Annotated in this window: 42 protein-coding genes (2 of these 42 only partly in view); 32 read left to right on the plus strand and 10 right to left on the minus strand. The window is 53.9% G+C overall.

The annotated features are described in order from the left end of the window. From ftsK to P0H77_RS08605, 8 genes are all read left to right on the plus strand, one after another. Nucleotides 1–2,667, plus strand: the 3' portion of a protein-coding gene (gene ftsK, locus P0H77_RS08570; RefSeq protein ID WP_276164471.1) for a DNA translocase FtsK. The gene continues 1,389 nt to the left of window position 1, outside the view; only the last 2,667 of its 4,056 coding nucleotides appear in the window; its start codon lies off the left edge, out of view; the stop codon is at nt 2,665–2,667. Between the two features lie 121 nt (nt 2,668–2,788). Then, the gene (lolA, locus tag P0H77_RS08575; protein WP_276164472.1) at nt 2,789–3,403 is read left to right on the plus strand and encodes an outer membrane lipoprotein chaperone LolA; all 615 of its coding nucleotides are present in this window, start codon (nt 2,789–2,791) and stop codon (nt 3,401–3,403) included. Nucleotides 3,404–3,411: 8 nt separating this feature from the next. Next, nucleotides 3,412–4,755 (plus strand): replication-associated recombination protein A, encoded by a 1,344-nt coding sequence (locus P0H77_RS08580; RefSeq protein ID WP_276164473.1) that lies wholly within the window; start codon nt 3,412–3,414, stop codon nt 4,753–4,755. 93 nt (nt 4,756–4,848) lie between these two features. Then, on the plus strand, nt 4,849–6,141 hold the full coding sequence (gene serS / locus P0H77_RS08585; protein ID WP_276164474.1) for a serine--tRNA ligase: 1,293 nt from the start codon (nt 4,849–4,851) through the stop codon (nt 6,139–6,141). 202 nt (nt 6,142–6,343) lie between these two features. Beyond that, nucleotides 6,344–8,788, plus strand: coding sequence for a dimethylsulfoxide reductase subunit A (gene dmsA, locus P0H77_RS08590; protein WP_276164475.1), 2,445 nt, complete (start codon nt 6,344–6,346; stop codon nt 8,786–8,788). Nucleotides 8,789–8,798: 10 nt separating this feature from the next. Further along, nucleotides 8,799–9,440, plus strand: coding sequence for a DMSO/selenate family reductase complex B subunit (locus P0H77_RS08595; protein ID WP_276164476.1), 642 nt, complete (start codon nt 8,799–8,801; stop codon nt 9,438–9,440). Further along, nucleotides 9,421–10,284: a dimethyl sulfoxide reductase anchor subunit family protein gene (locus tag P0H77_RS08600; RefSeq protein WP_276164477.1), complete on the plus strand. Its 864-nt coding sequence runs from the start codon at nt 9,421–9,423 to the stop codon at nt 10,282–10,284. Before P0H77_RS08595 ends, P0H77_RS08600 begins: the two co-directional genes overlap by 20 nt. Before the next feature lie 274 nt (nt 10,285–10,558). Then, nucleotides 10,559–11,707, plus strand: a complete 1,149-nt coding sequence (locus tag P0H77_RS08605) for an MFS transporter (protein ID WP_276164478.1) — start codon at nt 10,559–10,561, stop codon at nt 11,705–11,707. Between the two features lie 38 nt (nt 11,708–11,745). On the opposite strand, the gene pflA is transcribed toward P0H77_RS08605, so the two are convergent. The 4 genes from pflA to ycaO form a co-directional block, all read right to left on the minus strand. Continuing rightward, nucleotides 11,746–12,486 carry a pyruvate formate lyase 1-activating protein gene (pflA, locus tag P0H77_RS08610; protein WP_276164479.1) on the minus strand — a complete coding sequence of 247 codons (741 nt, stop codon included), beginning with the start codon at nt 12,484–12,486 and terminating at the stop codon, nt 11,746–11,748. A 192-nt stretch (nt 12,487–12,678) separates the two neighbouring features. Next, entirely contained in the window at nt 12,679–14,961 is a 2,283-nt protein-coding gene (gene pflB, locus P0H77_RS08615; protein WP_276164480.1) for a formate C-acetyltransferase, read from the minus strand. A 51-nt stretch (nt 14,962–15,012) separates the two neighbouring features. After that, the gene (gene focA, locus P0H77_RS08620; protein ID WP_276164481.1) at nt 15,013–15,870 is read right to left on the minus strand and encodes a formate transporter FocA; all 858 of its coding nucleotides are present in this window, start codon (nt 15,868–15,870) and stop codon (nt 15,013–15,015) included. A gap of 398 nt (nt 15,871–16,268) precedes the next feature. After that, on the minus strand, nt 16,269–18,035 hold the full coding sequence (gene ycaO, locus P0H77_RS08625) for a 30S ribosomal protein S12 methylthiotransferase accessory factor YcaO (protein WP_276164482.1): 1,767 nt from the start codon (nt 18,033–18,035) through the stop codon (nt 16,269–16,271). A gap of 137 nt (nt 18,036–18,172) precedes the next feature. Between ycaO and P0H77_RS08630 the strand changes: the two genes are divergently transcribed. From P0H77_RS08630 to P0H77_RS08695, 14 genes are all read left to right on the plus strand, one after another. After that, nucleotides 18,173–18,862 (plus strand): DUF421 domain-containing protein, encoded by a 690-nt coding sequence (locus P0H77_RS08630; protein ID WP_276164483.1) that lies wholly within the window; start codon nt 18,173–18,175, stop codon nt 18,860–18,862. Nucleotides 18,863–19,043: 181 nt separating this feature from the next. Then, nucleotides 19,044–20,132, plus strand: a complete 1,089-nt coding sequence (gene serC, locus P0H77_RS08635; RefSeq protein WP_276164484.1) for a 3-phosphoserine/phosphohydroxythreonine transaminase — start codon at nt 19,044–19,046, stop codon at nt 20,130–20,132. Between the two features lie 67 nt (nt 20,133–20,199). After that, a complete protein-coding gene (gene aroA / locus P0H77_RS08640) occupies nt 20,200–21,483 on the plus strand; it encodes a 3-phosphoshikimate 1-carboxyvinyltransferase (protein WP_276164485.1) in 1,284 nt (427 codons plus the stop codon). Between the two features lie 141 nt (nt 21,484–21,624). Further along, nucleotides 21,625–22,386, plus strand: a complete 762-nt coding sequence (locus P0H77_RS08645; RefSeq protein WP_276164486.1) for a M48 family metallopeptidase — start codon at nt 21,625–21,627, stop codon at nt 22,384–22,386. A gap of 170 nt (nt 22,387–22,556) precedes the next feature. Next, entirely contained in the window at nt 22,557–23,240 is a 684-nt protein-coding gene (cmk, locus tag P0H77_RS08650) for a (d)CMP kinase (protein ID WP_276164487.1), read from the plus strand. Between the two features lie 113 nt (nt 23,241–23,353). After that, nucleotides 23,354–25,027 (plus strand): 30S ribosomal protein S1, encoded by a 1,674-nt coding sequence (gene rpsA / locus P0H77_RS08655; protein WP_176920643.1) that lies wholly within the window; start codon nt 23,354–23,356, stop codon nt 25,025–25,027. Nucleotides 25,028–25,166: 139 nt separating this feature from the next. Beyond that, a complete protein-coding gene (gene ihfB, locus P0H77_RS08660) occupies nt 25,167–25,457 on the plus strand; it encodes an integration host factor subunit beta (RefSeq protein ID WP_049840220.1) in 291 nt (96 codons plus the stop codon). Nucleotides 25,458–25,679: 222 nt separating this feature from the next. Beyond that, the gene (locus P0H77_RS08665) at nt 25,680–27,944 is read left to right on the plus strand and encodes a ComEC family protein (protein ID WP_276164488.1); all 2,265 of its coding nucleotides are present in this window, start codon (nt 25,680–25,682) and stop codon (nt 27,942–27,944) included. 36 nt (nt 27,945–27,980) lie between these two features. Beyond that, complete coding sequence (gene msbA, locus P0H77_RS08670; protein WP_276164489.1) at nt 27,981–29,729, plus strand: lipid A ABC transporter ATP-binding protein/permease MsbA; 1,749 nt, start codon at nt 27,981–27,983, stop codon at nt 29,727–29,729. Next, on the plus strand, nt 29,726–30,706 hold the full coding sequence (gene lpxK / locus P0H77_RS08675; RefSeq protein WP_276164490.1) for a tetraacyldisaccharide 4'-kinase: 981 nt from the start codon (nt 29,726–29,728) through the stop codon (nt 30,704–30,706). Before msbA ends, lpxK begins: the two co-directional genes overlap by 4 nt. 39 nt (nt 30,707–30,745) lie before the next feature. Further along, on the plus strand, nt 30,746–31,963 hold the full coding sequence (locus tag P0H77_RS08680; protein WP_276164491.1) for a winged helix-turn-helix domain-containing protein: 1,218 nt from the start codon (nt 30,746–30,748) through the stop codon (nt 31,961–31,963). 52 nt (nt 31,964–32,015) lie between these two features. Continuing rightward, complete coding sequence (ycaR, locus tag P0H77_RS08685; RefSeq protein ID WP_276164492.1) at nt 32,016–32,198, plus strand: protein YcaR; 183 nt, start codon at nt 32,016–32,018, stop codon at nt 32,196–32,198. Continuing rightward, a complete protein-coding gene (gene kdsB, locus P0H77_RS08690) occupies nt 32,195–32,941 on the plus strand; it encodes a 3-deoxy-manno-octulosonate cytidylyltransferase (protein ID WP_276164493.1) in 747 nt (248 codons plus the stop codon). Before ycaR ends, kdsB begins: the two co-directional genes overlap by 4 nt. A 142-nt stretch (nt 32,942–33,083) precedes the next feature. Beyond that, on the plus strand, nt 33,084–33,977 hold the full coding sequence (locus P0H77_RS08695) for a YcbJ family phosphotransferase (RefSeq protein ID WP_276165081.1): 894 nt from the start codon (nt 33,084–33,086) through the stop codon (nt 33,975–33,977). On the opposite strand, the gene elyC is transcribed toward P0H77_RS08695, so the two are convergent. Then, nucleotides 33,954–34,733 carry an envelope biogenesis factor ElyC gene (elyC, locus tag P0H77_RS08700; protein ID WP_276164494.1) on the minus strand — a complete coding sequence of 260 codons (780 nt, stop codon included), beginning with the start codon at nt 34,731–34,733 and terminating at the stop codon, nt 33,954–33,956. The genes P0H77_RS08695 and elyC overlap by 24 nt on opposite strands. Nucleotides 34,734–34,854: 121 nt before the next feature. On the opposite strand from elyC, the gene cmoM reads away from it, so the two are divergent. The 7 genes from cmoM to P0H77_RS08735 all read left to right on the plus strand — a co-directional run bounded on the left by cmoM (nt 34,855) and on the right by P0H77_RS08735 (nt 45,493). Beyond that, a complete protein-coding gene (cmoM, locus tag P0H77_RS08705; protein WP_276164495.1) occupies nt 34,855–35,649 on the plus strand; it encodes a tRNA uridine 5-oxyacetic acid(34) methyltransferase CmoM in 795 nt (264 codons plus the stop codon). Further along, on the plus strand, nt 35,642–36,964 hold the full coding sequence (gene mukF / locus P0H77_RS08710; protein ID WP_276164496.1) for a chromosome partition protein MukF: 1,323 nt from the start codon (nt 35,642–35,644) through the stop codon (nt 36,962–36,964). The genes cmoM and mukF overlap by 8 nt, the downstream gene beginning before the upstream one ends. Beyond that, on the plus strand, nt 36,945–37,649 hold the full coding sequence (gene mukE, locus P0H77_RS08715; protein ID WP_276164497.1) for a chromosome partition protein MukE: 705 nt from the start codon (nt 36,945–36,947) through the stop codon (nt 37,647–37,649). The genes mukF and mukE overlap by 20 nt, the downstream gene beginning before the upstream one ends. Further along, complete coding sequence (gene mukB / locus P0H77_RS08720) at nt 37,649–42,097, plus strand: chromosome partition protein MukB (RefSeq protein WP_276164498.1); 4,449 nt, start codon at nt 37,649–37,651, stop codon at nt 42,095–42,097. Before mukE ends, mukB begins: the two co-directional genes overlap by 1 nt. A 174-nt stretch (nt 42,098–42,271) precedes the next feature. Continuing rightward, the gene (gene ldtD, locus P0H77_RS08725; protein ID WP_276164499.1) at nt 42,272–44,080 is read left to right on the plus strand and encodes a L,D-transpeptidase; all 1,809 of its coding nucleotides are present in this window, start codon (nt 42,272–42,274) and stop codon (nt 44,078–44,080) included. Between the two features lie 186 nt (nt 44,081–44,266). Continuing rightward, nucleotides 44,267–44,818: a YcbK family protein gene (locus tag P0H77_RS08730; RefSeq protein ID WP_276164500.1), complete on the plus strand. Its 552-nt coding sequence runs from the start codon at nt 44,267–44,269 to the stop codon at nt 44,816–44,818. A gap of 27 nt (nt 44,819–44,845) precedes the next feature. Then, nucleotides 44,846–45,493, plus strand: coding sequence for an MBL fold metallo-hydrolase (locus P0H77_RS08735; RefSeq protein ID WP_276164501.1), 648 nt, complete (start codon nt 44,846–44,848; stop codon nt 45,491–45,493). A gap of 57 nt (nt 45,494–45,550) precedes the next feature. Here P0H77_RS08735 and P0H77_RS08740 read toward each other — a convergent pair whose 3' ends face one another. The 5 genes from P0H77_RS08740 to P0H77_RS08760 all read right to left on the minus strand — a co-directional run bounded on the left by P0H77_RS08740 (nt 45,551) and on the right by P0H77_RS08760 (nt 52,339). After that, nucleotides 45,551–46,741, minus strand: a complete 1,191-nt coding sequence (locus tag P0H77_RS08740) for an amino acid aminotransferase (protein WP_276164502.1) — start codon at nt 46,739–46,741, stop codon at nt 45,551–45,553. Nucleotides 46,742–46,920: 179 nt separating this feature from the next. Further along, the gene (ompF, locus tag P0H77_RS08745) at nt 46,921–47,991 is read right to left on the minus strand and encodes a porin OmpF (RefSeq protein ID WP_276164503.1); all 1,071 of its coding nucleotides are present in this window, start codon (nt 47,989–47,991) and stop codon (nt 46,921–46,923) included. Between the two features lie 592 nt (nt 47,992–48,583). Next, on the minus strand, nt 48,584–49,984 hold the full coding sequence (asnS, locus tag P0H77_RS08750) for an asparagine--tRNA ligase (protein ID WP_276164504.1): 1,401 nt from the start codon (nt 49,982–49,984) through the stop codon (nt 48,584–48,586). Nucleotides 49,985–50,180: 196 nt separating this feature from the next. Continuing rightward, nucleotides 50,181–51,383 (minus strand): nicotinate phosphoribosyltransferase, encoded by a 1,203-nt coding sequence (pncB, locus tag P0H77_RS08755; RefSeq protein ID WP_276164505.1) that lies wholly within the window; start codon nt 51,381–51,383, stop codon nt 50,181–50,183. A 290-nt stretch (nt 51,384–51,673) separates the two neighbouring features. Beyond that, a complete protein-coding gene (locus P0H77_RS08760) occupies nt 51,674–52,339 on the minus strand; it encodes an epoxyqueuosine reductase QueH (RefSeq protein ID WP_276164506.1) in 666 nt (221 codons plus the stop codon). A gap of 285 nt (nt 52,340–52,624) precedes the next feature. Between P0H77_RS08760 and pepN the strand changes: the two genes are divergently transcribed. The 3 genes from pepN to P0H77_RS08775 form a co-directional block, all read left to right on the plus strand. Continuing rightward, nucleotides 52,625–55,237, plus strand: a complete 2,613-nt coding sequence (gene pepN, locus P0H77_RS08765) for an aminopeptidase N (protein WP_276164507.1) — start codon at nt 52,625–52,627, stop codon at nt 55,235–55,237. Between the two features lie 228 nt (nt 55,238–55,465). Beyond that, on the plus strand, nt 55,466–56,977 hold the full coding sequence (locus tag P0H77_RS08770; RefSeq protein ID WP_276164508.1) for a sodium:solute symporter family protein: 1,512 nt from the start codon (nt 55,466–55,468) through the stop codon (nt 56,975–56,977). Nucleotide 56,978: 1 nt separating this feature from the next. Continuing rightward, nucleotides 56,979–57,671 carry the 5' portion of a glucosamine-6-phosphate deaminase gene (locus P0H77_RS08775; RefSeq protein WP_276164509.1) on the plus strand. It continues 84 nt past the right edge of the window, so only the first 693 of its 777 coding nucleotides appear in the window; its start codon is at nt 56,979–56,981; its stop codon lies off the right edge, out of view.

Here is a 57,671-nt window from a genome sequence, read left to right on the forward strand (position 1 = left end):
CCGCCGGTTGCTCAGCCACAGTACCAGCCGTATGCCGAGCCGCAGGTTGCTCAGCCGCCGTACCAGCCTTATGAGGAGCCGGTAGCGCAGCCGCACTATGAGCCGTATGCCGAACCACCGCCGGCAGCGCATGAAGCTCCACAGCCGCATGAGATTGTACAGGAAGAGGTAAAATCAAGCCGTCCTCCGCTTTACTACTTCGAAGAGGTAGAGGAGAAACGTGCCCGTGAACGTGAACAGCTGGCGGCCTGGTATCAGCCGATCCCTGAGCCGGCACAACAGTCTGTTACGCCGCCACCGGTGGTTGAACCCGATCCCGCCCCGGTTATTGCGCCCGTTGCCGCCAGCGTGCATCAGGCAACAGCGGCCGCTGCCGTCGCTGCTCCTGTCTTTAACCTGGCTGCCGGAGGCGCTCGCACTCAGGTTAAAGAAGGCATTGGTCCGCAACTGCCGCGTCCTAACCGCGTTCGTGTTCCGACGCGCCGTGAACTGGCGTCTTACGGTATCAAATTACCTTCTCAACGGATGGCGGAGGAGCGTGCGCGTCAGGCAGAGCAGCATTCTGATGATGAAGCTGACGAATTTGAGCAGCAAGAACTGGCTCGCCAGTTCGCTGATTCCCAGGAGCAACGTTATGGTGTTACTCCTGAGCCGGATGACGAAGACAATGCCGCCGAAGAGGAGCTGGCACGTCAGTTTGCTGCCTCTCAGCAGCAGCGCTACGCCAGCGAACAGCCGGAGGGAGCCAATCCCTTCTCACTGAGTGATTTTGCATTTTCGCCGACTAAAACGCTGGTCGACGATGGTCCAGGTGAGCCGCTGTTCACACCTGGTCCGATGGATGAGCCTCAGCCAGCCGCGCCGCAGTATCAGCAGCCGCAGCCGGTACATCAGCCAGCCGCGCCGCAGTATCAGCAGCCGCAGCCGGTACATCAGCCAGCCGCGCCGCAGTATCAGCAGCCGCAGCCGGTACATCAGCCAGCCGCGCCGCAGTATCAGCAGCCGCAGCCGGTACATCAGCCAGCCGCACCGCAGTACCAGCAGCCGAAGCCGGTGCACCAGCCAGCCGCGCCGCAGTATCAGCAGCCGCAGCCGGTGCATCAGCCAGCCGCGCCGCAGCCGAAGGACAGTTTGATCCATCCATTGCTGATGCGTAATGGCGACAGCCGGCCGCTGCAGAAGCCGACCACGTTATTACCGTCGCTGGATCTGCTCACACCTCCGCCGACTGAAGTTGAACCTGTCGATACCTTTGCGCTGGAGCAAATGGCACGTCTGGTCGAAGCGCGTCTGGCCGATTTCCGCATTAAAGCCGATGTCGTGAACTACTCTCCTGGCCCGGTAATTACGCGTTTTGAGCTTAACCTGGCACCGGGCGTTAAAGCCGCGCGTATTTCTAACCTGTCAAGGGATCTGGCTCGTTCGTTATCCAGTGCTGCCGTGCGCGTGGTAGAAGTTATTCCGGGCAAACCTTACGTTGGGCTGGAACTGCCGAATAAAAAACGCCAGACCGTATACCTGCGCGAGGTCCTGGACTGTGCAAAATTCCGCGATAACCCCTCACCGCTGACGGTGGTACTGGGTAAAGACATCGCTGGCGATCCGGTTACAGCAGACCTGGCGAAAATGCCGCACCTGCTGGTCGCGGGCACCACCGGCTCGGGTAAATCGGTGGGCGTGAACGCCATGATCCTCAGCATGCTGTATAAAGCGCAGCCGGAAGACGTGAAATTCATCATGATCGACCCGAAAATGCTCGAACTATCGGTTTATGAGGGGATCCCACATCTGTTGACGGAAGTCGTAACAGACATGAAAGACGCGGCCAATGCCTTGCGCTGGAGCGTTAATGAGATGGAACGTCGCTACAAGCTGATGTCAGCCCTGGGCGTGCGTAACCTTGCGGGTTATAACGAGAAAATTGCTGAAGCCGCACAGATGGGACGTCCGATTCCGGATCCCTACTGGAAGCCTGGCGATAGCATGGATGCCACGCATCCGGTACTGAAAAAAGAGCCGTATATCGTCGTACTGGTCGATGAATTTGCGGATCTGATGATGACCGTCGGTAAGAAAGTGGAAGAGTTGATCGCGCGTCTGGCGCAGAAAGCGCGCGCCGCAGGCATCCACCTGGTGCTGGCGACGCAGCGACCTTCCGTTGACGTCATTACGGGCCTTATCAAAGCGAATATACCGACGCGTATAGCCTTCACGGTGTCGAGCAAAATTGACTCCCGTACTATCCTTGACCAGGGCGGTGCGGAATCTCTGTTAGGCATGGGGGATATGCTCTATTCCGGCCCTAACTCGACGATACCCGTGCGTGTTCACGGTGCCTTTGTGCGCGACGAAGAAGTTCATGCCGTCGTGCAGGACTGGAAAGCGCGCGGGCGTCCACAGTATGTTGAAGGCATCACCTCCGACAGCGAAAGCGAAGGTGGCGGTGGCGGTCTGGAGAGCGGTGAAGAGCTGGATCCGTTGTTCGACCAGGCAGTTAACTTTGTGACCGAGAAACGCAAGGCTTCTATCTCCGGGGTTCAGCGCCAGTTCCGCATTGGTTATAACCGCGCGGCGCGTATCATTGAGCAGATGGAAGCGCAGGGGATCGTCAGCGAGCAGGGGCATAACGGCAACCGTGAGGTGCTGGCACCGCCGCCTTTCGATTGATTGCAAAGTTAGGTAAGCAAGTCAAAATTCAGTATTTTCTTCTGTCGCCTGGCTGGGATGAAGCCTAGAGTAGATGACAAAGAGGACTCCCGTAGTGGGAAGACGTATTTGAGGAATAACAATGAAAAAAATCGCTATCACCTGTGCATTACTTTCAGGCTTCGTGGTAAGCAGCGTCTGGGCTGATGCCGCTGGCGATCTTAAATCCCGCCTGGACAAAGTCAGCAGCTTCCACGCCAGCTTTACGCAAAAAGTAACGGACGGCAGCGGTGCGGCGGTACAGGAAGGTCAGGGCGATTTATGGGTTAAGCGTCCTAACCTGTTTAACTGGCACATGACGCAGCCGGATGAAAGCACGCTGGTATCCGACGGTAAAAACCTGTGGTTCTACAACCCGTTTGTGGAGCAGGTGAGCGTTAACCTGCTGAAAGACGCCACCGGCAATACGCCGTTTATGCTGATTGCCCGTAACCAGGCCAGCGACTGGCAGCAGTACAACATCAAGCAAAACGGCGATGACTTTGTGCTGACGCCAAAAGGCAGCAGCGGCAATCTGAAACAGTTCACCATTAACGTGGGCCGCGACGGCACTATTCATCAGTTCAGCGCGATAGAGCAGGACGACCAGCGCAGCAGCTATCAGCTTAAGTCCCAGCAAAATGGCGCGGTGGACCCGGCAAAATTCACCTTCACTCCGCCGCAGGGAGTCACTGTAGACGACCAGCGTAGTAAGTAGAGGCCTGCGTGAGCAATATGTCGCTCGACTTTTCCGATAACGAGTTTCAACCTCTGGCCGCGCGTATGCGGCCAGAAAATTTAGCGCAGTATATCGGCCAGCAGCACCTGCTGGCAGCGGGTAAACCGCTGCCACGGGCGATAGAAGCGGGCCAGTTGCACTCGATGATCCTCTGGGGGCCTCCGGGCACCGGAAAAACGACGCTGGCTGAAGTGATTGCCCGCTACGCCAGCGCCGACGTCGAGCGGATCTCCGCGGTGACGTCGGGGATCAAAGAGATCCGCGAGGCAATTGAACGCGCGCGGCAAAACCGCAACGCCGGGCGGCGGACGATCCTGTTTGTGGACGAAGTCCATCGCTTTAACAAAAGCCAGCAGGACGCTTTTCTGCCGCACATTGAAGACGGCACCATCACGTTTATCGGCGCGACCACCGAAAATCCCTCATTTGAACTTAACTCGGCGCTGCTCTCGCGCGCCCGCGTTTATCTGCTGAAATCGCTGACCACCGATGATATTGAACAGGTGCTCGATCAGGCAATGAACGACAGCGCGCGCGGCTACGGCGGCAAAGATATCGTGCTGCCGGAAGAGACCCGGCGGGCAATTGCTGAACTGGTCAACGGCGACGCGCGTCGGGCGCTGAACACGCTGGAAATGATGGCCGACATGGCAGAGCTGGACGCTACGGGCAAACGCGTGCTCCAGCCTGCGCTGTTGACCGAAATCGCCGGCGAGCGCAGCGCGCGCTTTGATAATAAAGGCGACCGTTTTTACGATCTTATCTCGGCGCTGCATAAATCGGTGCGCGGTAGCGCCCCGGATGCGGCCCTGTACTGGTATGCGCGCATTATCACTGCCGGCGGCGATCCGCTGTACGTGGCGCGACGCTGCCTGGCTATTGCCTCTGAAGATGTCGGCAACGCCGATCCGCGTGCCATGCAGGTTGCCATTTCTGCCTGGGACTGCTTTACCCGTGTCGGTCCGGCAGAGGGCGAACGCGCCATTGCCCAGGCGATTGTCTATCTGGCCTGCGCCCCCAAAAGTAACGCCGTCTATACCGCTTTCAAGGCGGCGATGGCCGATGCCCGCGAGCGCCCGGATTATGACGTCCCGGACCATCTGCGCAATGCTCCGACCAAACTGATGAAAGAGATGGGCTACGGTCAGCAGTATCGCTACGCCCACGATGAGCCGAACGCCTATGCCGCTGGCGAGCAGTACTTTCCGCAGGAAATGGCGCAAACGCGCTATTATCAGCCGTCAAATCGCGGCCTTGAAGGTAAGATTGGCGAAAAGCTCGCCTGGCTTGCTGAACAGGATCAAAATAGCCCCACAAAACGCTACCGCTAATGCAGGCGTTGCGGTAAGGTTACCGATGAATCTTTGCGATCGCAGGCTGCGGTCGCATTCTCCTTTTACTCATTCGATAAGCACAGGATAAGCATGCTCGATCCCAATCTGCTGCGTAACGAGCCAGACGCAGTCGCAGAAAAACTGGCACGCCGGGGCTTTAAGCTGGACGTAGATAAGCTGCGCGCTCTTGAAGAGCGCCGTAAAGTGTTGCAGGTAAAAACTGAAAATCTGCAGGCTGAGCGTAATTCACGATCGAAATCCATCGGCCAGGCGAAAGCGCGCGGGGAAGATATCGAGCCATTACGCCTGGAAGTGAATAAACTGGGTGAAGAGCTTGATGCTGCGAAGGTAGAACTGGACGTGCTGCAAAGCGAAATCCGGACTATCTCGCTGACCATTCCTAACGTTCCCGACGACTGCGTGCCGCAGGGCAGAGATGAAAACGACAATGTCGAAATCAGCCGTTGGGGTACCCCGCGCCAGTTCGATTTTGAAGTGCGCGATCACGTCACTCTTGGTGAAATGCACAGCGGCCTGGATTTCGCTGCCGCCGTGAAACTCACCGGCTCACGTTTTGTGGTCATGAAAGGGCAGATTGCCCGCATGCACCGCGCGCTGGCGCAATTTATGCTGGATCTGCACACTGAACAGCACGGTTACAGTGAAAACTATGTGCCGTATCTGGTGAACCACGACACGCTTTACGGCACCGGGCAACTGCCGAAGTTCGCCGGCGACCTGTTCCATACGCGTCCGCTGGAAGAAGAAGCGGACAGCAGTAACTATGCGCTGATCCCTACCGCAGAAGTTCCGCTGACCAACCTGGTGCGTGATGAAATCATCGACGAAGATGACCTGCCGATCAAAATGACCGCACACACGCCATGCTTCCGCTCCGAAGCCGGTTCTTACGGTCGTGATACCCGTGGTCTGATCCGTATGCACCAGTTCGACAAAGTTGAAATGGTGCAGATCGTGCGTCCGGAAGATTCTATGGATGCGCTGGAAGAGATGACCGGTCACGCGGAGAAAGTGCTTCAGCTGCTCGGCCTGCCGTACCGCAAAATTTTGCTTTGCACCGGCGACATGGGCTTTGGTGCCTGCAAAACCTACGATTTGGAAGTCTGGGTACCGGCGCAGAATACCTACCGTGAAATTTCCTCCTGCTCTAACGTATGGGATTTCCAGGCACGTCGTATGCAGGCTCGCTGCCGCAGCAAATCCGACAAGAAAACCCGTCTGGTCCATACCCTGAACGGTTCTGGTCTGGCCGTAGGCCGTACGCTGGTTGCCGTGCTGGAAAACTACCAGCAGGCAGATGGCCGTATCGAAGTACCGGACGTGCTGCGCCCGTATATGAATGGTCTTGAGTATATCGGTTAAGCTTCACACTTTTGTCATCCAAAGCGCCTGCGGGCGCTTTTTTTATATCCATTTTGATAACGGACAATAACCACTTATTTACAAGGGTTAATATGCTTTCGTTCGAAAGTAGCATTAACTGCTGCCATTTTGAATAATCGATATATAAAAATCTATATAACGAATTTGCTTTGATTCTTCCGGGCAAACAAAGTGAGCAATTATGAAAACAACGAATTCTGAGGTTGTACTGTCGGCGGAAGTCAGTCGTCGTGACTTAATGAAAACGACAGCTATCGGCGGCCTGGCCCTTGCCAGCAGCGCTTTTACTCTGCCATTTACCCGTATTGCCAGCGCCGCAGAAGCCCTAAGTCCTTCTGAAAAGGCCGAGAAAATTATCTGGAGTGCCTGCACGGTAAACTGCGGTAGCCGCTGCCCGCTACGAATGCATGTCGTTGATGGCGAAATTAACTATGTCGAAACGGATAATACCAGCGACGATAATTTCGACGGTTTGCATCAGGTGCGCGCCTGCCTGCGTGGGCGCTCGATGCGCCGCCGGGTTTATAACCCGGACCGGCTGAAATATCCAATGAAGCGCGTTGGTAAACGCGGGGAAGGAAAGTTCGAGCGTATTAGCTGGGATGAAGCATATGACATCATCGCCAAAAATATGCAGCGTCTGATTAAAGACTATGGCAATGAATCAATTTATCTCAACTATGGCACCGGCACGCTCGGCGGAACCTTAACCCGTTCATGGCCGCCCGGAAAAACGCTGATCGCTCGCCTGATGAACTGCTGTGGCGGCTACCTGAACCACTATGGTGACTATTCCTCAGCGCAAATTGCCGCCGGACTGAATTACACCTACGGCGGCTGGGCAGATGGTAACAGCCCGTCCGATATTGAAAACAGCAAGCTGGTTGTCCTGTTTGGCAATAATCCCGGTGAAACGCGCATGAGCGGCGGCGGAGTAACGTATTACCTCGAGCAGGCCCGGCAGAAATCTAACGCGCGGATGATCATTATCGATCCTCGTTATACTGATACGGGCGCAGGACGCGAAGATGAATGGATCCCGATCCGCCCCGGTACTGATGCTGCCCTGGTAAGTGGACTGGCGTGGGTGCTGATTAGTGAAAACCTCGTCGATCAGCCGTTTCTGGACAAATACTGCGTTGGCTACGACGAGAAAACCCTGCCTGCCGACGCTCCGAAAAATGGGCATTACAAAGCGTACATCCTTGGACAGGGAAACGATGGTATTGCGAAAACGCCGGAATGGGCGGCGCGTATCACCGGTATTCCAGCCGATCGGATTATTAAACTGGCACGGGAAATCGGCAGTGCTAAGCCCGCGTATATCTCTCAGGGATGGGGACCGCAGCGTCATGCCAATGGTGAAATCGCCACCCGCGCCATTTCCATGCTGGCGATCCTGACCGGCAATGTCGGCATTAACGGCGGCAACAGCGGCGCGCGTGAAGGTTCGTATGCCTTGCCGTTCGAGCGTATGCCGACGCTGGAAAATCCAGTTCAGACCAGCATCTCTATGTTTATGTGGACCGACGCGATTGAACGCGGTCCGGAAATGACCGCGTTACGCGATGGCGTGCGCGGCAAAGATAAACTTGACGTGCCGATCAAGATGATCTGGAACTATGCCGGTAACTGCCTGATCAACCAGCATTCAGAGATCAACCGCACGCATGATATTTTGCAGGATGACAAGAAGTGCGAAATGATCGTTGTCATTGATTGCCACATGACATCGTCTGCGAAATATGCCGATATTCTGCTGCCAGACTGTACTGCATCTGAACAAATGGATTTTGCGCTGGACGCATCATGCGGAAATATGTCTTATGTGATTTTCGCCGACCAGGTGATTAAACCGCGTTTCGAGTGCAAAACGATTTATCAGATGACCAGCGAACTGGCGAAACGGCTGGGCGTTGAGCAACAGTTTACCGAGGGACGCACTCAGGAAGAATGGATGCGTCATCTGTATGAGCAATCGCGCCAGGCGGTGCCAGAACTGCCACCCTTTGAAGACTTCCGCCAGCAGGGAATATTTAAAAAGCGCGATCCCGAGGGGCATCATGTCGCTTATAAAGCGTTTCGCGACGATCCGCAGGCCAACCCGCTTACCACGCCATCGGGCAAAATCGAAATCTATTCGCAGGCGCTGGCAGAAATTGCCGCAAGCTGGGAGCTACCCGCCGGGGATGTCATCGATCCACTGCCCATCTATACGCCGGGGTTTGAGAGCCACAACGATCCGTTAATCAAAAAATTCCCGCTGCAGTTAACAGGTTTCCATTATAAAGCCCGCGTTCACTCCACCTACGGCAATGTGGATGTGCTGAAAGCGTCCTGCCGCCAGGAAATGTGGATCAATCCGCTGGATGCGCAGACACGCGGGATCGCTAACGGTGACAGAATACGTATTTTTAACGATCGCGGTGAAGTCCATATTGAGGCCAAAGTGACCCCGCGGATGATGCCGGGCGTCGTCGCGTTAGGTGAGGGGGCCTGGTATAACCCGGATGAGAAACGCGTGGATCAGAGTGGCTGTATTAACGTACTGACTACTCAGCGACCTTCGCCGCTTGCCAAAGGGAACCCTTCCCACACGAACCTTGTTCAGGTTGAAAAAGCGTAAGGAGTAGCTGATGACAACCCAGTATGGATTTTTTATTGATTCCAGCCGTTGCACCGGCTGCAAAACCTGCGAGCTGGCCTGCAAGGATTATAAAGACTTAACCCCGGACGTGAGCTTTCGGCGCATTTATGAATATGCTGGCGGCGACTGGCAGGAGGATAACGGCGTCTGGCAGCAAAATGTCTTCGCTTACTATCTCTCCATTGCCTGCAACCATTGCGAAGATCCGGCCTGTACGAAAGTGTGCCCCAGCGGTGCCATGCATAAGCGCGAAGATGGCTTTGTGGTGGTGGATGAAGAGGTGTGTATTGGCTGTCGCTATTGCCATATGGCCTGCCCTTATGGCGCACCGCAGTATAATGCGACGAAAGGGCATATGACCAAATGCGATGGCTGCCATGACCGCGTGATAAACGAGGGGAAAAAACCAATTTGCGTTGAGTCCTGTCCGCTGCGTGCGCTGGATTTCGCCCCGATTGATGAACTGCGTAAAACGCATGGCACTCTGGCGGCGGTCGCCCCCTTACCGGGAGCACATTTCACCCAGCCGAATATCGTCATCAAGCCTGGCGCGAACAGCCGTCCCTGTGGCGATACCACCGGTTATCTGGCAAATCCAAAGGAGGTATACAATGGGAAACGGATGGCATGAATGGCCGTTAATGATCTTTACGGTCTTTGGGCAATGTGTGGCGGGCGGTTTTATCGTACTGGCGCTGGCGCTGATGAAAGGCGGCCTGCGTGCAGACGCGCAACAACGCATTATGACCAGTATGTTTGGGCTATGGGTGCTGATGGGCCTGGCCTTTATTGCCTCAACGATGCATCTCGGCTCTCCGCTACGGGCATTCAACTCGCTAAACCGCATCGGTGCGTCGGCACTGAGCAATGAAATTGCCAGCGGCTCGCTGTTTTTTGCCGTGGGTGGCCTCGGCTGGCTGTTAGCGATAATGAAAAAAATGCCTTCGGCGCTGCGGATGCTGTGGTTGATGGTAACCATGATCCTGGGCGTGATTTTTGTCTGGATGATGGTCCGCGTCTACAACAGTATTGATACCGTGCCGACCTGGTATACGGTCTGGACGCCGCTGAGTTTCTTCCTGACGATGTTTATTGGCGGACCCTTATTGGGTTATCTGCTGCTGAGCATGGCGGGCGTAAGTGGGCGACCGTTACGTTTATTGCCAGTGGTATCGCTGATGGCGCTGATTGTCAGCCTGGTAACAGGGTTACTGCAGGGCATGGAACTGGCGACGATCCACAGTTCAGTGCAGCAGGCGTCCGCGCTGGTTCCGGAATATGGTTCGCTGATGGCCTGGCGCGCGGTGGCGATTGTCGTCGCACTGCTGTGCTGGATCCTGCCGCAACTGCAAGGAAGGAAATCGGCTATATTGTTGCTGACCGTCGCTTTTGTGCTGGTGCTGGCGGGGGAATTGATTGGCCGGGGTGTATTCTACGGTTTACATATGACTACGGGGATGGCCATTGCAGGCTAATGGTTTATAAAAGGCGTAAAGTCAGGGGCTTGCTCTGGCTTTGCGCCTTTATTCGATCATGAAATTTTTCAACTGACTGGCGGCGCGCTTTTATAATTTAACACAGTAAAATCAATGAGGTAATTTTAGATGCTCTCTTTCTTATCCTGTTCTGGATAAGCAATTTCAATCGTCGAAAAACAAAGCGTGCTGTGGCAGAAAAACGGCAATTGACTTTGTTTCTGGCGGTGGCATGATGCGCTCGAATTCTGATCTTCCTCACGGTTTATTATCCATGTCCACCTATACCCGCCCGGTGCAATTGCTGCTCTGTGGCCTGCTGTTGTTGACCCTGGCGATCGCGGTATTAAACACGCTCGTCCCGCTCTGGCTCGCCCATGAAAACCTTCCAACGTGGCAGGTCGGGATGGTGGGATCGTCTTATTTCACCGGTAACTTAGTCGGTACGCTGTTAACCGGGTATGTGATCAAACGCCTTGGCTTCAACCGTAGTTATTATCTTGCAACGTTGATTTTCGCCGTAGGCTGTATCGGTCTGGGGATGATGGTCGGTTTCTGGAGTTGGTTAAGCTGGCGTTTTATTGCCGGCGTTGGCTGCGCGATGATTTGGGTGGTCGTTGAAAGTGCGCTGATGTGTAGCGGCACGTCAAACAACCGCGGGCGTCTGCTGGCAGCCTATATGATGGTTTACTATGTGGGCACCGTGCTGGCTCAACTGCTGGTCAGCAAGCTGCCGACCGACCTGATGAGCGTGCTGCCGTGGGTGACTGCGGTAACGCTGGCAGGCATCTTACCGCTGCTGTTCACGCGCATCGTTAACCAGCATAGCGAACATCAGGATACCACCCGCATATGGCCGATGTTACGGCTGCGCCAGGCACGTCTTGGGGTGAATGGGTGTATTATTTCAGGCATCGTTCTTGGCTCATTGTATGGCCTGATGCCGCTGTACCTTAACCATCGCGGCGTCAGCGATTCCGGGATCGGCTTCTGGATGGCGGTGCTGGTGAGCGCGGGCATTTTTGGCCAGTGGCCGATTGGTCGTCTGGCAGATCGGTATGGTCGTTTGCTGGTGTTGCGGGTGCAGGTCTTTGTCGTGATCCTCGGCTGTCTGGCGATGCTCAGCCATGCTGCAATGGCGCCGGCGCTGTTTGTGCTCGGCGCGGCAGGTTTTACGCTCTATCCGGTGGCAATGGCATGGGCCTGTGAAAAGGTAGAACATCATCAGCTGGTAGCGATGAACCAGGCGCTGCTCCTGAGCTATACGATTGGCAGCCTGCTTGGCCCGTCGTTAACTGCGATGCTGATGCAAAATTATACCGATAACCTGCTATTTATTATGATTGCCAGCGTATCGTTCATCTATCTGCTGATGTTGCTGCGCAAAGCGGGCCAGCATCCGACACCGGTGGCTCACATCTAGCCTTCCTCCTGCCGGTTAACCCCGGCAGGATACGTCGATTAATACATCACCTTATGACCGTATTGCTCAAGAATACCCTTGACGCGTTCCATGGTCTCTTTTTTCGGGGGATGTACGCCGTCAAGTTTATACTCCTCGCCCATCGCCACCCATTTGTGTTTACCCAGCTCGTGATACGGCAGCATTTCGATTTTCTCGACGTTGCCCATATCGCGGGTAAATTCGCCCAGACGGTGCGCAGAGTCATCGTCATCTGACCAGCCAGGCACCACGACGTAACGGATCCACACCTTAATGCCTTTATTGGCGATGTATTTGGCGAACTCCAGCGTACGATGGTTGGATACGCCGACCAGATTCTGATGGATCTCATCGTTCATCTGTTTCAGATCCAGCATCACCAAATCGGTCACCTCCAGCAATTCATCAATCACCGGATCGTAACGACGGACAAAGCCGTTAGTATCAAGACAGGTATGAATGCCTTCTTTCTTACAGGCACGGAACCAGTCACGGACAAACTCCGCCTGCAAAATGGCTTCGCCGCCGGACGCCGTTACGCCGCCGCCGGATGCATTCATAAAGTGGCGGTAGGTCACCACTTCTTTCATCAGTTCTTCCACGGTGATTTCTTTGCCGCCGTGGGTATCCCACGTATCGCGGTTATGGCAATACAGGCAGCGCATCAGGCAGCCCTGGAAGAACGTAATAAAGCGGATACCCGGGCCATCAACGGTGCCACAGGATTCAAAGGAGTGAATGCGACCAATTACTGACATTGCGGTGGTTTCTCCAGCTTTGGCCTTCCTGGCCTGTGAGTGCACAACTCGCTAAGGTTGTGTCGGGTCTGTTTTGACGGTTACCCACTAAGTATAGATAACTGGCAAACCAGACTGCGGGTGTTAAAAAGGCCCCACTACTGTGGAGCCTTTATTTTACGCTTTTTTAATCGTGATTTCAGTCAAAACCAATTACATGGTCTGCGTGAAGGTACGAGTAATAACGTCCTGCTGCTGTTCTTTCGTCAGGGAGTTAAAGCGTACTGCGTAGCCAGATACACGGATGGTCAGTTGCGGATATTTTTCCGGGTTTTCCATCGCATCAAGCAGCATTTCACGGTTCATCACGTTCACGTTCAGGTGCTGACCACCTTCGATGGACGCTTCATGATGGAAGTAACCATCCATCAGGCCCGCCAGGTTAGTTTTACGAACTTCGTCGTCTTTACCCAGTGCGTTAGGAACGATAGAGAAGGTGTAAGAAATACCATCTTTAGCGTAAGCAAACGGCAGTTTAGCAACGGAGGTCAGAGAAGCTACAGCACCTTTCTGGTCACGGCCGTGCATCGGGTTAGCACCTGGTCCGAACGGCGCGCCAGCACGACGACCGTCTGGGGTGTTACCAGTTTTCTTACCATACACAACGTTAGAGGTGATGGTCAGAACAGACTGGGTCGGGATAGCGTTACGGTAGGTAGTCAGTTTCTGAATTTTCTTCATGAAACGTTCAACCAGGTCAACCGCCAGGTCATCTACGCGAGCATCGTTGTTACCAAACTGCGGGTATTCACCGTCGATTTTGAAGTCGATAGCCAGACCGTCTTCATCACGAACCGGGGTCACTTTCGCATATTTGATTGCAGACAGGGAGTCAGCCGCAACAGACAGACCTGCGATACCACACGCCATGGTGCGGATAACGTCACGGTCGTGCAGCGCCATCAGAGAGGCTTCGTAGCTGTACTTGTCATGCATGTAGTGAATCACGTTCAGCGCGGTGACATACTGTTTAGCCAGCCAGTCCATGAAGTGATCCATACGATCCATCACTTCGTCGAATTTCAGAACGTCGCCTTTGATCGGTTCAGATTTCGGACCAACCTGCATTTTCAGTTTTTCATCAACGCCGCCGTTGATAGCGTACAGCATGGTTTTCGCCAGGTTTGCACGCGCACCGAAGAACTGCATTTGTTTACCAACGATCATCGGGCTTACGCAGCAAGCGATAGCATAGTCATCGTTGTTAAAGTCAGGACGCATCAGATCGTCGTTCTCATATTGCAGAGAAGAGGTATCGATGGAGACTTTAGCCGCATATTTTTTGAAGTTCAGCGGCAGTTTTTCAGACCACAGAATCGTGATGTTCGGCTCCGGAGACGGCCCCATGGTGTACAGGGTGTTCAGGAAACGGAAGCTGTTTTTGGTTACCAGCGTACGGCCATCAACGCCCATACCGGCGATGGATTCTGTTGCCCAGATCGGGTCACCAGAGAACAGCTCATCATATTCCGGGGTACGCAGGAAGCGAACCATACGCAGTTTCATGACCAGGTGGTCAACCATTTCCTGCGCTTCTTGCTCGGTGATTTTGCCTGCTTTCAGGTCGCGTTCAATGAACACGTCCAGGAAAGTCGCGGTACGACCGAAGGACATTGCTGCGCCGTTCTGAGACTTAACAGCGGCCAGGTAGCCGAAGTAGGTCCACTGAATAGCTTCCTGAGCGGAGGTCGCCGGACCAGAGATATCGCAGCCGTATTTTGCTGCCATTTCTTTGATCTGACCCAGAGCGCGATGCTGGTCAGCGATTTCTTCACGCAGACGGATGGTAGCTTCCAGGTTTACGCCGTTTTCCATGTCAGACTGCAGAGACAGGAACTGTGCGTATTTGTCTTTCATCAGGAAGTCGATACCGTACAGCGCAACGCGACGGTAGTCACCGATGATACGGCCACGGCCATAGGCATCCGGCAGACCAGTCAGAACACCGGATTTACGGCAGTTCAGAATGTCTTTGGTGTAAACATCGAAAACGCCCTGGTTGTGGGTTTTACGATATTCAGTGAAGATTTTTTTCAGTGATGGGTCCAGTTCGCGGTTGTACGCTTTGCAGGAACCTTCAACCATTTTGATACCACCGAACGGGATAATGGCACGTTTCAGCGGAGCTTCGGTCTGCAGACCAACGATTTTCTCAAGCTGCTTGTTGATGTAACCGGCATCGTGAGAGGTGATAGTGGAGGCAACAGAAGTGTCGAAATCAACAGGCGCGTGAGTGCGGTTTTCCTGTTTTACGCCTTCCATTACGCTGTCCCACAGCCTGGTGGTAGCTTCAGTTGCGCCAGCCAGGAAAGACTCGTCACCCTCGTAAGGGGTGTAGTTTTTCTGGATGAAGTCACGGACGTTTACTTCATTCTGCCAGTCACCTTTCGCAAAACCTTCCCAGGCTGTGGCTAACTTTTCATTAAGCTCGGACATTGTAATACCTACCTTCTTAAGTGGACTTTTTATTTACGCCTGGAACTATCATTAATGATGATTGTTACCACGCAGATAAATGACCCAGTATGTCAACCCAACTAACAAACCGCCGCCGATAATGTTCCCGATGGTGACAGGGATGAGGTTATCAGTGATAAAGTTCATAATAGTCAGGTGAGAAAAATTGTCCGGAGAGGAACCGACCGCGGTCCAGAATTCCGGGCTGGCGAAATGACGTATTACGATACCCATTGGGATCATAAACATATTCGCGATGCTGTGCTCAAAGCCGCTGGCAACGAACATAGCGACCGGCAAAATCATGATGAGCGTTTTATCCGTTAAGCTACGGCCTGAGTAGCTCATCCAGACGGCAAGACAGACCATCAGGTTTGCCAGAATGCCGAGGCAAACAGCCTCAATAAAGGTGTGATGCATTTTGTGGTCGGCGGTTTGCAGGACGTTAAGCCCCCAGCCACCGTTGGCGGTCATATACTCGCCAGAAAGCCACATTAAAAGCACAAACAGCAGTGCGCCGATCAGGTTGCCAAAATAAACGTTCAGCCAGTTGCGACCCAGTTGCCCCCAGGTAATACGACCGCTGGCTTTCGCCACGACAATCAGTACCGTTGAGGTAAACAGGTCAGCCCCGCAGATAACGCAAAGAATCAGGCCCAGTGAAAAGCAGATGCCGCCTACCAGTTTCGCCATACCAAACGGCATGGAAGCAGTACCTGTAGTGGCGGTGATGTAGAAAACAAAAGCAATGGAGATGAACATGCCTGCGGTAATCGCCAGGAAAAACGTGGTCATCGGTTGTTTCGTTGCTTTGTAGACACCCGCTTCTTCAGCCACTTTGGCCATTGCTGCAGGAAGTATTAGATCAAAAGGGTTGTCAGCTTTCACACTAACTCTCTCTTTATTAAGTCGGCGACGAGATACTAACAAAGCATTATAGAAGAGAAATTGATATAGATCATATCTCGCCTGGCTTATAGGCCTTCATAGTGTATGGTTTTACAGCTATTTAGGGATAAAGTATTGATTATAGAACTAAAAATAAATTTTAAAAATTATAAATTGTGTTGAATTTTTTTATGGCCTCATCAGTCGGCGGTTAATTAAAATGGAGTATTTACAATATAAAGTAACATTAAAGAAAAGATAAAAGTAATAACATTTACTCATATTTAACTTTAACATTACATTTCACGGCCGATACTCTAAATATAAAAAACGGAGCGGTAAAATCGCTCCGTAATATAACGCAGACTCAGAGATAAGCCTATGGTTTGCGCGGTTATTTAGCCCTGACGTGACCAGAAAGCTACTTTAGCGCGCTGAAGTTTCTCGTAAGCTTTTAACAGCGACTGATGAGCCGGGAAGGCAGCCAGATCGCTATCAACCGCTTGCAGCCCGTAGAATGCAGATTCACCGCTTAATGCCGCGCTGGCGGCTTCAACCGCGTCGGCACCGTACATTCGTACAAAAGCGTTCAGGTACTGCAACGGCTCGCGTTCGTCTTCCTGGGTCAGCAGCAGTAAGGTTTGCAGGCAACGGTAGTAGTTGGCTCGCCCGGTGCTGAAAACAGAGGCGTTAAATTCCATAGTCCATTCGGTCCAGATTAGCGCCTGCTCGGTGTCACCACCCGCCAGCGCCAGCATTGCTTTCAGTTCGCCAATACGCAGCGTATACCAGCCGTTATTGCTGCCCGTTGCCAGACCCAACAATTCGCGTACGCGGGTAAAATCGTCATGACCTTCTTCATCAAGCTGGGCGATCAGGTTCAGATAGTCTTCTTTGTCCCAGTTGCTGCCCGGCAGCGCCAGAATAGTATCGCGCAGATGGCTACCCATACTGTTGTTCGCCATCCATAAATCTTCTACCGGATAGATATCGGACATACCCGGTACGATAATGCGGCAGGCGTAAACGCTGAGGTGCTCGTAGTCGGCGATGTAAACCTCTTTGTCTTCTTTCCTGAAGATGGCCATCAGGGTCGCAAACTCTTCTTCAGTGGTGCCAGCAAAGCTCCAGTCAACGAAGGGATAATCGGCATCCTGTTTGAACAGATCCCAGGAGATCAGACCGCTGGAGTCAATGAAGTGGGTTTCGAGATTGGTATGTTCGGCCACTTCTTCGTCATCAAAGGTAGGCGGCGTAAAGACATCAAGATCTTTCAGACCACGACCCTGCAACAGTTCGGTGACGGTACGCTCCAGCGCCACGCCAAAATCAGGATGCGCGCCGAAAGAGGCAAAGCAGGTACCATTTGCCGGATTAAACAGCACAACGCAAATTACCGGATACTGGCCACCCAGCGAGCCGTCATAGGCGAAAATCGGGAAACCTTCCGCTTCCAGCGTTGCAATGGCCTCGACTACCCCCGGGTAGCGCGCCAGCACCTCGGACGGGATTTCCGGCAGGCTGATCGATTCGGCGATAATGCGATTTTTGATATGACGCTCAAACACTTCCGACAGTCCCTGGACGCGCGCTTCATTGGCCGTATTACCCGCCGACATGCCGTTAGAAACGTACAGGTTACCGATGATGTTCATCGGGATATACACGGTCTGGTTGTCAGATTGACGAGTGAAAGGCAGGGCGCAGATCCCGCGATCTTCATTACCGGATTGCAGGTCAATCAGCATCCCGGCGCTCAGATCGTTTTCCGGATCGTAAAACGCGCGCAGACGGGCGTCGAGGATCCCTTCCGGCAGTTCATCGTTTTCCGGCAGCGGGAACCATTTCTCATTCGGATAATGCACGAACGGGCCATTGGCAATGGTATCGCCCAGCCAGAAATCGGCAAAAAAGTAGTTCGTTGACAGACGTTCGAAATACTCACCCAGCGCAGAGGCCAGCGCCGCTTTTTTGGTGGCTCCTTTTCCGTTAGTGAAGCACAGGGCGCATTCTTTATCGCGAATATGCACAGACCAGACGTTAGGGACAGGATTCAGCCAGGAAGCCTCTTCAATATCGAAGCCGAGATCCTGCAGTTTTTGCTGGAAGCGAGCGATGGAATCTTCCAGAGCGGCGTCTTTGCCGGGGATGAAGGTTTGAGTCATGACATTCACTTTTATCGTACGGAAAGCGCGCAATGATACGGGTTTTAGCTCACCGGCGCTATCTCCCGGACCGACGGCACGGAAATAAAAGTATTGGCTATGCTTATGGATAGTAACGTGCTGTTTGAGAATAAAAAATGAAAGCATTCGATCTTCAACGTATGGCGCTGGATAAAGTGCCGTTTGAGTTTCTTGGGGAAGTGGCGCTGCGCAGCGCGTACACCTTTGTACTGGTTTTCCTGTTTCTTAAGATAACCGGGCGACGCGGCGTGCGTCAGATGTCGCTGTTTGAAGTGTTGATCATCCTGACGTTAGGTTCAGCCGCAGGTGACGTGGCGTTTTATGATGACGTTCCCATGCTGCCGGTGCTGACGGTATTTATTACGCTGGCGGTTTTGTACCGGCTAGTGATGTGGCTGATGTCACACAGCGAAAAACTGGAGGATCTCCTGGAGGGTAAGCCCATCATCTTTATAGAGGAGGGGCAGCTGGCGTGGGACAAGGTAAATGGCGCTAACCTGACTGAATTTGAATTTTTCATGGAGCTCAGGATCAATAGCGTTGAGCAACTTGGGCAAATTAAGCTGGCAATAATGGAAACTAATGGCCAGATAAGCGTCTATTACTATCCAGATGATGAAGTAAAACCGGGGCTGTCAATTCTGCCGGCGGGGATTGAACGCTATACCACCGTGCCGGACGATGGTGAATATGCCTGTAATAAATGTAGTGCGGTATACGTGATGAAAGCGGGGGAGCATCAGCTTTGTCCCCGCTGCGCGCATCCGGAGTGGTCAAAGGCCAGCCGGGCAAAGCGGATCACCTGATAGCGGTTTTATCGGCCTTTATTCGTCAATACGATAGATTATATTGTGTGACAAAGGACACATTTTTACTCCGCGATTGATTACCCGTTGCGACACGTGTCACTGAATGGTAAAACCGATATCCACAGGAATAACGTATACCCATTGTGGTGGGTAGATCTAAGCAGCGTGGTGAGGGGAAATGACTCAGGTCTTCAATTTTAGTTCAGGTCCGGCGATGATACCGGAAGCAGTGCTTAAACTGGCGCAACAGGAACTGTGCGACTGGCATGGTCTGGGAACGTCGGTCATGGAAATTAGCCACCGTGGTAAGGAATTTATCCAGGTCGCTGAAGAAGCAGAAAAGGACTTCCGCGAGCTGCTGAACATCCCTTCAAACTACAAAGTGCTTTTCTGCCACGGTGGTGGGCGCGGTCAGTTTGCTGGCGTGCCGCTGAACCTGCTGGGTGCCAAAACCACCGCAGATTATGTTGATGCGGGCTACTGGGCGGCCAGCGCGATTAAAGAAGCGAACAAATACTGTACGCCAAACGTAATTGACGCCAAAGTGACGGTTGACGGACTGCGTGCAGTAAAACCGATGCGCGACTGGCAGCTTTCCGACAATGCAGCGTATGTGCACTACTGTCCTAACGAGACCATTGACGGTATCGCCATCGAAGAAACTCCCGATTTTGGTAACGACGTGGTGGTCGCTGCCGACTTCTCCTCGACGATCCTTTCCCGTCCGCTGGATGTCAGCCGCTTCGGCGTAATCTACGCTGGCGCGCAGAAAAATATCGGCCCGGCAGGGCTGACGCTGGTGATCGTACGTGAAGATCTGCTGGGCAAGGCGCATCAGGCCTGCCCGTCAATTCTTGACTACACCATCCTCAATGACAACGACTCCATGTTTAACACTCCGCCGACGTTCGCATGGTATTTGTCCGGCCTGGTCTTCAAATGGTTGAAAGAGCAGGGCGGCGTGGCGGCGATGGATAAGATCAACCAGCAAAAGGCCGATCTGCTGTATGGCACCATTGATCGCAGTGATTTCTACCGTAACGACGTGGCCAAAGCCAACCGTTCCCGTATGAACGTGCCGTTCCAGCTGGCAGACAGCGCGCTGGACAAACTCTTCCTGGAAGAGTCTCTGGCGGCTGGTCTGCATGCGCTGAAAGGACACCGCGTCGTTGGCGGCATGCGCGCCTCAATCTATAACGCGATGCCGTTGGCCGGTGTCAACGCATTGACCGAGTTTATGACCGACTTCGAACGTCGTCACGGTTAATCGCCCGTTTCATTCTTCCCCGTAGCCTGTCTGCGGGGCTTTATTTTGCTTCTGAGAGTTAAGCTTCATGGATTCCCTGACGTTACAACCCATCGCGCGCGTAGACGGTGTTATCAATCTGCCTGGATCAAAAAGTGTCTCTAACCGGGCGCTACTGCTGGCTGCATTAGCCCAGGGCACCACGGTGCTGACTAATTTGCTGGACAGCGATGACGTCCGTCATATGCTGAACGCCCTGAGTGCGTTAGGCATTCATTACACCCTTTCCGCCGATCGCACCCGCTGTGAAGTGACCGGCAATGCCGGCCCGCTGCAGGCTGAAGGCGAGCCCGAACTGTTCCTTGGTAACGCAGGCACCGCGATGCGGCCGCTGGCGGCGGCACTGTGCCTTGGCAATAACAATGTTGTCCTTACCGGCGAACCGCGCATGAAAGAGCGACCGATTGGTCATCTGGTCGATGCGCTTCGCCAGGGCGGGGCAGACATTACTTATCTTGAGCAAGAGAATTATCCGCCGCTGCGTCTGCGCGGAGGTTTTACCGGTGGCGATGTACACGTGGACGGTAGCGTCTCCAGCCAGTTCTTGACCGCGCTGCTAATGACCGCACCACTCGCCGCACAGGACACCATCATCACCATCAAAGGCGATCTGGTGTCAAAACCTTACATTGATATCACCCTGAAGTTGATGGAAACCTTTGGCGTTCAGATTGAAAACCAACGCTATCAGCGCTTCGTTGTGCGTGGTGGTCAAACGTATCGTTCTCCGGGTGAATTCCTCGTGGAAGGTGATGCTTCTTCAGCTTCATATTTCCTCGCCGCAGCGGCGATTAAAGGCGGTACCATCAAAGTGACCGGCATTGGTCGCCACAGCGTCCAGGGCGATATCCGTTTTGCCGACGTGCTGGAAAAAATGGGGGCGGTAATCGACTGGGGCGATGACTTTATCAGCTGTACCCATCGTGAATTGCACGCCATTGATATGGATATGAACCATATTCCCGATGCGGCGATGACCATTGCTACAGCCGCGCTCTTTGCTCACGGCACCACGACGCTGCGTAACATTTATAACTGGCGGGTGAAAGAGACCGATCGCCTGTTCGCGATGGCGACCGAACTGCGTAAAGTCGGTGCAGAAGTGGAAGAGGGTGAGGATTACATTCGCATCACTCCGCCCGCGCATTTGCAGTTTGCCGAAATCGGCACCTATAACGATCACCGAATGGCAATGTGTTTCTCGCTGGTGGCGCTGTCAGATACGCCGGTCACTATTCTCGATCCGAAATGCACCGCCAAGACCTTCCCTGACTACTTCGAACAACTGGCTCGCGTCAGCACTCCGCAATAAATATCCTCCCGAGCGCCGACGCCCCGTCGGCGCCATTGTGTCCGGTTACAAACTTTTTTGCTTTTACAGGTAATGCTATTTTCGTTGACGAATTTCATGTCGTTTTATGGCGATTGTTATAAATATCAACGGAAGATTACTATGAAAAATAAAAAAATATTGCTGGCGCTTACGCTATCAACGCTTATGCTGGCAGGCTGTAAAAACGGTGTCGATGGCAACATGCTTGCCAGCTCCGGCATGTCAGCTTACAAAGCGGCGACGCTTAGCGACGCGGATGCAAAATCCATTGCCAATCAGGGCTGTAAAGAGATGGACAGCGAGAATAAGCTGGCTGGCTCCTCCAGCAAATACAGCAAGCGTCTGGCCAAAATCGCCAAAGCGCTGGGTAACAATATCAACGGCACGCCGGTCAACTACAAAGTCTACATGACCAGTGACGTAAACGCCTGGGCCATGGCTAACGGCTGCGTCCGTGTTTACAGCGGCCTGATGGACATGATGACCGATAACGAAGTGGAAGCTGTGCTGGGTCATGAATTGGGTCACGTGGCGCTGGGGCACTCCCTCCAGGAAATGAAAGCAGCCTATGCCGTCGTGGCGGCGCGTGACGCTATTTCTGCCACCAGCGGCGTCGCGGCTCAGCTTTCAAAATCCCAGCTTGGTGATATTGCCGAGGGTGCCATCAACGCTAAATTCTCCCGCGAAAAAGAGTCTGAAGCCGATGACTTCTCCTACGATCTGCTGAAAAAACGCGGTATCAAGACGCAGGGGCTGGTCGGCAGCTTTGATAAACTGGCTAGTCTTGACGCTGGTCATACCAAGTCGCTCTTCGACTCTCACCCGCCTTCAGCGGAACGTGCGCAGCATATCCGCGACCGTATCGCACAGGATAAAAAGTAAAGCTGTATCATTTCCGGGCTGGCACCACGCCAGCCCGCTATACTTCGCCAGACGCCTCTCATTTTACGTTCAATATTCTGCAATTTGCATGCAAAGGTAACTCTCAGGCGCAGACACGCGTATAATGCGCGGCGTTTATATTGACGGTATGCCTGTTTAAGGAGAAAAAGATGACGGCAATTGCCCCGGTTATTACCATTGATGGCCCAAGCGGCGCGGGTAAAGGCACCTTATGCAAGGCGATGGCGGAAGCGTTGCAGTGGCATCTTCTGGATTCAGGCGCAATCTATCGCGTGCTGGCACTGGCGGCATTGCACCATCACGTTGATGTTGCTTGTGAAGATGCGCTGGTGCCACTGGCCACGCATCTGGATGTGCGTTTTGTTTCGACCGACGGCACGCTGGAAGTGATCCTGGAAGGGGAAGACGTGAGCGGTGAAATTCGCACGCAGGACGTGGCCAGTGCGGCATCACAAGTCGCTGCCTTCCCGCGGGTACGTGAAGCGCTTTTACGCCGTCAGCGTGCCTTCCGTGAGTTTCCCGGACTGATTGCCGATGGCCGCGATATGGGGACCGTAGTCTTCCCCGAAGCGCCGGTGAAAATTTTCCTCGACGCGTCTTCGGAAGAACGCGCGCATCGCCGTATGCTACAGTTGCAGGAAAGTGGCTTTAGTGTTAACTTTGAACGCCTTTTGGCCGAGATTAAAGAACGCGACGATCGCGATCGTAATCGCGCTGTAGCGCCGCTGGTTCCCGCTGCCGATGCTTTAGTTCTGGATTCCACCAGTTTAAGCATTGAGCAAGTGATTGAAAAAGCGTTACAATACGCGCGCCAAAAGTTGGCCCTCGCTTAAATGCGTCCGAATTAGTAGTACCCCCGCAGCAACGGAGTGTTAGCGGGTATGTGAAACAACCCCATCCGGCACGGAGCCAGGTGGACGTTAAATATGAAACCTGAAGATTAAACATGACTGAATCTTTTGCTCAACTGTTTGAAGAATCCCTGAAAGAAATCGAAACCCGCCCGGGTTCCATCGTTCGTGGTGTTGTTGTTGCTATCGACAAAGACGTTGTACTGGTTGACGCCGGTCTGAAATCTGAGTCCGCCATTCCGGCAGAGCAGTTCAAAAACGCCCAGGGCGAGCTGGAAATCCAGGTTGGTGACGAAGTTGACGTTGCTCTGGATGCAGTAGAAGACGGCTTCGGTGAAACCCTGCTGTCCCGTGAGAAAGCTAAACGTCACGAAGCCTGGATCACGCTGGAAAAAGCTTACGAAGAAGCTGAAACTGTAGTCGGTGTTATCAACGGCAAAGTCAAAGGTGGCTTCACTGTTGAGCTGAACGGTATTCGTGCGTTCCTGCCGGGTTCACTGGTAGACGTTCGTCCAGTTCGTGACACTCTGCACCTCGAAGGCAAAGAGCTTGAATTCAAAGTAATCAAGCTGGACCAGAAACGTAACAACGTGGTCGTATCACGTCGTGCCGTTATCGAATCCGAAAACAGCGCAGAGCGCGATCAGCTGCTGGAAAACCTGCAGGAAGGCATGGAAGTTAAAGGTATCGTTAAGAACCTCACTGACTACGGTGCATTCGTTGATCTGGGCGGCGTTGACGGCCTGCTGCACATCACTGATATGGCCTGGAAACGCGTTAAGCATCCGAGCGAAATCGTAAACGTTGGTGACGAAATCAACGTTAAAGTCCTGAAGTTCGACCGTGAGCGTACTCGTGTATCTCTGGGTCTGAAACAGCTGGGCGAAGATCCGTGGGTTGCTATCGCTAAACGTTATCCGGAAGGTACCAAACTGACCGGTCGCGTAACCAACCTGACCGACTACGGCTGCTTCGTTGAAATCGAAGAAGGCGTTGAAGGCCTGGTTCACGTTTCCGAAATGGACTGGACCAACAAAAACATCCACCCGTCCAAAGTTGTTAACGTTGGCGACGTAGTGGAAGTTATGGTTCTGGATATCGACGAAGAACGTCGTCGTATCTCCCTGGGTCTGAAACAGTGCAAATCTAACCCGTGGCAGCTGTTTGCTGAAACCCACAACAAGGGCGATCGCGTTGAAGGTAAAATCAAGTCAATCACTGACTTCGGTATCTTCATCGGCCTGGACGGTGGCATCGACGGTCTGGTTCACCTGTCTGACATCTCCTGGAACGTTGCAGGCGAAGAAGCTGTTCGTGAATACAAAAAAGGCGACGAAATCGCTGCCGTTGTCCTGCAGGTTGACGCAGAACGTGAACGTATCTCCCTGGGCGTTAAACAGCTCGCAGAAGATCCGTTCAACAACTACGTTGCTGTGAACAAGAAAGGCGCAATCGTAAACGGTAAAGTCACTGCAGTTGACGCTAAAGGCGCAACCGTAGAACTGGCTGACGGCGTTGAAGGTTACCTGCGTGCTTCTGAAGCATCCCGTGACCGTATCGAAGATGCAACTCTGGTTCTGAGCGTAGGCGACGACGTTGAAGCTAAATTCACCGGCGTTGATCGCAAAAACCGCGTTGTAAGCCTGTCTGTTCGTGCGAAAGACGAAGCTGACGAGAAAGATGCAATTGCTACTGTTAACAACAAACAGGAAGAAGGCAACTTCTCTAACGCAATGGCTGAAGCATTCAAAGCAGCTAAAGGCGAGTAATACTCTCAATCCTTGAAGAAGGATGATGAGTAACTTGACAGATTACAGTTTTCGTTCTGTAATCAAGCACAAAGGGCGGCTACGGCCGCCCTTGTTCAAGCTGTTAGCGAATATGGCCATTAAGGAAACCGGAGGAATCATGACCAAGTCAGAGTTAATCGAAAGACTTGCAAGCCAGCAATCGCATATCCCGGCAAAAGCGGTTGAAGATGCCGTGAAAGAGATGCTGGAACATATGGCCTCTACCCTTGCCGTTGGGGAGCGTATTGAAATCCGCGGTTTCGGCAGCTTTTCATTGCATTACCGAGCTCCTCGCACCGGGCGTAACCCAAAAACAGGTGATAAAGTGGATTTGGAAGGTAAATACGTTCCACACTTTAAGCCGGGTAAAGAATTACGCGACCGCGCCAATATTTATGAAGGTGATTGAGTTATCGCCGTATAGTTAACGACGAAACTTGAACACGTAAAAAGCACCTGCGGGTGCTTTTTTCATCTCTGTCTCCTGACGAAAAATGGAATACTCCTCGCAATGCTGCCTGTGCATTGCAGCAATCCTGCCGATTCCCTACATAGCCTGCCGCAAACCAGGCAAATCCCTGCGGACAACCTTATAACATAGCGCGACACTCTCCCTGACAGGGAGGTCTCTATGCGTTTACCACAACTGGCGATCTGTGTGATTGCAGGTCTCGCCCCATTAATCTGGCTGCCAACGCTGCCGGGTGTAGGCTGTACGAAACTCATCGCCATTATTGCGATTATGCTGGCATGTCGCCGTCCACGATCCCTTCGGTTTATTGGATTGACGGGTCTGTTCTTCTGCTGGGGTATCCTGACCGCGCATCAAATCTTATGGCCTGCGCAGCATCTCACCGGTAAAAATCAGCGTGTCGAAATGACCCTTACTGCAACCGATGGGGCAACGACGCATCAGGGCACGATCACGCACTATGATGGAAAACGCCTGTTCCCGGCACCGGGCATTACCCTTTACGGCAATTATCTACCCGAGGCAGGCTGTGCCGGGCAGCGTTGGGCGATGACCATTCGTGCAAGGGCCGTTCATGGCGAGCTAAATGAGGGGGGATTTGATACCCAGCGCAACGCCTTTGCACGACATAATCCTCTGACCGGCCGCTTTATCGAGGCAAAAGCGCTGGATGCCAGCTGCAGTTTACGGGCGACCTATCTTGCTTCGCTCTCTGCGACGCTGGCCGATTATCCCTGGCAGGGGGTGATCTTAGGTCTGGGCTTAGGAGAGCGTCTGGCCGTTTCCACCGAGGCCAAAAAATTGATGCAGCAGACCGGCACCCTGCATCTGATGGCGATCTCCGGTCTGCATATCGCCCTCGGGGCGTCGCTCGGCTGGCTGCTGATCCGCGGCCTGCAATTTTTCCTGCCATGCCGTCTGATTAGCTGGCGGACGCCGTTAATTTTTGGCTTCCTTTGTGCAACAGGTTACGCATGGATCACGGGCTTACAGCCGCCTGCGCTACGGACCATTGTGGCGCTGGGAATATGGTATGGCCTGCGCTTAAGCGGGCGTCAATGGTCGTCATGGGACATCTGGCTATGCTGTATCGCCGCCATCCTGTTTTGCGATCCACTGGCCGTGCTGTCACAAAGCCTGTGGCTCTCGGCGTTTGCTGTGGCAGCGCTGATTTTCTGGTATCAGTGGGTGCCGTTGCCAGCGTGGAGAATGCGGGCACCGCTGCGCCATTTTGTTGGGTTGATACATCTTCAACTGGGTTTGATGATATTGCTGTTACCGCTCCAGGTGCTGCTGTTTCACGGTATCAGCATGACGTCCCTGCTGGCGAACCTGTTTGCGGTCCCGCTGGTTACTTTCGTGATTGTGCCGCTGATCCTGGCAGGAATGCTGCTGCATCTCACCGGGCCTCAGGTAGTGGAACAGGGGCTCTGGTACCTGACGGATCGGCTTTTGGCGCTGCTCTTTTACCTGTTACGCCAATTGCCCGATGGCTGGCTGGATGTAGATGCGCGCTGGCAGGGCATTACAGTAATGCCGTGGATAGCGTTGGTACTCTGGCGTTTTCGGGCCTGGCGCGCCATGAACGCCGTTGCACTGACCCTGCTGGTGATACTGGCCTTTCCGCTATGGCGGCAGGAGCGAAAAGACGTGTGGGCGATACATATGCTGGATGTCGGGCAGGGGCTGGGCATGGTCATTGAACGTCACGGTAGGGCCATTTTGTATGATACCGGGCTGGCGTGGCCCGGCGGTGATTCCGGCCAACAGCTGATTATCCCCTGGCTGCGCTGGCACCATCTGCGACCCGAAGGCATCATCATTAGCCATGAGCATCTCGATCATCGCGGTGGGCTAAACGCCATTCATGACGCGTGGCCTGATGCATGGATCCGCAGCCCGTTAAGCTGGAAAGGGCACCAGCCTTGTTTTCGTGGAGAACGCTGGCAGTGGGAGGGGCTAACCTTTAGCGCTCACTGGCCGCTAAAAGATAATCAAACGCAGGGTAACAACCGCTCCTGCGTGGTGAAGGTTGAGGATGGCCGGCACAGTATTTTATTAACCGGCGATATCGAAACGCCAGCGGAACTCGCTCTGCTCAGTCATTACTGGCAGCATCTGGCGTCTACCATTATTCAGGTGCCCCACCACGGCAGCAATACCTCATCAGGGATCGCGCTGATACAGCGGGTGAATGGAAAAGCGGCGCTGGCGTCCGCCTCGCGTTACAACGCATGGCATTTTCCATCGCCGAAAGTAGTAAAACGCTACCGGCAACAGGGATATCAATGGCTTGATACGCCTCATCATGGGCAAATTACGGTCACTTTTTCCGATGAAGGATGGCAAATCAGCAGCCTGCGAGAGCAAATTTTGCCCCGCTGGTATCATCAGTGGTTTGGCGCGCCCGCAGATAACGGGTAGAATATGCGGCTATTTCAACAAATGCTGGTTTTTTGAATGCATAACGATAAAGATCTCTCTACGTGGCAGACCTTCCGCCGACTTTGGCCGATTATTGCCCCTTTCAAGCCGGGTCTGATCGTGGCGGCAATTGCGTTAATCCTTAACGCAGCCAGCGATACCTTCATGTTATCGCTCCTTAAACCATTACTGGATGATGGTTTTGGTAAAACAGATCGCTCGGTGCTGCTATGGATGCCGCTGGTAGTGATTGGGCTGATGATTGTGCGGGGTATTACCAGCTACATCTCCAGCTATTGCATCTCATGGGTTTCAGGCAAAGTGGTGATGACCATGCGTCGCCGCCTGTTCAGTCATATGATGGGGATGCCGGTTTCCTTTTTTGACAAGCAGTCCACCGGGACGCTGCTGTCGCGCATTACCTATGACTCGGAGCAGGTTGCTTCTTCCTCTTCCAGTGCGCTCATTACCGTGGTGCGTGAAGGGGCGTCGATTATCGGCCTGTTCATTATGATGTTCTACTACAGCTGGCAATTGTCGCTGATCCTGATCGTCCTTGCGCCCATTGTCTCATTTGCGATTCGACTGGTCTCCAAACGTTTTCGTAGCATCAGTAAGAATATGCAGAATACCATGGGGCAGGTCACTACCAGCGCAGAACAGATGCTGAAAGGGCACAAAGAGGTGCTAATTTTTGGCGGACAGGACGTCGAAACAAAGCGTTTCGATAAAGTCAGCAACAAAATGCGTTTACAGGGAATGAAGATGGTTTCTGCCTCTTCCATTTCTGACCCGATTATTCAGCTAATTGCCTCCCTGGCGCTGGCTTTTGTGCTGTATGCGGCAAGCTTCCCCAGCGTAATGGAGACCCTGACTGCCGGTACGATCACCGTGGTGTTCTCATCAATGATCGCGCTGATGCGTCCGTTAAAATCACTGACTAACGTCAACGCTCAGTTCCAGCGCGGGATGGCCGCCTGCCAGACGCTGTTTACCATTCTCGACTCCGAGCAGGAAAAAGACCAGGGCACTTTTGTCGTTGAACGTGCGAAAGGCGATCTGGAATTTCGTAACGTCACGTTCACCTATACAGGGCGTGAAGTCCCGGCGCTGCGCAATATCGATCTGACCATCCCTGAAGGTAAAACGGTCGCGCTCGTAGGCCGTTCTGGTTCGGGCAAGTCCACCATTGCCAGTTTGATCACGCGCTTTTATGACGTTGATGAAGGGCAAATCCTGCTTGATGGCCATGACCTGCGTGAATACACGCTGTCATCACTGCGTAATCAGGTTGCACTGGTTTCGCAGAACGTGCACCTATTTAACGATACGGTTGCCAACAACATTGCCTATGCGCGCACTGACGTTTACAGTCGCGAGCAGATCGAACAAGCCGCACGTATGGCGTATGCCATGGACTTTATCAACAAAATGGATAATGGCCTCGACACCATTATTGGCGAAAACGGCGTAATGCTCTCCGGCGGACAGCGTCAGCGTATTGCGATTGCGCGTGCACTGCTGCGCGACAGCCCCATTCTGATCCTTGATGAAGCCACCTCCGCGCTGGATACCGAATCTGAACGGGCGATCCAGTCGGCTCTGGATGAGCTGCAGAAGAACCGCACCTCGCTGGTGATTGCGCATCGTCTGTCAACCATTGAACAGGCCGATGAAATTGTGGTGGTTGAAGATGGCCGCATCGTTGAACGCGGAAACCATCATGACCTGCTGGAAATGCGCGGGGTTTACTCGCAGCTCCATAAGATGCAGTTCGGTCAATGATCGCCCGTATCTGGTCCGGTGATTCCCCGCTCTGGCGGCTGTTGCTGCCGCTTTCCTGGCTTTATGGGCTGGTGAGCGGCCTTATTCGTCTGAGCTACCGCCTCGGCCTGAAAAAGTCGTGGCGGGCACCGGTACCGGTGGTGGTGGTGGGCAATCTGACCGCCGGAGGTAACGGCAAAACGCCTGTGGTCATCTGGCTGGTTGAGCAACTCCAGCAGCGCGGTATCCGCGTTGGCGTGGTGTCTCGCGGCTACGGTGGCAAGGCGGACCGCTATCCTCTGCTTCTCGACGCCGACACCGCGCCTGCCAGCGCAGGTGATGAACCCGTGCTTATCTGGCAGCGCACCGGTGCGCCTGTCGCCGTTTCGCCAGTGCGGGCCGACGCCGTTCGCGCGCTGCTGGCAGAGCACGAATTACAGCTCATTATTACCGATGACGGCCTGCAACATTATCGTCTGGCGCGTGACCTGGAAATTGTGGTGGTGGATGGCGTACGCCGCTTTGGTAACGGCTGGTGGCTGCCTGCCGGCCCCATGCGCGAGCGTGCGTCGCGATTGCAAACGGTCGATGCGGTGATTACCAACGGCGGCGAACCTGCGCCGGGTGAAATCCCCATGATTTTGCGTCCGGGACAGGCGATAAATTTGCTGACCGGTGAACGCCGCGAGATGTCGACGCTTACCGACGTGGTGGCAATGGCCGGTATTGGTCATCCGCCGCGTTTTTTCACAACCCTGGAAAAGGGCGGCGTGCGGCCAGTAAGAACCGTCGCGCTGGCCGATCATCAGGCACTGATTCAGGCTGACGTACAGGCGATGACCCAGCCAGGGCAAAACCTGCTCATGACCGAGAAGGACGCGGTCAAGTGCCGGGCGTTTGCGCAGGATAACTGGTGGTATTTACCGGTCAATGCCGAACTCCAGGGCGATGACGTGCAACAACTGCTGGCGAAACTTACTCTCCTGGCGCAGCGTTAGCCTCCTGCTGCGAGCGCCGGGATCATGACGGGGAAATACATGCTCTCTCTACATGCCGCGCGTTGTCTTCATCTTGCTGCGCAGGGACTGCTTAAAAAGCCCCGACGCCGCGCTCAGCCTGACGATATCCTGCGCACTGTCCGCCAGATGTCGCTCCTGCAAATTGACACCATCAACATTGTCGCCCGTAGTCCTTACCTGGTGCTGTTCAGCCGTCTGGGGAATTATCCGCAGGCCTGGCTGGATGAAGCGTTAAGCCGTGGTGAGCTAATGGAATACTGGGCGCATGAAGCCTGTTTCCTTCCCCGCAGTGATTTTTCGCTGGTACGCCACCGGATGCTGGCCCCGGAAAATATGGGATGGAAATATCGTCAGACGTGGATGGAAGAGAACGTCGGGGAAATTGAGCAGTTAATGGCGCATATCCGCGAGCAGGGTCCGGTACGCTCAGCAGATTTTGCCCATTCAGGAAAAGGCTCAAGCGGCTGGTGGGAGTGGAAGCCGCACAAGCGTCATCTGGAAGGATTATTTACCGCCGGAAAAGTGATGGTGGTAGAGCGGCGCAACTTTCAACGGGTTTATGACCTGACCAGCCGGGTATTACCGGAGTGGGATGACGCTCGCGACGCGCTCAGCCAGGACGCGGCGGAAGAGGTAATGCTGTTAAACAGCGCCCGTAGTCTGGGGATTTTTCGCCCTCAATGGCTGGCGGACTATTACCGGCTACGCCAGCCCAAAAGCGCTGCATTACTGGCACGCTGGCAGGACCAAAAACAGATCGTCCCCGTTGAGGTTGAAACGCTGGGACAGCTATGGCTGCATACGGATCTTCTGCCTCTGCTGCCTGCGGCGCAGGAAGGCAAACTTAACGCCACGCACAGCGTGGTGCTCTCGCCGTTTGATCCCGTTGTCTGGGATCGTAAACGCGCGGAACAGCTGTTTAACTTTAGCTACCGGCTGGAGTGTTATACGCCTGCCGCGAAACGTAAATACGGTTACTTTGTACTGCCGCTGCTGCACCGGGGAAGGCTGGTAGGGCGCATGGACTGTAAAATGCATCGTAAAGAGGGCGTACTGGAAATCATCTCGCTATGGCTGGAAGCGGGAGAAAGTATCAGCCGCATGCTTGAGCAAGGCCTGCAATCCGCCATTAACGATTTTGCCCGCTGGCAGGGCGCAACGCGTATTCAGGTCGGTTTTTTGCCCGAAAAGCTCTTTACGCAACAGCGCAGCGGCTGGGAAATTGACGTAGCCTGATATGCCATTATGATAGGTTGCAACGGACCTTTTCGGTCCCTCTGGAGGAATTATGGATCATCGTTTGCTTGAAATCATTGCCTGCCCGGTCTGTAACGGCAAGTTATATTATAGCCAGGATAAACAGGAGCTTATCTGTAAACCCGATCACCTGGCGTTTCCGCTGCGTGACGGTATTCCGGTGCTGCTGGAAACCGAAGCCCGTCAGCTAAATGCAGAAGAGAGCCGTCCATGAGTTTCGTGGTTATTATTCCGGCGCGCTACGCCTCAACCCGCCTGCCGGGCAAACCTCTCCAGGATATCAACGGCAAACCGATGATCCTGCACGTGCTGGATCGCGCCCGCGAATCCGGCGCGGCGCGCATCATCGTGGCAACCGATCATCCGGACGTGGCCAGCGCCGTGGAAGCGGCGGGGGGCGAAGTCTGCATGACGCGTGCCGATCACCAGTCCGGCACCGAAAGGCTGGCGGAAGTGGTGGAGAAATGCGCTTTCAGCGATGACACTATCATCGTCAATATTCAGGGTGACGAGCCGATGATCCCGCCGGCGATTGTGCGTCAGGTGGCAGAAAATATTGCCGCGAGTGAGGCGGGCATGGCGACGCTGGCGGTGCCGATCCACGATGCTGAAGAGGCTTTTAACCCGAATGCGGTTAAAGTGGTGATGAATGAACAGGGCTATGCCCTCTATTTTTCTCGCGCAACAATCCCGTGGGATCGCGATCGTTTTGCCCGGTCGCGCGAGACTATTGGCGATACGCTGCTGCGTCACATCGGCATTTACGCCTATCGCGCCGGTTTTATCCGCCGCTATGTCAGCTGGGCGCCCAGCCCACTTGAGCAAATCGAAATGCTGGAGCAGCTTCGGGTGCTGTGGTACGGCGAAAAAATCCATGTTGCCGTTGCCCAACAAGTCCCGGGTACCGGTGTAGATACGCCAGAAGATCTCGAACGGGTGCGCGCAGATATGCGCTGATCCCCGTCTCCCTTCCAGCCGGAGGGGAGACAAATTTTCATTATTTTTTCAACTTTTCTGTTGCACCTTTGATCTTACCCGGTGACATCCTCCCTTCAGGCGCTCATTATGAAATCAGTCACATTCATAAGGGTTATCCGTGATGGAACAATTGCGTGCCGAATTAAGCCACCTGCTAGGTGAAAAACTCAGTCGGCTGGAATGCGTCAATGAGAAAGCCGATTCTTCGCTGTGGTCGTTATACGATTCGCAGGGCAACCCTATGCCGTTGATGGCGAAAAGTTTTACCACGCCGGGCCTTGCCAGACAGCTTGCCTGGAAAGTATCCATGCTGGCGCGTAGCGGTACGGTAAGAATGCCCGTGGTCTATGGCGTTCTCACCCATGAAGAGCATCCGGGGCCGGATGTCCTGCTGATTGAACGGCTACGTGGCGTGCCGGTAGAAGCACCTGCGCGTACCCCCCAGCGCTGGGAGCAGCTTAAGGATCAAATCGTCGAAGGCCTGCTGGCATGGCATCGTCAGGATAGCCGTGGCTGCGTAGGGATGGTGGATAATACTCAGGAAAACCTGTGGCCGCAGTGGTATCGCCAGCGGATCGAAATGCTCTGGAGCACGCTCAATCTTTATCACAATACCGGGTTAACCATGCAGGATAAGCGGCTGCTGTTTCGCGCCCGTGAATGCCTGCCAGCGCTGTTTGAGGGCTTTAACGACAATTGTGTGCTGGTGCACGGTAATCTGACGCTGATGAGCATGCTCAAAGACGCACGTACCGATCAACTGCTGGCGATGGTCGGGCCGGGCATCATGCTATGGGCTCCGCGAGAGTATGAACTGTTTCGCCTGGCGGATAACCGGCTGGCAGAAGATCTGCTGTGGCATTACCTGCAACGTGCGCCGGTAGCGGAAGCCTTTCTCTGGCGTCGCTGGCTTTATTTGTTGTGGGATGAAGTGGCGCAACTGGTGAATACCGGACGCTTTGACCGCGCCCGGTTCGATCTGGCGGCAAAATCACTCGTGCCCTGGCTCACCTGACGCGCCTTTCAGCCACTGCCAGACGCGGCCCAGCGTTTCATACGCGACGCGATCGCTGTGGCCCAGCCATGCCGGGGAAGGGATCGCCCGCTCCCACGGATTTAGCGGTGAGTCAATCGCCAGCTGATTCGCGGGAGCCGGAAGCGGATGCAAACCCACGTGGCGGAAGAAAATCATTGCACGCGGCAGATGCGAAGCGGAGGTCACCAGCAGGAAAGGCGCATCACCAATTGCCTTTTTAACCGCAGCGGCTTCTTCTTCCGTATCTTTTGGATGGTCGAGGGTAATAATGTCGCTGCGCGGCACGCCAAGGCTTTCGGCGACCCTGGCCCCAACTTCAGCGGTACTGACGTTATTACTCACCGCCACGCCACCGGTAAAAATCAGCTTCGATCCCGGGTTCGCACGCCATAACCGTATTCCCTCATTCAGCCGCGGCAAACTGTTATTAATCAGGTTTGAACTCGGTGCCCACTGCGGGTTCCACGTATACCCACCACCCAGCACCACTACGTACTGAACCTGCTCATGGCCGTTCCAGGTAGCGTATTTATTTTCAATGGGACGGAGTAAACTATCGGCCACAGGCTGCAGGCTCAGCAACAGCAGCGCCAGCCAGCCGAAGGTGATAAAACCTTTACCGGTTTTCTGAAAGCGGCTGAACCAGAGCAGCACTACGCCGCAGCCAATCAATAAAAGTAACAGAGGCAGGGGTAATATCATCCCGCCGACGAATTTTTTTAGCGTAAAAAGCATCCTTCGTGGTTCCTTTTTTAACCATACAACCTTGCTTTGTCCGGGATATTACACCAGATTGCTTCATTCTCTGCCCGGCTGTGACAAAATAGCGCCTTTAACAGGATCGCGGAGTGAAGTTATGCAGGATCGCAATTTCGATGACATCGCGGAAAAGTTTGCCCGCAATATTTATGGCACCACTAAGGGCCAGCTGCGTCAGGCGATCCTGTGGCAGGATCTCGATAGTCTGCTCGCGTCATATGGCAACCGTCCACTGCGCATTCTTGATGCGGGCGGCGGAGAAGGTCAGACGGCGATTAAAATGGCGGAACGTGGACATCACGTAACGTTGTGCGATCTTTCCGCTGAAATGATCGCGCGTGCGCGACTGGCAGCGGCAGATAAAGGTGTGAGCGACAACATGCATTTTGTACAATGCCCGGCTCAGGAGATCGCTCAGCATTTGGAATCGCCGGTTGATCTGATATTGTTTCACGCGGTGCTTGAGTGGATTGCCGAACCGCAGCGCATGTTGCAAACGTTATGGTCGGTATTATCTCCCGGCGGCGCGCTGTCGCTGATGTTCTACAACGCCAACGGTTTTTTAATGCACAATATGGTGGCCGGCAATTTTGACTACGTGCAGGCGGGAATGCCGAAAAAGAAAAAGCGAACCCTCTCGCCGGACTATCCACGCGATCCGCAGCAGGTCTATAGCTGGCTGCAAGACGCAGGATGGCAGATAACCGGGAAAACCGGCGTGCGGGTATTTCATGATTATTTGCGCGAAAAACATCAGCAGCATGATTGCTATGCCGCGCTGCTGGCATTAGAAACGCGCTATTGCCGTCAGGAACCCTATATTAGCCTGGGCCGTTACATTCACGTCACTGCGCGTAAACCGCAGGAAGATGCAAGGATAACCGATGAGTGAATTTTCCCAGACAGTCCCCGAACTGGTTGCCTGGGCCAGAAAAAATGATTTCTCCATTCAGTTGCCGGTCGACAGGCTCTCATTTTTACTGGCTGTCGCCACGTTAAACAGCGAACGGCTGGAAGGTGAAATGACGGAAGGCGTCCTTATTGACGCTTTCCGTCACGTCAGCGATGCGTTTGAGCAAACCAGCGAAACCATTGGCGTGCGTGCGAATAACGCCATCAACGATATGGTACGTCAACGTCTGCTGAACCGCTTTACCAGCGAACAGGCGGAAGGTAATGCCATTTACCGCCTGACGCCGCTGGGAATTGGCATCACCGACTACTATATTCGCCAGCGCGAATTCTCCACCCTTCGGCTTTCTATGCAGTTGTCGATCGTCGCAAGCGAACTGAAACGCGCCGCTGACGCTGCCGTTGAAGGGGGAGATGAATTCCACTGGCACCGCAACGTTTATGCTCCCCTGAAATATTCGGTGGCGGAAATTTTTGACAGTATCGATCTTACCCAGCGTTTGATGGATGAGCAGCAACAGTCGGTCAAAGACGATATCGCCCAACTGCTGAACAAAGACTGGCGGGCGGCGATCTCCAGCTGCGAACTGTTGCTCTCTGAAACCTCCGGCACGCTGCGTGAATTGCAGGATACGCTCGATGCGGCAGGCGATAAGCTCCAGGCTAACCTGTTGCTCATTCAGGATGCCATTCTGCTGCGTGACGATCTGAATTTTGTCGATCGACTGGTGTTCGATCTGCAAAGTAAGCTGGACCGCATCGTCAGCTGGGGGCAACAGGCCATTGACCTGTGGATCGGATACGATCGTCACGTACATAAATTTATCCGTACCGCGATTGATATGGATAAAAACCGCGTCTTTGCCCAGCGGCTGCGCCAGTCGGTACAAACGTATCTGGATGCTCCCTGGGCGTTGACCTACGCCAGCGCCGATCGTTTGCTCGATATGCGCGATGAAGAGATGGCGCTGCGCGATGAAGAGGTTACCGGTGAGCTTCCGGCAGACCTTGAGTTTGAAGAGTTTAACGAGATCCGCGAGCAGCTTGCTGCGATGATTGAACAGCAGCTGGAAGTCTACAAAACCAGAAGTCTGCCGTTGGATCTCGGACTCGTTGTGCGCGAGTATCTGACGCAGTATCCGCGCGCGCGCCATTTTGACGTGGCGCGTATTGTCGTGGACCAGGCCGTGCGCCTGGGCGTTGCACAAGCTGATTTCAGTGGGCTGCAGGCACAATGGCAGCCAATTAATGATTACGGAGCCAAGGTACAGGCGCATGTCATTGACAAATATTGAACAAATGATGCCAGTTAAAATGGCACAGGCTCTGGCCAACCCGCTTTTTCCGGCGCTGGATAGCGCGCTACGTTCGGGTCGCCATATTGGTCTTGACGAGCTGGATAACCATGCCTTCCTGATGGATTTCCAGGAGTATCTGGAAGAGTTTTACGCTCGCTATAACGTAGAATTGATCCGCGCGCCGGAAGGGTTCTTCTACCTGCGTCCGCGTTCGACCACGCTTATCCCACGTTCGGTCCTCTCTGAGCTGGATATGTTGGTGGGTAAAATCCTCTGCTACCTCTATCTCAGCCCGGAACGTCTGGCTAACGAAGGCATTTTCACGCAGCAGGAACTGTACGACGAACTGCTTACCCTGGCGGATGAAAGTAAGCTGCTGAAGCTGGTCAACAACCGTTCTACCGGTTCTGACGTTGACCGACAGAAACTGCAGGAAAAAGTGCGTTCGTCGCTTAACCGCCTGCGCCGTCTGGGAATGGTGTGGTTTATGGGGCATGACAGCAGCAAGTTTCGCATTACGGAATCCGTTTTCCGCTTTGGTGCCGATGTGCGCAGCGGCGACGATCCGCGCGAAGCACAATTGCGGATGATCCGCGACGGTGAAGCGATGCCGATTGAAAATCATCTGCAGCTGAATGATGAAGCCGAAGAAAGCCAGCCTGATAGCGGAGAGGAAGAATAATGTTAGAACGCGGTAAGTTTCGTTCGCTAACGCTGATTAACTGGAACGGCTTTTTTGCCCGTACCTTTGACCTTGATGAACTGGTCACCACCTTGTCCGGGGGGAACGGGGCCGGTAAATCCACCACCATGGCGGCTTTCGTCACGGCGCTGATCCCGGATCTGACGCTGCTGCATTTCCGTAACACCACCGAAGCCGGGGCCACCAGCGGTTCCCGCGATAAGGGCCTGCACGGTAAGCTAAAGGCCGGGGTATGTTACTCGGTGCTGGACGTGATCAACTCCCGTCATCAGCGGGTGCTGGTGGGGGTCCGATTACAGCAGGTTGCCGGACGCGATCGCAAAGTCGATATCAAACCGTTTGCCATCCAGGGCCTGCCGATGTCAGTCGGGCCGACCGAACTGTTGACCGAAGCATTAAACGAGCGCCAGGCGCGGGTGTTAACGCTTCCGGAACTGAAAGAGAAACTCGAAGCGACGGAAGGCGTACAGTTCAGGCAGTTTAACTCGATTACCGACTACCACTCGCTGATGTTCGATCTGGGCGTCGTGGCGCGTCGTCTGCGCTCGGCCTCAGACCGCAGTAAGTACTATCGCCTGATTGAAGCCTCGCTGTACGGCGGTATTTCCAGCGCCATCACCCGTTCCCTGCGCGACTATCTGCTGCCGGAAAATAGCGGCGTGCGTAAAGCCTTCCAGGATATGGAAGCCGCGCTGCGCGAAAACCGGATGACGCTGGAAGCCATCCGCGTGACGCAGTCGGATCGCGATCTGTTCAAGCATTTGATTTCCGAAGCCACAGATTATGTGGCGGCAGATTATATGCGTCACGCCAACGAACGCCGGGTCCATCTCGACAAGGCGCTGGAGTTCCGGCGTGAACTGTTTACCTCGCGTAAGAAACTGGCGGCGGAGCAGTACAAACATGTCGAGATGGCGCGTGAATTGCAGGAGCACAACGGTGCAGAAGGGGATCTGGAGGCCGATTACCAGGCGGCCAGCGATCACCTGAACCTGGTGCAAACCGCGCTGCGTCAGCAGGAAAAAATCGAACGTTACGAGTCGGATCTGGAAGAGTTGCAAATCCGTCTCGAAGAGCAGAATGAGGTGGTCGCCGAAGCCGTTGACCGCCAGGAAGATAACGAAGCGCGGGCGGAAGCCGCTGAGCTGGAAGTGGATGAGCTGAAAAACCAGCTTGCCGACTACCAGCAGGCGCTGGACGTGCAGCAAACCCGCGCCATTCAGTACAACCAGGCGTTACAGGCCCTCCAGCGCGCGCGCGAACTGTGCCATCTGCCGGACCTGACGGCGGACAGCGCGGACGAGTGGCTGGAAACCTTCCAGGCGAAAGAGCAGGAAGCCACCGAGCGCCTGCTGTCGCTGGAACAGAAGATGAACGTGGCGCAAAGCGCGCACAAGCAATTTGAGCAGGCGTTTCAGCTGGTGGAAGCCATCAACGGCCCGCTGGCCCGCGATGAAGCCTGGGACATTGCGCGTGAATTACTGCGTGACGGCGTCAACCAGCGCCATCTTGCTGAGCAGGCGCAGCCGCTGCGCAGCCGCCTGAGCGAGCTGGAACAGCGTCTGCGCGAACAGCAGGACGCTGAGCGCCTGTTAGCCGAATTCAACAAGCGCCAGGGTAAACGTTACGCTATCGAGGAACTTGAGGAGCTGCATCAGGAACTGGAAGCGCGTATTGCCAGCCTGTCCGACAGCGTCTCAAACGCCCACGAAAAACGCATGAATCTGCGGCAGGAGCTTGAACAAACGCAGGCACGCATTCAGGCGCTGCAAAAGCGTGCGCCGGTCTGGCTGGCCGCGCAAAGCAGCCTGAACCAGCTTGCCGATCAGTGTGGCGAAACCTTCGAAACCAGCCAGGACGTAACGGAGTACCTGCAACAGCTGCTGGAGCGTGAGCGAGAATCTATCGTTTTACGCGATGAAGTTGGCGCACGTAAAAACGCCGTTGATGAAGAGATTGAGCGTCTTAGTCAGCCGGGCGGATCGGAAGATCAGCGGCTTAACGCGCTGGCCGAACGTTTTGGCGGCGTGCTTCTTTCTGAAATTTACGATGACGTTAGCCTGGAAGATGCGCCGTACTTCTCCGCGCTGTATGGGCCGTCGCGTCATGCGATCGTGGTGCCGGACCTGTCGCTTCTGACCGAACAGCTCGAAGGGCTGGAAGATTGCCCGGAAGATCTGTATCTGATCGAGGGCGATTCGCAGTCGTTTGACGATAGCGTATTCGCCGTTGATGAACTGGAAAAAGCGGTGGTGGTGAAAATCGCCGACCGCCAGTGGCGTTACTCCCGCTTCCCTGAACTACCGCTGTTTGGCCGCGCCGCGCGTGAAAGCCGTATTGAAAGCCTGCACGCCGAGCGTGAAACGCTTTCCGAACGCTTTGCCACGCTGTCGTTTGACGTGCAGAAGACCCAGCGTCTGCACCAGGCTTTCAGCCGCTTTATCGGCAGCCATCTGGCGGTGGCGTTTAAAGACGATCCGGAAGTGGAAATTCGTCAGTTAACCACCCGCCGTGGTGAACTGGAACGTGGGCTTACCAGCCACGAAAGTGACAACGAACAGCAGCGCGCGCAGTTTGAACTGGCGAAAGAGGGCGTTTCACAGCTCAACCGTCTTCTGCCGCGCCTGAACCTGCTGGCGGATGAAACGCTTGCTGACCGGGTCGATGAAATTCAGGAGCGTCTGGACGAGGCGCAGGAAGCCGTGCGCTTTATTCAGCAACACGGTAATCAACTGGCAAAACTTGAGCCGCTGGTGTCCGTGCTGCAAAGCGATCCGGAACAGTTTGAACAGCTCAAGGAAGATTACGCCTGGTCGCAGCAGACCCAGCGTGACGCTCGCCAGCAGGCGTTTGCGCTGACGGAAGTGGTCCAGCGCCGGGCGCACTTTGGCTATTCCGACTCGGCAGAAATGCTCAGCGGCAACAGCGATCTGAATGAAAAACTGCGCCAGCGTCTTGAGCAGGCGGAAGCTGAACGTAGCCGCACCCGCGATGCCCTGCGTACGCATGCGGCCCAGCTCAGTCAGTACAATCAGGTGCTGGCGTCGCTGAAAAGCTCATACGACACCAAAAAAGAGCTGCTGGGCGACCTGCATAAAGAGTTGCAGGATATTGGCGTGCGTGCCGACAACGGTGCGGAAGAGCGTGCGCGTAGTCGTCGCGATGAACTGCACAGCCAGTTAAGCAATAACCGTGCGCGGCGCAATCAGCTGGAAAAAGCGTTGACCTTCTGCGAGGCGGAAATGGACAACCTGACCCGTAAACTGCGCGCGCTGGAACGTGATTATCTCGCCATGCGTGAGCAGGTGGTGAGCGCCAAAGCGGGCTGGTGTGCGGTTATGCGGCTGGTGAAAGACAACGGCGTGGAACGTCGCCTGCACCGGCGTGAGCTGGCCTATCTCTCCGCTGATGAGCTGCGATCTATGTCGGATAAGGCGCTGGGTGCGCTGCGTCTGGCGGTGGCCGATAACGAGCACCTGCGCGACGTGCTGCGCATGTCGGAAGATCCGAAACGTCCTGAGCGTAAGATTCAGTTCTTCGTGGCGGTCTATCAGCACCTGCGCGAGCGTATCCGCCAGGATATCATTCGCACCGACGATCCGGTTGAAGCCATCGAGCAGATGGAAATTGAGCTGAGTCGCCTGACGGAGGAGCTGACCACCCGCGAGCAGAAACTGGCGATTAGCTCAAAAAGTGCAGCGAACATTATCCGTAAGACCATTCAGCGTGAGCAGAACCGTATCCGGATGCTTAACCAGGGACTGCAAAGCGTCTCCTTTGGCCAGGTCAACAGCGTGCGTCTCAACGTCAACGTCCGTGAAGCCCACGCGACCCTGCTGGATGTGCTTTCTGAGCAGCATGAACAGCATCAGGATCTGTTTAACAGCAATCGTCTGACCTTTTCGGAAGCGCTGGCGAAGCTGTACCAGCGTCTGAATCCGCAGATCGACATGGGACAGCGCACGCCGCAAACCATCGGTGAAGAACTGCTCGACTACCGCAACTATCTGGAGATGGAAGTGGAAGTTAACCGTGGTTCTGACGGCTGGTTACGCGCGGAATCCGGTGCCCTGTCAACCGGTGAAGCGATCGGTACCGGGATGTCTATCCTGGTGATGGTGGTGCAGAGCTGGGAAGATGAATCGCGTCGCCTGCGCGGCAAAGACATTTCGCCGTGCCGTCTGCTGTTCCTCGACGAAGCGGCGCGTCTGGATGCGCGCTCCATCGCCACACTCTTTGAACTGTGTGACCGGCTTGAAATGCAGCTTATCATCGCTGCGCCGGAAAACATCAGTCCGGAAAAAGGCACCACCTATAAACTGGTTCGTAAAGTCTTCCAGAATACGGAACATGTACACGTGGTCGGGCTGCGAGGTTTTGCCCCGCAGTTGCCGGATCCGCTGCCGGGCACCGCAGACGTTTCGTAGTAGTCCGAAAAAGGACCCAAAAGGCGGCAGCGATGCCGCCTTTTTTGTATTCAGTATTACCTTAGAAGGGTGCTAATATCTTTAATCTTCTTTACATTAGGTAAGGCAAAACCGGTTTTGTCTTTATATACTGAGAGAAAGCGGACATTACATCGTCAAAACAGGGGGCAAAGGATGTTGCTAAAGGGTAATTATGGTCGTCGATTGTCAGCATTAAGTTTATGTCTGGCGTTCGCATTTGCTCCACTGTTCAACGCCCAGGCCGATGAGCCTGAAGTGGTTCCTGGGGATAACGTCGCCGCAATGAGCGAAGGCTCACAGCCGCTGGCCCAGTCCAGTGCCGTCGAAATGATGACCGGTGTACGGGCGTTTCCGGAGAACCAGTCTCCGCAGGCGGGACGCACCGAAATTGAATCGCTGCTTCCGGCCGGATACTCTCCCGTCTATCTCAACGCGCTGGCATCGCTGTATGCGGCGCGAGAAATGAAGCCGATGTGGGAAAACCGCGAGGCGGTAAAGGCGTTTCAGCAGCAGCTGGCAGAAGTGGCCATCGCCGGTTTTCAGCCGCAGTTTACGACCTGGGTGCAGTTATTGACCGATCCTGCGGTTACCGGAATGGCGCGTGACGTTGTGCTTTCCGATGCCATGATGGGCTACCTGCACTTTGTCAGCGGTATTCCGGTCAAGGGCAATCGCTGGCTTTACAGCAGTAAACCTTACGCGCTGGCAACGCCGCCGCTGTCGGTGATCAACCAATGGCAGATGGCGCTGGATGACGGTTCGCTGCCGCAGTTTATCGCCACGCTTGCGCCGCAGCATTCGCAGTATGAGGCGATGCATCAGGCGTTGCTTGCGCTGACAGAAGATCGTCGCCCGTGGCCACAACTGACCGGTAAAGTCTCGCTGCGTCCAGGACAGTGGAGTAACGATATTCCGGCGCTGCGCGAGATCCTTGAGCGTAACGGTATGCTGGATGGTGGTCCTGACATTGCCCTTCCCGGTGATGCTGCCGTGAGTCCTTCAGCGGTTTCTACGGAAACTAACGCAACGGCGAAAAAACCGGCCCAGCCAGTGCGCGCGGCCTACGATAAAACCCTGGTGGATGCGGTGAAGCGTTTCCAGGCGTGGCAGGGGCTGGGTGCCGACGGCATTATTGGCGGGGCGACCCGCGACTGGCTGAATGTTTCACCTGCGCAACGTGCGGGCGTAATGGCGCTTAACATTCAGCGATTGCGTCTGCTGCCGGGCAAGCTTTCTACCGGCATTATGGTCAATATTCCCGCCTATTCGCTGGTGTATTATCAGAATGGCGATCCGGTGCTGGATTCGCGTGTCATTGTCGGTCGTCCCGATCGCAAGACGCCGATGATGAGCAGCGCATTAAATAACGTGGTGGTTAACCCACCGTGGAACGTACCGCCGACGCTGGCGCGGAAAGACATTCTGCCGAAGGTGTGGAACGATCCGGGTTATCTGGAGCGTCATGGTTATACGGTTAAGCGTGGCTGGAACAGCAATGAGACAATCGATCCGTGGAATGTAGACTGGGCAACCATTACGCCGTCTAATCTACCTTTCCGATTCCAGCAGGCTCCGGGGGCGCACAACTCGCTTGGCCGTTATAAATTTAACATGCCGAGTTCAGATGCCATCTATCTGCATGATACGCCGAACCATACCCTGTTCCAGCGCGACGCGCGTGCGCTGAGCTCCGGCTGTGTCCGCGTTAATAAAGCCGCTGAACTGGCAAATATGTTATTAACGGATGCCGGCTGGAATGACACGCGCATTTCGGGCGCGTTAAAACAGGGTGATACCCGCTACGTTAATATTCCGCAAACTATTCCGGTCAATCTCTATTATTTGACCGCGTTTATTGGCGCTGATGGTAAAGCGCAGTATCGAACAGATATTTACAATTACGATCTCACTGCGCGATCTGGCGCACAAATTATGGAAAAAGCGGAACAATTAATCAGGTAAATGAAGTAGTTCAGAAAAAGTAAGTGCCGAAAGGATCAGCAAAAAAACGGGCCTGCATCGCTGCATGGCCCGTTTTTGCTGGGTTTGGTAGCCTTGACGCCAGAGATAATGCCCGGTAAGGTGCATTCGTGCGCCAGAAGTGCATAAATTACCAACACTAATACTTTTACTGTAGACCTGATTATCATGGACAAATTTGACGCTAATCGCCGCAAGTTGCTGGCGTTAGGTGGCGTTGCGCTGGGCGCAGCTGCCATCTTACCGACGCCTGCATTTGCCACCCTCTCGACCCCACGGCCGCGTATTTTGACGTTAAACAACCTGCATACAGGTGAGTCAATTAAAGCGGAGTTTTTCGATGGCAGAGGCTATATTCAGGATGAATTAGCAAAACTTAACCATTTTTTTCGCGATTACCGCGCGAATAAAATAAAGTCCATCGACCCTAAATTATTCGATCAGCTTTACCGTTTACAGGGATTGTTGGGCACGCGCAAACCGGTGCAGCTTATCTCCGGCTATCGTTCGCTAAACACTAACGATGACCTGCGCAGGCACAGTAGCGGTGTGGCAAAAAACAGTTACCACACCAAAGGCCAGGCAATGGATTTCCATATCGAAGGCATTTCATTAAGCAATGTTCGCAAAGCAGCGTTATCTATGCGCTCAGGTGGTGTAGGATATTACCCGAGTAGCAACTTTGTGCATATTGATACCGGGCCAGCGCGCCACTGGTAATCAAACGCTTAATGAAACAGGAGCAGCATGAACTATCGTATTATTCCGGTAACCGCCTTCTCGCAAAACTGTTCACTGATCTGGTGTGAGCAAACAACACAGGCGGCGCTGGTCGATCCCGGCGGCGATGCCGAACGCATTAAACAGGAAGTTGCCGCGTCCGGCGTGACGCTAACGCAGATCTTGCTTACCCATGGACATCTCGATCACGTTGGAGCCGCTGCGGAGCTGGCAGCATTCTACAGCGTACCGATAGTGGGACCGGAAAAAGAGGATGAGTTCTGGCTTCAGGGTTTACCCGCCCAGAGCCGGATGTTTGGGCTGGAAGATTGTCAGCCGCTGACGCCGGATCGCTGGCTTAACGAGGGCGACAAGGTGAGCGTTGGTAACGTGAACCTTGAAGTGCTGCATTGTCCCGGACATACGCCAGGGCATATCGTGTTTTTCGATCCACTTTCCCGTTTGCTGGTCTCAGGGGACGTGATTTTTAAAGGCGGAGTAGGGCGCAGTGATTTCCCGCGTGGCGATCACGGGCAACTTATTGATGCCATCAAGCGCAAATTGTTGCCATTAGGTGATGACGTCACCTTCATTCCCGGCCACGGTCCGATGTCGACGCTTGGCCATGAAAGGCTGCATAATCCTTTCCTGCAGGATGAAATGCCGGTCTGGTAACAACGTCTTCGTTAAAAAATGCCGCATCACGATGCGGCATTTTTAATGGTCTCTGTCTTATAACACCGCAACAATTGCTTCGCACAGCGGAGCCATATTATCCGGCGTCATCCCGGCAACGTTGACGCGTCCGGACGCTACCGCATACACCCCGAACTCTTCACGCAGACGCAGCACCTGATCTTTGGTCAGGCCGCTGAACGAAAACATGCCGTTCTGTTTGGTAATAAAGCTAAAGTCACGGTTAGCTCCTTTTTCCTGAAGGGTGTTCACAAACAGTAAACGCATACGCTGGATGCGCTGGCGCATGTCGGTCAGCTCCTGCTCCCAGATGGCGCGCAGCGCGTCGTTGCTGAGGATCGTCGCCACTACCGCAGCACCGTGCGCCGGTGGGTTGGAGTAGTTAGCGCGGATGGTCGACTTCATCTGGCTAAAAGCGCGATCGGCGGTTGCGGTATCGCCCGCTACCAGCGTGCAGGCACCGACACGCTCGTTGTACAGGCCGAAATTCTTGGAGAATGAGCTGGCGACAATCAGCTCCTGATGCAGTGCCGCAAACGCACGCAGACCTTCGGCATCCTCTTCCAGCCCGCGGGCAAAGCCCTGATAGGCGAAATCAAATAACGGCAACCAGCCTTTTTCGACCGACAGCTGTGCCAGCTGCTGCCACTGTTCCAGCGTCGGATCGATGCCGGTAGGGTTATGGCAGCAACCGTGGAAAAGCACGACGTCACCCGCTTGTGCTTCGTTAAGGCTCGCCAGCAGGCCGTCAAAATCGAGAGCATGGTTAGCCGCGTCATAGTAATTGTATTCGCGTACCTCCAGCCCCGCCGCGTTAAATACGCCTTTGTGGTTCGGCCAGCTCGGATTGCTGACCCAGATGCGTTTAGCGTTGGTATTTTTAGCGATAAAATCAGCCGCCACACGCAGGGCACCCGTCCCGCCTGGGGTCTGAGCAGTACGCGCACGCTTATCGCTGACAATGCTGCTGCCTTTGCCGAATAATAATTCCTGAGTGCAACGGCCAAATTCCGGAATACCGTCAATACCAAGGTAATTTTTGGTGGTTTCGTTTTCCAGCAGGTATTGTTCTGCTTTCTTCACGCTGGTCAGTACCGGCGTCTTGCCGGTTTCATCTTTATAGACGCCAATACCGAGGTTGATTTTTCCCGGACGGTCATCGGCACGAAACAGATCGGCAAGGCCCAGAATAGGGTCGGCAGGGGCTGCGGTAATGTTCTCAAACATGGCGAAGTTCCATTGTGATTACAGAAGGGAGATCCGCTATCAGGTTAACGGTAGATGGCGCAAATGCCAACCGTTTGCGACAAAAAGCGCGGGTCTTTTTAAAAGAGAAAACATTTGCCTGACAGACATAAAAAAACAGGACCGAAGTCCTGTTTTTCAAGCATATAACAGTGGTGTTATTAGAACTGGTAAACGATACCCACTGCAACAGTGTCATCAGAACCAATACCCAGCTCGTTGTCGCTGTCGATCTGGTTGATGATGTAGTCTACGTAGGTAGACATGTTTTTGTTGAAGTAGTAGGTAGCGCCCACTTCGAAGTAGTTCACTACGTCAACGTCGCCGATGCCTTCAACATCTTTTGCTTTAGATTTGGTATAGCCCAGGGACGGACGCAGACCGAAGTCGAACTGATACTGTGCAACCAGCAGCACGTCTTCAGTTTTGTTCGCGTAACCACCAGGGATACGGCTTGCGTTACGGGTTTCGCTATAGGTACCGGCGAGGTAGATGTTGTTCGCATCATACTTAACAGAGGTCGCCCACTGCTCAGCTTTCGCGCCCTGACCCAGAGCCAGCGCTTCCTGATCGTTGGTACGGTCAGCTGCACCGTAAGCACCGACAACGCCGAAGCCGTCAACTTCATAGCTCAGAGAGCCAGCCCAGCCGTCGCCGTTAGAACGGTTAACGGTAGAACGTTCGTTTTTGCCCAGGTACTGTGCAGCAAAGTTCAGGCCGTCAACCAGACCGAAGAAGTTGGAGTTACGGTACGTTGCCAGACCGCCGGTACGGCCAGCGAAGAACTGGTCAGAACCTGCGGTGTCGCCGCCGAACTCAGGCAGCATATCGGTGTAACCCAGTGCGTCGTATACCAGGCCGTAGTTACGACCGTAGTCGAATGAACCAGCGTCGCCAAATTTCAGACCTGCGAATGCCAGACGGGTTTTGTTGCCGTCCTGTGCGTCAGCGCCTTCAGAGTTGTTACCGTTGAACTGATATTCCCACTGGCCGTAACCGGTCAGCTGGTCATTAATCTGAGTTTCCCCTTTGAAACCAAGACGGGCGTAGGTCTGGTCGCCGTTACCGCCGTAGCTGTTATCGCCATTATCTTTAGAGAAGTAGTGCAGACCTACTGCTTTACCGTAAATATCAACTTTGTTGCCATCTTTGTTGTAAACTTCAGCAGCGTTAGCCGCACCCGCTACCAGCAGGGCAGGGATAACCACTGCCAGGATATTGCGCTTCATCATTATTTATTACCCTCATTGGTTTTTTTTGAACACCTGCCACTGCCGCCAATAAATTCTGTCAATATAAATTTACGGAACCATTGATGAGAGTTTGGTGTCTTTCTGTGTCTGAGAGGCATCTTTCCATTCATAACAACGTTTCGCTAGCCTGAAAGTGCTACAAATGTCTAAAATGAGTAACAAAAAGAAATAATGTGTAAAAAAGTATTAATTTTAAGGAACTTTGTGAGACACCTCTAACTTCCGGAGCGATCGCTTATTAAAACAGCGTCTTATGCGCTATATATATGAAAAGCTTATATTTAATTTAGATAAAAGCCTTTCTTATCGTCAGACCAGTGCAATGACGTTTTTTCCTCTGACATGATTTAGCCATCTGGATAGCCGGTTATAGCAGTCAAATTATGCTATGTGATAAGAAATAACTTAGGCGCAATAAGAATGTGGGATTATTTTTGTACACTTTTGTTACATCGAAACGGAGTGTTACAGTCCGGGCTGAAAAAGGCGGTTGAAAGTAGAATTTGCTGAAGGTTATTGACAAAACGGGCAGGAATAGAAAAAAGCCAGCCGAAGCTGGCTTCTTACACCATCAGAATGTGGCGTTGCGCGGAGTACGTGGGAACGGGATCACGTCGCGGACGTTTTGTACGCCAGTGACATACGCAATCAGGCGTTCAAAGCCAAGGCCGAAACCTGAGTGCGGTACGGTGCCATAGCGACGCAGATCGCGATACCACCAGTAATCCTCTTTGTTGAGGCCCATTTCCGCCATGCGTGCGTCCAGCACGTCCAGACGCTCCTCACGCTGCGAACCACCGATGATCTCACCAATACCCGGTGCGAGAACGTCCATGGCAGCCACGGTTTTACCGTCATCGTTAAGGCGCATATAGAACGCCTTAATATCTTTCGGATAGTTTTTGACAACCACCGGCGCTTTAAAGTGCTGCTCAGCGAGATAGCGCTCATGCTCGGAAGAGAGGTCTACACCCCAGTAAACCGGGTTCTCAAATTTCTGGTCGCAGTTTTCGAGGATGGTTACTGCGTCAGTGTAATCTACCTGCGCGAAATCGGCGGAAATAAAGCGTTCCAGACGTTGAATAGCGTCTTTATCCACGCGTTCTGCGAAGAATTTCAGGTCGTCCATACGCTCGTCGAGTACCGCTTTAAAGACGTATTTCAGCATGGCTTCCGCCAGACGGGCGTTGTCTTCGAGATCGGCAAAGGCGATTTCCGGCTCCAGCATCCAGAACTCTGCCAGATGGCGGCTGGTGTTGGAGTTTTCGGCACGGAAGGTTGGCCCAAAGGTATACACTTTTGACAACGCACAGGCATACGTTTCGGCGTTAAGCTGCCCGGACACGGTCAGGAAGGCTTCTTTGCCGAAGAAATCCTGATCGAAGTCGATTTTCCCCTGATCGTTGCGCGGCAGATTTTCCAGGTCCAGCGTAGAGACGCGGAACATTTCGCCCGCGCCTTCGGTATCGGAGGCGGTGATAAGCGGCGTTGATACCCAGAAAAAGCCCTGCTCGTGGAAGAAACGATGCAGCGCCTGCGCCAGGGTATGACGTACGCGGGCGACCGCGCCAATCAGGTTGGTACGCGGGCGCATGTGGGCGACTTCACGCAGGTACTCGATGCTATGGCGTTTTGCCGCCATCGGGTAGGTATCCGGATCGTCCACCCAGCCGGCAACGTCTACAGAGGTCGCCTGAAGTTCAAACGCCTGGCCCTGTCCCGGCGAGGCGGTAACCACGCCGGTGACGATAACTGAGCAACCGGTGGTCAGGTGCAGTACATCATCATTGTAATTGGGCAGAGAATTATTTATGACGGCCTGGACAGGATCAAAGCAGGAACCGTCGTAAACGGCGAGGAAGGAGATGCCAGCTTTTGAATCTCGACGGGTACGTACCCATCCGCGCACGGTGACTTCACTGTCAACGGCAACGCGGCCCTGGAGTACGTCGGCTACAGGCACAACGCTCATAAATAGTCTCTCTGTTAACTGTTAATAGTCCAATGAACATATAAATCCACCCCTGGCGGGGGGGTTACCTATGTTACCTGTCATCCGCCATCAGACAAGCAGAATTCGCAGCGTGAAGGGAATAAATCGGAAAATAACAATGACAAAGGGAGCCGTTACGGCTCCCTTTTCAGACCTGACGTGATTCAGACTGATACTAGCTGGCTTTTTTCACTTTAGGCAGATCGAACGCTTTACGCAGCGCGCGCACGAAGGCTTTATCATGGCAAATAGTTTTGCCCGGACTGTCGGACAGCTTGGCAACCGGCTTACCGTTACATTCCACCAGCTTAATGACAATATTCAGCGGTTTCACCTGATGGATATCGCAGGTCAGGCGGGTGCCGATGCCAAAGCCCAGATTGATGCGATCGGCAAAGTGCCGATACAGATCAAAGGCTTTGTTGAGATCGAGATTATCGGAGAACACCAGCGTCTTGCTTAACGGGTCGATACCCAGCTTCTGATAATGCGCGATGGCCTTTTCACCCCATTCAACCGGATCGCCGGAATCGTGGCGCAGTCCCTGATAGCGAGTAGCAAACTCGGGGCCAAAGTCGCGCAGGAAGGCATCCATGGTAATACAGTCGGTAAGTGCAATACCCAGCTGATCCGGGTATTCCGTTAACCAGGCGGCAAGCGCGGCGCGCTGGCTGGTGGCGAGGTCCGGGCTGATTTGCTGATGCGCCTGGAACCATTCATGCGCCTGCGTCCCCATCGGCGTAAGCGACAGACGCCGGGCGAGATCGTAATTGCTGGTGCCGACGAACCACGGTTCCTGCTGTAAACGGTGGACGATGGCCTGCTGCACGTCACGGGAAAAGCGGCGGCGGGTGCCAAAATCCATCAGCCGGAACGCTGACATGTCGGTGTCTGCCGTCAGCGCCGAAAACGCCGCAAGCTTTTGCTCCAGCGCATCCAGCGCCAGTTGCGTGGTTGCTTCAGGTGAGCGGTAACGATGAACCAGTTCACTCACCACCGCCAGCAGCGGAACTTCCCACATAATCACTTCCCGCCACGGCCCGGCAAGACGAATGCTTAACTTGCCATCTTCATTACTGACCGTCACCTGCGACGGGTCGTAACGGAAATCGCGAAGCCAGTCGAGGTAGTCTTTTTTAAAGAAGGGCAGGCCGGACAGCCACTGATACTCGTCATCCTGCAAGCGGAGGGATTGCATCGCCTCAACCTGTTCACGAATAGCATCGGCATAAATACCCAGCAGATCGTCTCCACGGCAGCGGAACTCAGCCGCGACCTGTACGTCGTAGTAATGGTGGAAAACTGCCTGCTGCATATGCAGCTTGTAGGCGTCAGTATCAAGCAGCGAATACAGTATAGGAGAAGCGAATTGTCTCATGGTGCGCTGTAGCGTCCTCTTACAGGAGCGTTTCCATCTCAAACCGGGTAGATAAAAGACGCACGAGTATACCCTGATTATCTGTTTATTAAACCCCAATCACAACACAAGCTGACTATTGGATCGAGAGCAATTCGTGCCACATGTTACCTGAATGTAGAAAAAGATCGCTTAACCCTAAGAAAATTAAGCTTTTTAAGAGCCAGCCCGTTTCAGGCAGGTTTAAATGTGTAAAACCATTTTCTATGGCTTTTGTTTAGTATAGCGAACCATTTGTCAGGACGGGGAGATCAGGGGGTCTTATCCTGTTCGTCCGCGCCGTAATACAGTTTCCCCAGTTTAATAAGATCGCGACCCTGAGATTTGCGGTGCAGATTGCTGTCACGAAGGGAATAAATACAGCCGCAATACTCCTGCTGATAAAACCGCTCGCGCTTGCTGATGTCGATCATTCGCGCAGAGCCGCCCTGTTTGCGCCAGTTATAATCCCAGTAAGTCAGCGCATAAGCAGCGGCAGCGCGATGACCGCAATCGTTAATCTGCTGCATGTTTTTCCAACGGGAAATACCCAGTGAACTGCTGATAACATTAAATCCATTTTCCGCCGCGTATAAGGCAGTACGCTCAAAACGCATATCAAAGCACATGGTGCAGCGCGCGCCGCGCTCAGGTTCCCACTCCATGCCTTTCGCCCGTTCGAACCAGTTATCGGTATCATAATCCGCATCAACAAAAGGCACACCGTGCTTGCTGGCAAAACGGATATTTTCATCCTTGCGCAGAAGATATTCCTTTTGCGGATGGATATTGGGGTTATAGAAGAAAATGGTGTAGTCAATACCAGACGCCTGTATGGCTTCCATCACTTCGCCTGAGCAAGGGGCGCAGCAGGAGTGCAACAGCAGTCGGGTTTCATTATCAGGTAGCGTCAATTTTGGGCGGGTAAATTCTTGCATCTTTTTTGGCCTTTAGCCCGAGAATCATTGCTGTGAACAATAACAAAAATTGAACACTATTTTAACCTTTGCGGCGATAATCTGGATTTCCGGCGCTGACCTGACATAGAGTGTCACGCATTCATCTTGTCAAAACGAACCATGACTGGCCCCGTTGATGCCAGAGCGTAAGAAATGGTGCAATTTGCGCCCTTGACGGTGAAAGATGTTTATTCTGCATAGCGCGATCCAGGCAACAGGAATAGACTGGAATCGATACCTAACTGAAGATGCTAAAGGTTTTTTATGACACAACAGCCACAAGCCAAATACCGCCACGACTATCGTGCGCCTGACTACCTGATTAGTGATATTGACCTGACCTTTGACCTGGATGCCACAAAAACCGTGGTGACGGCGGTAAGCCAGGTTTCTCGCCAGGGGGCGTCTGAGGTTCCACTGAAACTGGACGGCGAAGATTTGACGCTGGTTTCCCTGCATGTCAACGACCAGCCGTGGACTGAGTATCAGCTGGAAGAGCGTCATCTGGTGATTTCCGGGTTGCCGGAGCGCTTTACGCTGCGTATTGTGAATGAAATCAGCCCGTCAGCGAATACCGCCCTTGAAGGGCTTTATCAGTCGGGGGATGCACTCTGTACCCAGTGCGAGGCTGAAGGCTTCCGTCACATCACCTGGTATCTTGACCGTCCGGACGTGCTGGCGCGGTTTACGACTAAATTAATTGCTGACAAGACTAAATACCCGTTCCTGCTCTCTAATGGCAATCGTATCGACCAGGGCGAGCTGGAAAATGGCCGCCACTGGGTGCAGTGGCAGGATCCGTTCCCGAAACCGTGCTATCTGTTTGCGCTGGTGGCCGGTGATTTCGACGTGCTGCGCGACACCTTTACCACCCGTTCAGGCCGTGAGGTTGCGCTGGAGCTGTTTGTCGATCGCGGCAATCTTGACCGCGCGCCGTGGGCGATGACCTCGCTGAAAAATTCGATGAAATGGGACGAAACGCGTTTCTCTCTCGAATACGACCTTGATATCTACATGATTGTGGCGGTGGATTTCTTTAACATGGGCGCGATGGAGAATAAAGGACTGAACGTCTTTAACTCTAAATATGTGCTGGCCCGTACCGATACCGCGACGGATAAAGATTACCTTGATATTGAGCGCGTCATCGGCCACGAATATTTCCATAACTGGACCGGCAACCGCGTAACCTGTCGCGACTGGTTCCAGCTCAGTCTGAAAGAGGGGCTGACCGTCTTCCGCGATCAGGAGTTCAGTTCCGATCTCGGCTCGCGCGCCGTCAACCGCATTAATAACGTACGCACCATGCGCGGCCTGCAATTTGCCGAAGACGCCAGCCCAATGGCGCACCCGATCCGCCCGGATCAGGTTATCGAAATGAACAACTTCTACACCCTGACGGTGTATGAGAAAGGGGCGGAAGTGATCCGCATGCTGCACACGCTGCTGGGCGAAGAAAATTTCCAGAAAGGCATGCAGCTTTATTTCGAACGCCATGACGGTAGCGCCGCAACCTGCGATGACTTTGTACAGGCGATGGAAGATGCCTCGAACGTCGATCTCTCCCATTTCCGCCGCTGGTACAGCCAGTCCGGGACACCGGTCGTGACCGTTCGTGATGATTTCGACGCTGAGAACAGTCAGTATACCCTGACAATCAGTCAGCATACGCCGCCGACCGCCGAGCAGCCGGAAAAAGCACCGCTGCATATCCCGTTTGATATCGAACTGTATGACGGCGAAGGGCAGGTTATTGCGCTGCAAAAAGGCGGGCATCCGGTGCACCATGTGCTGAATGTGACCGAAGCTGAACAGAGCTTCATCTTTGATAATATCACTACGCCGCCGATCCCCTCATTGCTGCGTGAATTCTCCGCGCCGGTGAAACTCGAGTATAAATGGAGCGATCAGCAGCTTACTTTCCTGATGCGCCATGCGCGAAACGATTTCTCCCGCTGGGATGCGGCGCAAAGCCTGCTGGCTATCTGGATCAAACTGAACGTGGCTCGCTATCAGCAGGGACAGCCGCTCTCCTTACCAATCCATGTCGCCGACGCTTTCCGCGGCATTCTGCTGGATGAGCATATCGATCCGGCGCTGGCCGCGGAGATCCTGACCCTGCCGTCGGCAACGGAAATCGCTGAGCTGTTCGAGATTATCGATCCTATCGCGATTGTCGCGGTGCGCGAAGCGCTGACGCGTACGCTGGCGACCGAACTGGCCGACGAATTCCTTGCGGTCTACAACGCCAACAAACTCGATACTTATCGTGTGGATCACGCCGATATTGGCAAGCGCACGCTGCGCAATGCCTGCCTGCGCTATCTGGCGTTTGGTGACGAGGCGCTGGCGGTGAAACTGGTCAGCCAACAATATCATCATGCTGATAACATGACCGATGCGCTGGCGGCGCTTTCTGCTGCCGTGGCGGCTCAGCTACCGTGTCGTGATGCGCTGATGCAGGAATACGATGATAAATGGCATCAGGATGGTCTGGTGATGGACAAATGGTTTGTCCTGCAATCGACCAGCCCGGCCGAAAACGTGCTGGAAACCGTGCGTGGCCTGCTCAAACACCGTTCGTTCACCCTCAGCAACCCGAACCGCATCCGCTCGCTGATCGGCGCATTCGCCAGCAGCAACCCGGCGGCGTTCCATGCCGAAGATGGCAGCGGCTATGCATTTATGGTTGAAATGCTGACCGAGCTTAACAGCCGTAACCCGCAGGTGGCGTCACGGCTGATCGAGCCGCTGATCCGTCTGAAACGCTATGACGAAAAACGTCAGGCACTGATGCGTTCTGCGCTGGAACAGCTGAAAAACCTGCCAAATCTGTCCGGTGATTTGTACGAGAAAATCGTCAAAGCGCTGGCCTGATCCTCTTCGTTATCCATCCAGCCGGGCAAACATGGCGTTGCCCGGCTTTTTTTCATCCTGAAAACAGTACCGCGCAATAAATAATCGCTTGATTCACGTAACGAGAAAACGATCACAAAATCGCCAGGCAAGATCTGGCACATTCAATTAGTCCTAATTAAGGACTAATTGGCGAGAACATCCGCATACCTTTACCAGCAGGGGAAAAGCCCCTTTATGGAGTTCGGGATGAATGCTCTTGATTACGGTGTAATGGCGCTTTATGCGCTGATGATTGTGGTAATAACGCTGTGGGCGATGCGGCGGGTCGACAGCACGCGAGACTTTTTTGCCGCCGGTGGCAAAATGCCGTGGTGGCTATCAGGCGTGTCCCATCATATGTCGGGCTACAGTGCGGCGGTGTTTGTCGCCTATGCAGCGGTGGCCTACAACGCCGGGATTACGATCTATTTCTGGTGGGCGCTGCCTATTGCGATAGCCGTGCTTATCGGCGCATGGATTTTCGCCCCGCGCTGGGCACGCCTGCGTATTCATATGAATATCGAATCGCCGATGGAATATCTCGCCACGCGTTATAACCTGCCCACGCAGCAGGCTCTGGCGTGGAGCGGCGTGCTGCTCAAGACCTTTGACGTCGGCGCGAAGTGGGCGGCCATCGCTATTATTATCAACGTTTTTACCGGGCTTGATCCCATTATTGGCATGTGTATTTCCGGTGCGCTGAGTATGTTTTATACCGTGATGGGCGGGTTATGGGCCGATGCCTGTAACGATTTTGGCCAGTTCATCGTCCAGTTTATCGCGGCCATCGTGATGGTGGTGGCCGTAGCGATGCACCTCGGCGGAGCTGGCGAGCTGTTGAGCATCTTTGACCGGTTGCCTGCGCACCATACGCAGATCATTCAGGAACCCTATACGGCTGGATTTATTCTTGCTTATCTGATCATCTACACCTTGAGCTATAACGGGGGAACCTGGAATCTGGCGCAGCGCTTTATTGCCTCACCCGGCGGGCGCGACGCGCGTAAAGCAGCGCTATTATCATCCGCGCTGTATCTTATCTGGCCGCTGGTGTTGTTTTTGCCGATGTGGGCGGCCCCGCTTATTTATCCCGGTATTAGCGATCCTTCGCGCTCTTACTCCGTCATGGCAATGGATTTACTGCCTAACGGGCTGATTGGGCTGGTGCTTATCGCCATGTTTACCCATACGCTCTCCATGACTTCCTCGGATGCAAATGCGATTACGGCCGTGGTGACGCGAGACATTCTGCCCGTTATGCTGCCTGGAAAATTCAAACGCGGTCAAACTTCACTTTTGGTTGCGCGCACAACGGCCTTTTTGTTCATTATCACCACGTTGATCATCGCTGTTAACGCTTCCCGCTTTGGCGGCGTGCTGTCCCTGCTAGTGATCTGGTTTGGCGGGCTGGTAGGGCCGATTTCCATTCCAATGCTGTTAGGCTTATTGCCATGGTGTAAACGCAGCGGTAGTGCCGCCGCCATTGTGAGCTGGGCAATTGGGATTAGCACATTTTTCATCGTTAAATTTGTCCTGACCGATGCCAGCACCGCCATGACAGTCGCTGCGCCCGTGCTTTCATCGCTGGTGGTGTACGTGGGCTTTGGCTGGTTACGGCCTTCAGCCGTGCGGCCTGAGGTAGAACAAATGCTCGCGGCACTCAATAAAGAAGTCGACCGGTCTTCAGCTGGCCGAACAGCGACATCACAGGAGGTGTAAAATGACAAAACGTCTACAGAAAGCAAAAATTGAAAATCTTGAGGTCCTGCGTTTTGCCAGCCGTCAGGCGATGGGAGAAGCGGCAGGAGAGGCGGTTGCAGGCTGGATGCGCACTCGCCTGGCCTCACAATCCCGGGTGCGAATGATCTTTGCCGCTGCGCCATCGCAATCTGAATTCCTTGCCACATTGTCGCAGGCTGAAGGTATCGACTGGTCGCGGGTCACCGTTTTTCATATGGATGAATATCTCGGGCTGGGGGCAGAGGCTCCTCAGCGCTTCAGTCGTTTTTTATGCGACGCTCTGTTTGATCGGGTGAAGCCTGGGCAGGTTCATTTAATCGACGGGCAGGGGGACACCCGGCAGACCTGCCGACGCTATACGCAGTTACTGGCGCAAGCGCCGATTGACGCAGTATGCCTGGGCATTGGTGAGAATGGTCATCTGGCATTTAACGATCCGCCGGTAGCCGATTTTGACGATCCGGCCATCATTAAGCCCGTCGAACTTGACGAGGTTTGCCGCCAGCAGCAGGTTAACGATGGCTGCTTTACGCGTCTGGAAGAGGTGCCCACCCACGCCCTGACATTGACTATTCCGGCACTGATGCAGGCCGCGCGTCTTTTTTGCATCGTGCCGGGGGCCACAAAACGTCAGGCGGTTGCCAGCACATTGTACGATCCGATCTCTGTCGCG

Origin of the sequence: Superficieibacter sp. HKU1 (genome assembly GCF_029319185.1) — a bacterium.
Lineage (GTDB): Bacteria > Pseudomonadota > Gammaproteobacteria > Enterobacterales > Enterobacteriaceae > Superficieibacter.

Bases quoted from the DNA above. Each gene is read 5' to 3' on its own strand.
- lolA (WP_276164472.1), top strand. From the start codon at position 2,789: ATGAAAAAAATCGCTATCACCTGTGCATTACTTTCAGGCTTCGTGGTA.
- serS (WP_276164474.1), top strand. From the start codon at position 4,849: ATGCTCGATCCCAATCTGCTGCGTAACGAGCCAGACGCAGTCGCAGAA.
- dmsA (WP_276164475.1), top strand. From the start codon at position 6,344: ATGAAAACAACGAATTCTGAGGTTGTACTGTCGGCGGAAGTCAGTCGT.
- P0H77_RS08595 (WP_276164476.1), top strand. From the start codon at position 8,799: ATGACAACCCAGTATGGATTTTTTATTGATTCCAGCCGTTGCACCGGC.
- P0H77_RS08600 (WP_276164477.1), top strand. From the start codon at position 9,421: ATGGGAAACGGATGGCATGAATGGCCGTTAATGATCTTTACGGTCTTT.
- P0H77_RS08605 (WP_276164478.1), top strand. From the start codon at position 10,559: ATGTCCACCTATACCCGCCCGGTGCAATTGCTGCTCTGTGGCCTGCTG.
- pflA (WP_276164479.1), bottom strand. From the start codon at position 12,486: ATGTCAGTAATTGGTCGCATTCACTCCTTTGAATCCTGTGGCACCGTT.
- pflB (WP_276164480.1), bottom strand. From the start codon at position 14,961: ATGTCCGAGCTTAATGAAAAGTTAGCCACAGCCTGGGAAGGTTTTGCG.
- ycaO (WP_276164482.1), bottom strand. From the start codon at position 18,035: ATGACTCAAACCTTCATCCCCGGCAAAGACGCCGCTCTGGAAGATTCC.
- P0H77_RS08630 (WP_276164483.1), top strand. From the start codon at position 18,173: ATGAAAGCATTCGATCTTCAACGTATGGCGCTGGATAAAGTGCCGTTT.
- serC (WP_276164484.1), top strand. From the start codon at position 19,044: ATGACTCAGGTCTTCAATTTTAGTTCAGGTCCGGCGATGATACCGGAA.
- aroA (WP_276164485.1), top strand. From the start codon at position 20,200: ATGGATTCCCTGACGTTACAACCCATCGCGCGCGTAGACGGTGTTATC.
- P0H77_RS08645 (WP_276164486.1), top strand. From the start codon at position 21,625: ATGAAAAATAAAAAAATATTGCTGGCGCTTACGCTATCAACGCTTATG.
- cmk (WP_276164487.1), top strand. From the start codon at position 22,557: ATGACGGCAATTGCCCCGGTTATTACCATTGATGGCCCAAGCGGCGCG.
- rpsA (WP_176920643.1), top strand. From the start codon at position 23,354: ATGACTGAATCTTTTGCTCAACTGTTTGAAGAATCCCTGAAAGAAATC.
- ihfB (WP_049840220.1), top strand. From the start codon at position 25,167: ATGACCAAGTCAGAGTTAATCGAAAGACTTGCAAGCCAGCAATCGCAT.
- P0H77_RS08665 (WP_276164488.1), top strand. From the start codon at position 25,680: ATGCGTTTACCACAACTGGCGATCTGTGTGATTGCAGGTCTCGCCCCA.
- msbA (WP_276164489.1), top strand. From the start codon at position 27,981: ATGCATAACGATAAAGATCTCTCTACGTGGCAGACCTTCCGCCGACTT.
- lpxK (WP_276164490.1), top strand. From the start codon at position 29,726: ATGATCGCCCGTATCTGGTCCGGTGATTCCCCGCTCTGGCGGCTGTTG.
- P0H77_RS08680 (WP_276164491.1), top strand. From the start codon at position 30,746: ATGCTCTCTCTACATGCCGCGCGTTGTCTTCATCTTGCTGCGCAGGGA.
- ycaR (WP_276164492.1), top strand. From the start codon at position 32,016: ATGGATCATCGTTTGCTTGAAATCATTGCCTGCCCGGTCTGTAACGGC.
- kdsB (WP_276164493.1), top strand. From the start codon at position 32,195: ATGAGTTTCGTGGTTATTATTCCGGCGCGCTACGCCTCAACCCGCCTG.
- P0H77_RS08695 (WP_276165081.1), top strand. From the start codon at position 33,084: ATGGAACAATTGCGTGCCGAATTAAGCCACCTGCTAGGTGAAAAACTC.
- elyC (WP_276164494.1), bottom strand. From the start codon at position 34,733: ATGCTTTTTACGCTAAAAAAATTCGTCGGCGGGATGATATTACCCCTG.
- cmoM (WP_276164495.1), top strand. From the start codon at position 34,855: ATGCAGGATCGCAATTTCGATGACATCGCGGAAAAGTTTGCCCGCAAT.
- mukF (WP_276164496.1), top strand. From the start codon at position 35,642: ATGAGTGAATTTTCCCAGACAGTCCCCGAACTGGTTGCCTGGGCCAGA.
- mukE (WP_276164497.1), top strand. From the start codon at position 36,945: ATGTCATTGACAAATATTGAACAAATGATGCCAGTTAAAATGGCACAG.
- mukB (WP_276164498.1), top strand. From the start codon at position 37,649: ATGTTAGAACGCGGTAAGTTTCGTTCGCTAACGCTGATTAACTGGAAC.
- ldtD (WP_276164499.1), top strand. From the start codon at position 42,272: ATGTTGCTAAAGGGTAATTATGGTCGTCGATTGTCAGCATTAAGTTTA.
- P0H77_RS08730 (WP_276164500.1), top strand. From the start codon at position 44,267: ATGGACAAATTTGACGCTAATCGCCGCAAGTTGCTGGCGTTAGGTGGC.
- P0H77_RS08735 (WP_276164501.1), top strand. From the start codon at position 44,846: ATGAACTATCGTATTATTCCGGTAACCGCCTTCTCGCAAAACTGTTCA.
- P0H77_RS08740 (WP_276164502.1), bottom strand. From the start codon at position 46,741: ATGTTTGAGAACATTACCGCAGCCCCTGCCGACCCTATTCTGGGCCTT.
- ompF (WP_276164503.1), bottom strand. From the start codon at position 47,991: ATGATGAAGCGCAATATCCTGGCAGTGGTTATCCCTGCCCTGCTGGTA.
- asnS (WP_276164504.1), bottom strand. From the start codon at position 49,984: ATGAGCGTTGTGCCTGTAGCCGACGTACTCCAGGGCCGCGTTGCCGTT.
- pncB (WP_276164505.1), bottom strand. From the start codon at position 51,383: ATGAGACAATTCGCTTCTCCTATACTGTATTCGCTGCTTGATACTGAC.
- P0H77_RS08760 (WP_276164506.1), bottom strand. From the start codon at position 52,339: ATGCAAGAATTTACCCGCCCAAAATTGACGCTACCTGATAATGAAACC.
- pepN (WP_276164507.1), top strand. From the start codon at position 52,625: ATGACACAACAGCCACAAGCCAAATACCGCCACGACTATCGTGCGCCT.
- P0H77_RS08770 (WP_276164508.1), top strand. From the start codon at position 55,466: ATGAATGCTCTTGATTACGGTGTAATGGCGCTTTATGCGCTGATGATT.